The sequence below is a fragment of the Pedobacter alpinus genome (genome assembly GCF_042684645.1).
Classification (GTDB): domain Bacteria; phylum Bacteroidota; class Bacteroidia; order Sphingobacteriales; family Sphingobacteriaceae; genus Pseudopedobacter; species Pseudopedobacter alpinus.
Genome location: NZ_JBHULV010000016.1, coordinates 1 through 57,671 on the forward strand (window position 1 = coordinate 1; position 57,671 = coordinate 57,671).

Consider the following 57,671-nt stretch of genomic DNA (forward strand, 5'->3'; position numbering starts at 1 on the left):
TTTGATGCAGTTGTTTTCGTCTTTTACAGTGAAAGTGTAATTGCCTGCTGTTAGGTTTGCAAATGTGTTGTTCGCTTGATATGTTACTCCGTCTAAACTGAATTGTTTTATTCCTGTTCCGCCGGCGCTTGTCAATGTTACTATTGAAGTTTCACCGTTACATAATATTGGAGTATTGTTTACGCTAATGATTAATGAGTCAGGTTCGGATACGGTAAGTGCTGAAGATTTTAAACATCCGTTAGCATCTTTAACAATAAAATTATAATCACCAGCTATTAAGTTATCAAAACTGTTTGCAGCCTGAAAAGTAATACCATCCAAACTGTACTGGTAAGCACCTGTACCTCCACTTGCAGTTAAATTAACAGTTGTTGTTTCTCCAAAACATTGAATAGGGTCAGGTGTAGCGGCTAAGGTGATTAAAGTAGGTTGTGTAAAAGAAATTGCAAAATCATCCGTACAATTATTTGCATCTTTAACTAAAAAAGTATACGACCCAGCAATGAGGTTTGGAAAAGTATTTTGAGTTTGAAAAGTAGTGCCGTTATCAATGGAATACTGAAATGGAGCTGTACCTCCAGTAGTGTTTAACGTTACTGTTGATGTGCCCGAATCACATAATATCGCAGTATTTGTTCCTGCTAGTGTTAAAACATCTGGCTCATTAATGGTTATTTCTTTTGCAGGATCACCACAGCCATTTTGGTCTAAAATCTTTACTTTATATGTTCCAGCAGGTAAACCTGTAATGGTATAAAAACCACTAGTTTGTGGAATAATACCTGAATCAGTTGAGACAGAATAAGTCACACCGTTATCAGAAGAATAAGAAATAGCGTAAGGTGCCGCACCTCCTGATAATTCTACTACGCTAAAACTACCATCAGAAGCACCGAAACAACTTACATTGGTTTTCTGAATTTCAAAATCCAAAGGTGAAGTGATGATGATATCATCAACTAAAACAGCGCAAGAGTTATTTGGAGAATTATCATCAGAAATTTTGATGATAATGCTTGAAGTACCAACGACAGTAGTGAAATTTATATTAGCATTTATTGGTGAAGCATCTGCATTATCCAAGTTTTGATTAGCTAAAACCGTCAAATTATTGGCATCTAAAACCTCTACTTTAATTTTTGATGCGGAATTATTATTACCACAAATATTATTCTTTACATAGCTAAATCTTAACGAATAATTTGTTGCAGGTTTTATTGATAAGATAGTTTGTTGTAAAGAGAAACCGTCTTTAATAAATGCAACTTTATTGGCATTATCCGAAATACTAGGGACAATTTTAACTTTATCTCCTGCATTTGAAACTTTCCAGCTTCCTAAATAATTAGGAGCACCATACTCTCCATCAGCAGCTATGGCAAAATCTCCATTGATTACCGCATTACAATCTGATGCAATTGGAGGGGCATTAATGTAAACATCTTCTACAATTGCCGTGTTTAAATCACCATTATAATTAAAACCTGGTACATTGGTAATTCCACCTGTTTCATAAGTAGTATTTGTCCCGCTAAATGAATTGTCATTTGCTGTAATTTTCCTTAAAGGATCTATACTGGTTCTGGTTGGATCCAGATGTGTAGTTTGTGCACTTGCATGATAAATCCCACTTGGAATATCATTAACAATATTTACTGAAATTGTAAATTCTACATGATCTCCGGGTGATATATTATACGTATTAAAAGTAATTTTTCCCGAGGCTCCTACCGTAAATGTTGGCGAAGTAGGTCCGGCTGCATCACCAGATAAAACTACACTTACGGTGTTTAAGCTAAATCCGAATGGTAATTGAAAATCTATATGCACACCTCCTGCATTACCTCCGCCTAAGGCGTTCTCCACTTTCAATTTATAGGTAGCTGTAGTTCCCGGATTTCTAATTCCCGCAGCTCCTGCATTAATTTCTGTTAACGTTGTAGTTAAAATAGGATAACAAATGGAACCACCTCCTTGCAAATGGATTGGTAAGTTAGCTGTTGTAAACGCTACTACACTTCCATTAACACCATTAGTAGCACCATGATCTATTCCTGCGCCGTCATTGGTTTTACCCGCTAATCCTCTATTAACATTTGTATTAATGGTAGCACTTGGCAACTGTGTTAATATTAAGCCACCACCACCGCCACCACCTGGCCCATGCTCATCATTATTATCATTTTTAGTATTTCCCCCATTACCGCCAATAGCTTGTATGGTTAAATTTGCAGTTGGACTTGGTGATAAAGACCTTACAAAAACACTTCCTCCTGCTCCACCACCGCCAGCTCCGTCGGGTGCCGAACCAAATGCTCCTGGCTCACCAATCCCTCCATTAGATCTGATAACACCAGCTCCATCAATTTTTTCGACATTTATTAAGATAATCCCACCTCCCACCCCTCCTTTTACTCCTGAAGTGGCGTTGTTAGCATCACCACCACCTCCACCACCACCCATAATTAAGCGAGAATAATCTAAAGGAACTGAACTACCTGGTCTGCCTCCACCTGTTAAGGGATTTAAATTACCTCCTCCTCCTTGCCAGCCTCTTCCACCAACTCCGCCAAAACCTGCATTTCCACCACCCCCACCACCAGCATTATGATCATTTCCTGCACCTCCGGCGTTACCTGGCGCACCACGACCATAAGACCCATTAGGTAATCCCTCATCCACATTATCCACCTGATTAAATCCGTCCCACATATATCTGGGGGTTCCCACAATTCCCTCCCCTTTACCAACAGAGCGTGTTGAAGAAGAAAGCACTGCGTAATTTGCACTTGTATTTGCACCAGAACCAGCAACCGGCCCATACCCGCCTCTAAATCCTCTTTGGGATGCATCAACCACAAAACCATTAAATTGCATAGTCCCTGCAACATCAAAAGCGATAATTCCACCAACACTTCCGTTATATGGCGGGGTAACAATATTAGAATTTAATATCAAGTTTGAATATTGCGGCACCCTTACTACCTGAAACCGTCGTTGGCCTCTTGTTGCTGTAAAATTAGAATTAGTATAAGTATTTACAGCTCCACTTCCTGCACCAGCGCCTCTAAATTCAAGTAAACCACCTGTTAACGGAACATCAGTTGTTGCTACCACATATTCAAATTTTCCCGAATTTCCTAAACCTGTATATCCAGTACCGCCTAAACCATCGGGACCGTTAGTTACATTACCACTACCATATAAGTTACTATTTGTAAAATTAGCAGTAGCATCTTGCATCTGAATGATTAGGATTAAATCGCCAGATTTAATAGGTGTAATACCATAACTTAAATTATAATTTGGATCATTAGGCGGTACACCTAAAAGCGTAATACTTTTACTACCTGCTGGTAAAGATGCATTTGCTGCTAAAGGGAAATAAGTATTTACAGGAGGTACTGCATTTTGAGGCCCATCTAAACCAGATGTACCACAAACCTGTGCATTTACCATCTGATTAAATGATAAAACGCTAAATACAATCAAAAAAAGTGACTGCTTTAAATGTTTATTTAAAAAAAACAGCGCACATAAAATCAATTTAAAGAAAAAAGAGTTTCTTGTTGTTTGATTGTGCATTTAATAAAAATTATCCTGAGGTGTGTACTTGATCTTATACGCAAAAATTTAAATGTAGTTACACTAAATGTATCTCAAAATAAATTTTGTATTTATAGAAAAATCAAGCTTAAAATAAAAATCAAGTAACTGATATTTAATTATTTAAAAATAAAAAACTCAAGTTTGCAATATCTACGATACTCATATAAAAATAATTACTACGGTTAACTCCGTAAAAAAAACATAAAAATTGCCTCAACAGAAAAAAAAATAAAATTGTATGCAACCTTTTCTAAAAATACATCATCTTGCATATAGAACTTTATATGAATTTGGAACACAAATACACTTTAAATGATTTAGTAAAAGGATGCCAAGAAGGTAACAGGCATAGCCAAGAACTATTGTATAAAACAACATCGGGTAAAATGTTAGGTATTTGTATGAGGTATGCGAAAGACCACTTTGAAGCTGAAGATATGATGCAAACTGGTTTTGTAAAAGTTTTTAAAAAACTAGCTGATTACCGAGGAGAAGGCTCTTTTGAAGGATGGATGCGCCGTATAATGGTAAACACTTCTATTGAGTTTTATCGTAAAAATTTACGTAGTTTAAATGTTGTTGATATTGATGAAACACATGAACAACAAGCTAGCACTAGTTTTGATATGAGCAGTATTAACGTTAAAGATTTAATGCGATTGATACAAAATTTGAGTAACGGTTACCGTTTGGTATTTAACATGTATGCAATAGAAGGATATTCGCATAAAGAAATTGCAGAAGAATTAGGCATTACAGAAGGAGCTAGTAAATCGCAACTATCAAGAGCTAGAGCCATATTGAGAGAACAAGTTTTAAAATTGGAGGGATATAAAAATGAAGCCAATGTTGGATAAAGATTTTGACCAGATTTTCAAATCTTCTTTTGAAGATTTAGAAATAGCGCCAGCTGCTGATAGCTGGAGCAAAATAACCAAAGAGTTAGATAAAAAAGGAACAAAAAAGTTTCCGATTTTTTGGATGGCTGCTGCCAGTGTTATTGTTGTTTTAGGAATTGGTGTGGGTTTATACATAAAACCTACAGAACTAATAAAGCTAACAACAAACAAAAATAAAATGATGGCTGATTTAGCTAAAGAACAACCAACACCTACAACAGCAACTGAAGATTTAACAGTTACTGATGATGTTTTGGTTAATCCTGAAAAAGTTGCTACAAAACAAGTTGCTTCGGTTAACAACAATACTAGTAACCAAGAAATAACAGAAAACCAAGAAAATATTGCGGTTGATGCAACCATTGCACCAGAAAGCAACGTCTTAATAGCAGAAACAAATACAATAAAACCCTTAAGAGCTAAATCTGTTACAGAACAAATAATAGAGGATGAAAAAAATATAGAAACCATTAATCGTCCAATTTTAACTGCACAAAGTATTGCGTCTGTAAACAATATAGAAAATGCAACTAATACTAATAGAAAAATTAAAATACCAACCGTTGGCGATGTAGTAAATTTTGTAGTAGCAAAGGTTGATAAGCGAGATGAAAAAATTATAAGAGTAAGTAAAACTGAGGAAAGCGATAATGAAATTACCGGGATTAATTTAGGACTTTTTAGGTTTATAAAAGCAGAGTAAATACACATTAGTTAAAAAGAAAAAACATGAAAAAAATATATTTTATAGCATTAGCAGTTTTTGTAACTGGCTATACACAAGCACAAACAGAACAAGATAGTACGGTTACTATCAAAAAAAACTCTAAAACATCCATTAAAATTGGAGATGGAGAGGTGAAAATCACTGTAGGAAATGCAGACTCTACCACTAAAAAAATTGTAAAACCAGTAAAATATCCAAAATTGAGTTTTGGTTTAACATTTGAACATTTTGATATTGGTTTAAGTAAATACCATACTGGTTCAGATTTTAGCACACCAGCAGGTTATGATTATTTAGATACAAAACCATGGAAAACAATTAATGTAGGTTTTGATTTAGTGCAAATGGGAGTAAGATTTACCCCTAACGTTAAAGTTATGCTTGCTGCAGGCTTAGACTGGAACCACATGCGTTTGACACAAAATGTAACCATACAACCAGAAAATCTAGTTTTAGATATTGTAAACAAACCTGATGATGGTATTAATTACGACAAAAACAGATTCTCTAGCCGCTACATAAGAGTGCCATTATACTTTGAATACCGCACTCCAAAAAATGATAAAGGTAAAAGAGCTTCGATAGTATTTGGCCCTGAGGTTGGTTTTTTGTTGAACGGAAAGGTAAAACAAGTAAGCGATGAAAATGGCAAACAAAAATTTAGTGACGATGACTACAATTTTGAGCCTTTCCGATATGGAGCTAATGTTAGAATTGGTTATGGTGGTGCAGGTTTATTTTTCAAATATTATATGAATGATGTTTTTGCAAATAACCAAGGCCCTGCAGATTATAAAAACTTAAACTTTGGTTTAACCTTCGGTTTCTAAAAGATAATTACTTTTAGTTTAAGCCTTAAGCTGTATTAAGCTTGAGGCTTTTTTATGTAAAAAATCAAAAGAATAATTTAACCTTCCAATTCCTGTAAACCAAAACATTTCAAAATCATAAGTACATACATCCATTTTTTTTTATCTTTACTCCCCCACAAAAAAAACAATTAAAAATGTCGCTTATTCAGCTAAAAAATGTAAGTAAAAATTTTTTAGAAGGTATTCCTTCAGGCGTTTCTGACGTTAATTTGAATATCAAACAAGGTGAAATTATCACCATTTTAGGCGAAAGTGGCTGTGGCAAAACCACCCTCTTAAAATTAATTTATGGTTATTTAGTACCCCAACAGGGCGAAGTACTTTTTAACGGTGTTAAAATAAAGGGACCATCAGAAAAATTAATCCCCGGGCATGACGAAATGAAGATGGTAACCCAAGAAGTTACTTTAAATCTTTATGCCAAAGTTTTTGATAATATAGCTTCACAGCTTTCTAATTCAGATTTACAAGCTAAAAGTCAACTTACCTTACAAACTATGGAGTTTTTAAGAATTGACCATTTAGCAGAGAAAAAAATTATTGAATTAAGCGGTGGCGAACAACAAAGAGTTGCCATTGCCAGAGCCGTAATAACAGAACCTAAAGTGCTGCTGTTAGATGAACCTTTTAGCCAGATTGATAGTATTTTAAAACGCCAATTGAGAGATGATATTGAGAGACTTTCTAAGTTTTTAAAAATTACCATCATCATGGTTTCTCACGATCCTACTGATGGTTTAGCACTTTCGGACCAGTTGTTAATAGTAAAAGACGGCAAAATCATCCGCCAAGGGCACCCCAGAGAAATATATTTGAACCCGCAAAAAGCTTATGTTGCCAACCTAATTGGCAAAGCTAATTTGTTAAAAAACTTTAGCTTTTTACCCAAAACAGATACCGATTTTGCTGTTTACCCACATCAAATCAATTTATCTTATGAAAATGGGATGGCAAATGGTATCATTAAATCAACCCATTTTTGTGGTGCTTACCAAGAAGTGGAATTAATTGTTGAAAGTAAAATTTTGTTAGTTCACGATCCTCAATTTATCCCATTTACCAATGGCGAATTAGTATTTTTTGATATACTTTATTATCAAGAATTAGAACATTAAATATTCATTTTCTAACAACTTTATTTTTCTAAAAAATCATTGCAATTTTTCTGAAATAATTCTTAACGATTTGATTTTTACCTCAAAAATTTATTTTAAACACTATCAGTCATCGATTTTAGATAAAATAAAAAATAAAGTCTACTAAATCTATATATTTTATATATTTGCATCATAGTTAATAGTTTTAAACGAAAACTTATTTCAAAAGAATACTGTTTTAAACAGATGTGAGGTAGGGAGATTGGGAGGATATTAAATACTTTTTTTAGTGTGTTAATTAAGCCTCTTCTGTTATTCAGGAAGAGGTTTTTTTTAAAGAAAATTATGCAAAGTTTTAGAACGGAATTAGAAAATCCAATTGTAGAAAAAGATATTATAGATCTTGAAAAGAAAATCAAAGCTTTTCAGGAAGGTAAAATTCACGACGAGAAATTTAGAAGTTTACGTTTAGCCAGAGGAATTTACGGGCAGCGCCAACCCGGTGTACAAATGATTCGTATTAAATTGCCTTTTGGTAAAGTTACATTTAAGCAAATTTTAAAAATAGCCGATGTTTCTGATGAATACGCATCTTCCAATTTGCACCTAACTACTCGCCAAGATATTCAGATACACTATGTAAGTTTAGATCGTACTCCAGAATTATGGTCTAAATTAGAGCAAGATGATATTACATTACGCGAAGCTTGCGGAAATACAGTAAGAAACGTTACCGCATCACCAAGTGCTGGTATAGAAAAAGATGAACCTTTTGATGTTTCACCTTACGCTCATGCTTATTTTAAATATTTTTTGCGTAACCCTATTTGCCAAGAAATGGGTCGTAAAATAAAATTTGCATTTTCATCTAGCGAAGCAGACTCTGCTTTTTCTTTTATACACGATTTAGGTTTTATCCCAAAAGTAAAACAAGAAAACGGAGAAGAAATTAGAGGTTTTAAAGTAGTTTTAGGCGGTGGTTTAGGTGCACAACCATCTTTAGCACATGTGGTACATGAGTTTTTACACGAAGATTTAATTATCCCTTACGGGGAGGCAATGTTGCGTGTTTTTGACCGTCACGGTGAAAGAACTAACAGAAATAAAGCCCGTTTAAAATTTTTAGTAAACAAATTAGGCATTGATGAGCTTGTACGTTTAATAGAAGAAGAACAAATAGCAAACAAGGTTAAAACCTTTAAAATTGATAGAAATGCTATTGAGTTACCGCAATTACCAACCGCTAAAATCACTCCTGCTCAAATCCCTGCTGACAAACAATTAGGTTATCAATTATGGTTAAACACCAATACTTTTGAGCAAAAGCAAGAAGGTTATTATGGTGTTTATGTTAAAGTGAAAACTGGCGATATTCCAACAGACCAAGCTCGTAAATTTATTGCAGCCATAAAAGATTTAGTGGCCGATGAAATTAGAGTAACCATTAACCAAGGTTTGCTTTTAAAATTTGTTAAACCAGAAGCTTTAACAAATTTGTTTTTGGCTTTAGATGAATTAGATTTAGCAGCACCAGGTTTTGATAGCTTAGCAGATGTAACTACTTGCCCTGGTACAGATACTTGTAATTTAGGAATCTCAAACTCTATGGAATTATCTAGGGTTTTAGAGCAATTGGTTTACGACGAATATGCAGATTTTGTAGAAAATAAAGAAATTAAAATAAAAATAAGCGGCTGTATGAACAGTTGCGGCCAACATGGTTTGGCGCACATTGGTTTTCATGGTAGCTCTATGAAAGTTGCAGGTAAAGTAATGCCCGCAGTACAAGTTTTATTAGGTGGTGGTATTGTTGGCAACGGAGTTGGCAGAGCAGCAGATAAAGTAGTAAAAGTACCATCTAAAAGAGCAACTCATGTTTTAAGAGCAATTTTAGATGATTATAGAATTAAAGGTGCGGATTATCCAACTTTTCATGCTTATTACGACGATTTAGGGAAGGATTATTTTTATCAATTACTAAAACCAATTGCAGATCAATCAACCCTTGTTGATAGCGAATTTATAGATTGGGGACATGAAGAAACTTTCCAAACCGCTATTGGAGTTGGAGAATGTGCTGGTGTAGTAATAGATTTGGTAGCTACTTTGGTTTACGAAGCTGACGAGAAATTTAGTTGGGCTGCAGAAGCTTTTGAAAATAAAGCTTATGCAGATGCTATTTACCATGCATACAATACAATGGTAAGTGGTGCAAAAGCTTTATTGTTAGATAAAGGCATTAACCAAAGTACCCAAACTGGTGTTATTAATGCCTTTGATGAAAATTATGCTGCAGATTTTAATATCAATAGCTTTAACGAATTGGTGTTGCAAATTAATAAAAACGAACCTTCAGAGAAATTTGCTACCGCTTACTTAGCGCAAGCAAATGACTTCTTAAATAAAGTTAAAAATTATAGGGAAAACCCTGAATTGGTTAAATAATTTTTCATCATATTATTTAGCACCAAGCTTAAGAATGGACTTGTTTAAAGATAAAACAGATTTACTTAACAAAGAAGTTGATAATGGGAACGAATTGTTTCCCATTTTCTTAAAACTTCAAAACTTTCAAACCCTTCTGGTTGGAGGTGGCAACGTAGGTTTAGAAAAACTGAGTGCCATGTTAGTTAATAGTCCGCAAGCAAAAATAACCATCGTTGCCGATCGTTTTTTAGATGAAGTTAAAACCTTAGTTAATCAATATCCAGCAGTTAACATCATCGAACGTAGGTTTGAAGACAAAGATTTAGATGGAGCCGAATTGGTAATTTTAGCTACTGACAATAAAGAACTGCACCATTACATTAGAACATTAGCAAAAGCAAAAGGCATTTTAGTAAACGTTGCAGATACTCCAGATTTATGTGATTTCTATTTAGGTTCTATTGTAAAAAAAGGAAATCTAAAAATTGCTATTTCTACTAATGGAAAATCGCCAACGGTAGCAAAAAGAATTAAAGAAGTTTTAAACGAAGGTATCCCAGAAGAAATCAACGATACTTTAGATCAAATTAACAAACTTAGAGAAACCCTTACCGGCGATTTTGCTAACAAAATAAAAGTGCTCAATCAGGCTACAGCAAGTTTGGTAAACGAAAAACAAAAAGAACCTGCAATATCAGCAAAAGCTTTAAGTTGGCTTATTTGGAGTACTGTTTTAGTTTTTACTGCAGTAATTTTTTATGTTATTTGGCAGCAAGAACCAGCTTTTAGAGAATATGTAGAAACTATAAATCCAACGTTTTATTGGTTTTTAGCTGCCGGATTTATTTTTGCAATGATTGATGGTGCAATTGGAATGAGTTATGGCGTAACTTCTACTACTTTTTCTCTATCCATGGGCATACCGCCAGCATCCGCAAGTATGGCTGTTCATATTTCGGAAATTTTGAGTAATGGTATTGCCGGTTGGATGCACTTTAAAATGGGAAATGTAAATAAAAAGTTATTTAAACTTTTGGTAATTCCTGGTATTATTGGTGCAGTAACAGGTGCTTATATTCTTTCATCTTTAGAACACTACAGTCATTACACAAAACCGCTTATTTCTCTTTATACCTTAATATTAGGAATCGTTATTCTTAGAAAAGCAATCATTATAAATAAGAAAAAAGTAAAAGCAACTAAAAAAATAACCAACATAAAACCATTAGGTTTTTTTGGTGGCTTTATTGATGCTGTTGGTGGTGGTGGTTGGGGTTCAATCGTATTATCATCTTTAATTGCTGGCGGCAGAAATGCTCGTTATTCTTTAGGCACAGTAAAATTAAGCAGGTTTTTTATTGCCTTAATGAGTTCTTTAACTTTTGTAACCATGTTAAACGGATTACAATGGTACGCTGTTGCGGGCTTAGTAATAGGGAGCGCAATTGCATCTCCAATTGCAGCAAAAGTTTCTAATCGGATATCTGCAAAAACAATTATGGTATCTGTTGGAATTATTGTAATTGCTGTAAGTATAAGGTCTATTATTAAATTTTTGATGGCTTTCTAATAAAAATGAAAGTTTTAAATTAAATGAGTTTAAATTTTAAAATATATTTTCGTAAAGCGTATATTTACACTTTACAAATACAATGATTAAATCGTTTAAAAGTAAGTCGTTAAAATTACTTTGGGAAAAGAATAATCCAAGTAAATTGCCCGCACTTCAATTGAAGAAAATTAAAATCATTCTTCAAATTTTAGATGATTTGGAAGAAGTGCCAGAAGATCTTTTACACTTAGTTTCTTTTAGACCACATCCGCTAAAGGGAAATTTACAAGGATACTGGAGTTTAGATGTAACAGCAAATTATCGCATTATATTTAGATTTGAAAGTAAAAACGCTTACGATTTAGATTATTTAGATACTCATTAAAATTAAGAAAATGGATAGAATGATGGAACTGACTCATCCAGGTGAGATTTTGAAACTTGAAATTATTGATGGTAGAAGTTTAACAATTAGTAAAGCTTCAGAGCTACTTGCTGTAACCAGACCAACGCTATCAAATATATTAAATGGAAAGGCAGCCATAACTCCAAATATTGCTATCAGAATTGAAACAGTATTTGGTGGTTCTGCAAGGTTTTGGCTTAGATTACAATCAACTTTTGATTTGTTTATTGCAAAAAAAAGCTTTTTGAAAAATCCGCCAAAAATAAAATACTATGATTTAGCTTAAATAATGAATATAGAAGAAATTAAACAAGCCATTAAATCACTAAGTCCACAAGAGGTTTTAGCTTATTTGGCTCATAAATTTGAAGGAGAAATTATTTTTTCAACCAGTTTTGGTTGGGAAGATCAAGTAATCTCTGATATGATTTTTTCTCAAAACTTACCTATAAAAGTATTTACTTTAGAAACAGGTAGGTTATTTACAGAAACATATTATACTTGGAACCGCACTTTAGAAAAGTACGGAAAAGAGATTCATGCTTTTTATCCTGATAAAGAAAAATTAGAAGCTATGGTAACCAAAAAAGGTCCAAGTAGTTTCTATGAATCTGTTGAAAACAGAAAAGAATGTTGCGGAATACGTAAAGTTGAACCTTTAAACAGAGCTTTATTAGGCAATAAAATATGGATTACCGGCATAAGAGCAGATCAATCTGCAAACCGTGAAGATATGGATTGGGTTGAGTGGGATGAAGCGCACCAACTGGTAAAAGTGCATCCTATATTCAATTTTTCTTTAGATGATGTTAAAGCTTTTGTTAAAGAAAAAAATGTACCGTACAACCCATTACATGATAAAGGTTTCCCAAGTATTGGGTGCCAACCATGCACCAGAGCGGTACAAGCCGGCGAAGATTTTAGAGCCGGCCGTTGGTGGTGGGAAGAGGCCAGTAAAAAAGAATGTGGCTTACATGAAACCGGTAGCCATGAAGAGGTTTTCAAACCATAAAAAGTCAGAAGTTCTTAAGTCCGCAGACCGAAGTTTGGTTGGTAACTTAAAAATTAAATATTAAGGTATTGGTATATTGATTTGCAAAGTCTCATATCTCACATCTTAATACGCATATCTAAAATAATAAAATGAATAATTAAAAAAGTTTTGAGACGAGATTAGCGACAATAAAAAGTCTCATATCTCATATCTCAATACTCAATACTAAAAAAAGAATGGATTATTTAGATCAACTAGAGGCAGAAGCCATCGCAATTTTAAGAGAAGTTGCAGGGCAGTTTGAAAAACCTGCTTTATTATTTTCTGGAGGTAAAGATTCTATCACTTTGGTACGTTTAGCAGAAAAAGCTTTTCGTCCGGGTAAATTTCCTTTTCCTTTGGTACACGTAGATACTGGCCACAACTTTCCTGAAGTGATTGAATTTAGAGACCGTTTGGTAGAAAAGATTGGCGAAAAATTAATTGTTGGGCATGTACAAGATGCAATTGATAGCGGAAAAGTAATTGAACAAAAAGGTAAAGATGCTAGCAGAAATGCTTTGCAAACAGTTTCTCTTTTAGAAGTTATCGAAAAAAATAAATTTGATGCTTGTATTGGTGGTGCTAGAAGAGACGAGGAAAAAGCAAGAGCTAAAGAACGTATTTTTTCTGTGAGGGATGAGTTTGGACAATGGGATCCAAAACGCCAACGCCCCGAGTTATGGAATACTTTTAATGGTAAAATTAACAAAGGCGAAAATGTAAGGGTTTTCCCTATCAGTAACTGGACAGAGTTAGATGTTTGGAACTATATCAAAAGAGAAAACATTGAAATCCCTTCTATTTATTATTCTCACGATAGAGAAGTAATTGAGCGTAACGGAGTTTGGATGGCGGCTCATGAGTTTCTAAATATGGATGCTGACGATAAAGTTTATACTAAAAGCGTACGTTTTAGAACCGTTGGCGATATGACTTGTACCGCAGCTGTAGAATCAGTAAAAACAGAGATTGACGATATTATTTTAGAAATCAGTCAGTCAAAAATTAGTGAAAGAGGTGCCCGTATGGATGATAAAGTTTCTGAAGCAGCCATGGAAGACCGTAAAAAAGGAGGATATTTTTAATGGATATATTAAAATTTTTAACAGCAGGTAGTGTTGATGATGGAAAAAGCACTTTAATTGGACGTTTATTGTACGATACAGGTTCTGTATTGGCAGATCAGTTAGAGGCTATCCAAAAAAGTAACCGTAAAAACGACGACGGAACTGTTGATTTAGCCATTTTAACAGATGGTTTAAAAGCAGAACGTGAGCAAGGAATTACCATTGATGTAGCCTATAAATATTTTCAAACAGAAAAAAGAAAGTTCATCATAGCTGATACTCCAGGTCATATTCAGTACACACGTAACATGGTTACAGGTGCATCAAATGCAGATTTAGCCATTATTTTAATTGATGCCCGTAAAGGTGTTATTGAGCAAACCATTCGCCATTCTTACTTAGTATCACTTTTAGCTTTAGAGCATGTGGTAGTTTGTGTAAACAAAATGGACATGGTTGATTATAGCGAAGAAGTTTTTGATAAAATACATGCAGATTATCATAATTTAGCCGTAAAGCTAAATATGAAAGAAGTTACTTTTATTCCGGTAAGTGCATTACGTGGTGATAATATTGTAAATGGTTCTGAAGCAATGCATTGGTATAAAGGCAAAAACTTACTAGAACATTTAGAAACTGTACCAGTACGTGAAATGGACACTTTATTACCAGCCCGTATGGCAGTACAGTGGGTGGTTAGGCCTCAAACTGATGCATTACATGATTATAGAGGTTATGCAGGCAGAATTTTAAGCGGTGCTTTAAAAGTTGGCGAAACCATTAAAGTTTATCCTTCAGGTACAAAATCTACCATTTCTAAAATAGAAACTTATGAAGGCGACCATGCCATTGCCGAAGAAGGAAAATCTATCACTTTACATTTAGCTGATGAAATTGACATTAGCCGTGGCGATATGGTTGGCGAAATTGAACGCCCTCCAATTGTATCAAATGAAATTGAAGCGGATATTTGTTGGATGGATACTCGAGAGTTAGATACTTCCGCTACTTATTTTATACAACACCAAAGCAAAGTAACTCGTTGTAAAATAAAAGAAGTATTGTATAAAGTAAACATCAATACTTTAGAAAAAGTAAACGCAGATAGCTTTGGATTAAATGATATTGGCCGTGTAGAAATTAAAACTGCCGACGAACTAGCTTTTGACCCTTACGAAACCAACAAAAGAAACGGTGGTGCAATTATTATTGATAGCCGTACCAATGTTACTGTTGGTGCTTTAATGCTAAGAGCAGCTTTATAAGTATTTTAACATTTTAAGCAAAAGCCCATGATTAACATCATGGGCTTTTGTTGTTTTGATGAGTTTGTTTTTAGAATTAATAAAGCTAAACCAAAACCTTTTTTATAAATTTGCGATTCCATTCGCAAATTTAAGCTTAATTTTACGATTACATTCGCAAATTTCTTATATTTGAAAAATAAATCTTTCATACATGATTAATCGTATTATCAATTCTAAAATTATAAACAGATTATCTGATAGAAAAGCTATTATTCTTTTAGGTCCAAGACAAGTGGGAAAAAGCACTTTAATAGAACAGCTTGAAAGTTCATTTGCACAGCCTGTAATGGTGTGGAATGGGGATGAGTCTGATATTAGAGATCTGCTCAAAAATCCATCATCTACAAAATTAAAATCTTTAATTGGGAATGCTAAAACATTAATTATTGATGAAGCTCAAAGAATCGAAGATATTGGCTTAACCTTAAAATTAATTGTTGATCAAATTAAAGATGTAAAAGTAATTGCTACTGGTTCATCGGCTTTTGAGCTATCAAATAAAACTAACGAGCCTTTAACAGGTAGAAAATGGGAGTATAAATTGTATCCTATTTCTTTTGAGGAAATGGTTAATCACCACGGATTATTGAATGAAAAGCGATTACTACATCAAAGGATGGTTTTTGGTTATTACCCAGAAATTATAAACCACCCTGGAGAAGAAATTCCAAGATTAAAGCAATTGGTAGATAGTTACCTTTTTAAGGATATACTAATTTGGGAGCGCATACTTAAGCCAGAAAAGTTAGAAAAACTGTTGCAAGCATTAGCATTTCAAGTAGGTAGTGAGGTTTCTTATAACGAGTTGGGACAACTGGCCGGTTTAGATAACCAAACAGTCGAAAAATATATTCAATTATTAGAGAAAGCTTTTATTATTTTCAGGTTAAGTGCTTTAAGTAGGAATTTAAGAAACGAACTAAAGAAAAGCAGGAAGATTTATTTTTACGATAATGGATTACGCAATGCTATTATCAACAATTTTAATGCAGTTACTTTAAGAGATGATATTGGTGCGCTTTGGGAAAACTTTTTAATGAGCGAAAGACAAAAACTTTTAGCTTATAAAGAAATATACTGTCTTAAATATTTTTGGCGTACACATACACAACAAGAAATTGATTATTTGGAAGAAAGTAACGGAGAAATGAATGCTTACGAGTTTAAATGGAATGCAAAAGCCAAAGTAAAGTTTTCAAAATCATTTATAGAAAGTTATCATCCTAAAAATATGAGCGTAATAAATAGCGATAATTTTGAAGAATTTTTATTGAATGAATAAGATAAACACTAGGCCAATAATATTGCATGCAATCTCAATTTCTTCAGCCTAATTCCATAACCTAAATTTCTCAATTTATTTATATTTGCACCCATGCTTTTGCTTACTTTTTTTGTAGCCATTGTGGTTAATTTTGTTGGCTATATTCCTATCGGAAATATCAACTTAACAGCTATGCAAATTTCTATTAATAAAGGAATTAAGCAGGCAACCATTTTCGCAACTTCTTTTGCTTTGGTTGAAGGTTTGTTTACTTATATTTTAATGCGCTTTGCAGAGTGGTTTGTTAGCGAAAAAGACTTTTTAAGTTGGTTAGAGTGGATTATGGTTGGCATTTTTCTTTTAATGGGAACCATAGCCTACTTCCAATCAAAAAAAGAAGCGAAGCCTATGGAAGATGTAAAAAAGAAAGACAGCATTAGAACAGGAATTATTTTAGGTGTTTTTAACCCCATGATTATCCCTTTTTGGACCATTGGCGGTACTTACCTTATTGCTAATAATTGGATTACAACAGCAGGATTTGGATTGATAGTTTTTGCAATTGGTGCTTCTATTGGCTCTTTTGCTTGCCTTTACCTATTCGGGCGTTTTGCCATGTACATTCAAAATAAATTTTCTTTTAGCAATAAAGTAATTAATAGAAGTATTGCTATTATGTTCTTTTGTTTGGCAATTTTTCAAACGGTGAGGTTGATTTTGTTTAAGTAATTGTAAAAGGTGGAAGGTAACAAAGGAAATAATTTCTATGAAGAAAAACATTGTTTTACGAATACTATTTTTGCTTTTTACATTCTTGACTTCTTATGAAATAAAAGGTCAAGAAATTAGTAAAATATTAATAATCGATAAAAATTCAGGTGACCCAATTGACTTTGCTTCTTTAATTGTGAATGGAAATGTTTGTTGCTCTTCCAGTAAAACAGGAGAAATAACGTTAAATATACTTGAATTTCAAAAAGGAGATTCAATTGTAATTTCAAAACTTGGTTACACTTCAACTCTATTTATTTTTGATTTTAAAAAATCTTTCCCTCCTAGTTTCACACTACAGCCCAAACATATCGCATTAAATGAAGTCACATTTAAAGAAAAAAAAGTCAAGAGATTTAAATTAGGAAACCCTGTTACCTTTACTGTAAACAAATTTTTACCTCGAACTGAAGATGCTTTTGCAACATATATTCCTGGAGATAGAGAAGGATTTGTTAATGGAATAAACCTTAACCTAAGTGATGCATTAAATGGAATAACATCCCCTTTTAAACTAGAAATTTGTGAGATTACAAAAAATGGAATTCCTGGAAAAAGCTTAATAAATGAAAGCTTAATCTTGAATAATTCTAAAAAGAAATCTTGGTTTTATATTGATTTATCGTCCTATAATATTACAATACCTAAACAAGGTTTTTTTGTGATCGTAAGTATACTTAATGAAAATTATTACGAAAAGGGAAGAGTTTACTGGCATAGAATGAGTTTCAAACAATTACCCTGCTTTGCCTTAAGAGCATATAAAAAGAATGAAACCTCTTACACACTTATTAGATATAAATCAATAAATGGATTTGAATGGCATAAAATGAGACGTTCAATCATCAACTTAGAAATAACAGCAGAAGGATCAAATTAATTTTTGTCTTTAAAAAAAGCGATTGTACTCTCTTTATCCTTCCCCAACTGTTCAGTCAATTTCTCCAAACCTTCAAACTTAACATCATGACGAATAAATTTTAAGAAATTCATTTTTATATTTTGATGATAAATATCCTCTGCAAAATCAAAAATATTGATTTCTATATTCTGGCTCATTCCGTTAATGGTAGGCCTATGCCCAATGTAAGCCATGCCTTTGTAGATTTTAACATCAGCTTTTTTATTACTCCTAAAAGGCAAAAAAGGATTATGTAGTTCCTGATTTTTGTTTTTTGATTCTTGAATTTCTACCGTAACGGCATAAATCCCATCAGATGGAATCAATTTATAACTTTCTTCTATAAATAAGTTAGCTGTTGGGTAACCTAAAGTTCGGCCTATTTGGTCGCCTTTAATTACTTTGCCATACAAACCAAAAGGATTTCCTAATAATTCGTTAGCTGTACTTACATCGCCTTGTGCTAAAGCTTTTCTTATTCGGGTGGATGAAACAGCAAAATCTCGAACATCTTGTTCTGGTATTTCTTCAATTTGGTAATCGTAAACAGAACCGTATTGTTGCAATTCAGCTAAGCCTCCACTCCTATCCTTACCAAAACGATGATCGTAACCTATCACTATTTCTTTCATCCCAATCTGATTTATTAAAACATCTTTAATATATTGTTCGGGACTTTGGTTAGAAAAATCTCGAGTAAAAGGGGTAATAATTAAATGATCTATACCTAGTTCTTCTAAGAACTGAGCCTTTTCTGCCATGGTATTAATCATTTTCAGCTCTTGGTTTCCCGGATTTAAAATCATCCTTGGGTGAGGGAAAAAAGTAAGAATTACGCTTTCGCCATTACTTTTTTTGGCCTTTTCTACCAGTTTATTAATAATTTTTTGATGACCTAAATGCACACCGTCAAAAGTCCCAATGGTTACAACTGCATGGTTTAAACGTTCGAAATCTTTAATATGATGGTAGATTTTCATTAATATTATTTATTGAATTGCGAATTGAAGATTATTCATCTTTTACTCATAGATATAAACCCAAAACCGCACAGGCTTTCCTGCCCTCATGCCGGGCAATGGCATTTACTTTTTTTCCGCAAAAAAGTAACCAAAAAACTCTCGCCTGCGCCTGATGCTATTTATGGAAGTGCTTTGACTTCTTCATCTTTTCCGCACCAGACAAGGGCGAATTAAACGGTAATTACTGTTTCTACTTTAACTAATACGGCATAAATTAATCCTAATTTAAATCGAAAAATCTTAACTCATTATCTAAAATCTTCTTCAATCTTAATCTCTCTTACATGATTCACCAATTCCATAACTTCATAAGCATCTTCTACTCTAAAATTACCGCTTCTGGTTCTTCTTAGTTTTGATAAGTAAGCCCCGTTACCCAATTTTTCACCAAAATCTTTAGCTAAAGAACGGATGTATGTTCCCTTTGAGCAAACTACTCTAAAATCAACTTCGGGTAATTCAATTCTGGTTATTTCAAATTCTGTGATACTAACCCTTCTGGTTTTCAGTTCTACTTCTTCGCCTCTTCTCGCTTTTAAATACAATCTTTCTCCACCAACTTTAATTGCAGAGTGAGCAGGTGGATATTGATCTAAATCGCCAATAAAATGTTGGCAATTTGCTAAAATAGCCACTTCTGTAAGATTAGCGGTATCAAAGGTTTGATCAACTTCTGTTTCTAAATCATAAGATGGAGTAGTTGCACCTAAAGTAAAAGTACCAGTATATTCTTTTTCTTCTGCCTGGAAAGTGTCTATTTGTTTGGTAAGTTTGCCGGTGCAAAGAATTAATAAACCAGTTGCTAATGGGTCTAAAGTACCAGCATGACCAACTTTTAACTTTAACGGTTTAAACGAGTTCCTTAACTTACCTACAACGTCAAAAGATGTCCAGCTGTATGGTTTATTTATTAATAAAACTTCGCCATCTGTAAAATTAAATTTTGGAAATTGTTTTGCGCTATTTTCTTCGCTCATGCTTAAATAATTTGTAAGCTATGTCCGCTTAAAATCAAAACGATAATAATAGCACCTACAATAATTCTGTAAATTCCGAAAACTCTAAAACCGTTTTTACTTAAAAACCCGATGAAGCTTTTAATTGCAATTAATGCTACTACAAAGCCAATTACATTGCCTAATAACAACAAATTAATTTCATCAGAACTGATGGTGTGTCCATCTTTATAAAAATCGTAAAGTTTTTTTGCTGTTGCAGCAAACATGGTTGGTACAGCTAAAAAGAAAGAAAATTCTGCAGCTGCTTTACGGGTTAATTTTTGCGACATACCACCAACAATACTGGCACCAGAGCGAGACATCCCTGGAATCATAGCTAAACATTGGAAAATACCAATTTTTAATGCCGTGGGATAAGATATTTCATCTGCATCATCTATATCAGCATTTTTAAACCATTTATCTACAAACAGTAAAATAACACCTCCTACTAATAAAGTAACGCCAACTGTTAAAGGGCTCTCCATTAATTCGTCAATCATATCGCTAAAAAGCAATCCAAAAATAACGGCCGGAATAAAGGCAACAAAAAGCTTAAAGTAAAAATCGAAACTTCTAAAAAACCTTTTAAAGTACAAAACAACTACAGAAAGTATGGTACCCAATTGTATAGCTACAGTAAATAGTTTCACAAAGTTATCTGATTGTATGCCCATTAAAGACGAGGCAATAATCATGTGGCCAGTAGAGGAAACTGGTAAAAATTCTGTAAGACCCTCAATGATGGCCAGTACAATTACTTCAAAAACATTCATTTATTTTTTAGCTCTCTTTTTTAGAATAGCGTAAAAGCCAAGTGCAAAGCCGCCAAGTACTACAATTGGAGCTAATACAATTTTTGTAAAACTATAAATATCAGTATCGCCACTCATTAAAATAAAACCAATAATAACAATTACAATACTTGCAATCATCAATTGGTAATTCTGTTTTTCAAAAACAAAATGAACTGAAGTGTTATCTGATTTGATTGGGTTTTGAGCCATAATTTTATCTGTATAAATCGTAAACTTTAAGCTTTAAATATTTGGTAACGGCAAAATAAGTGCTCAAACTCGAGATTAAAATCCCAACTCCAATAACGCCTATAAACACTAAACCAAACTCGTAGTAGTTGGTTAAAATAACCAGCTCTGGTATTTGTTGTTGTGCAAAATAAAGGGTAAGTACCAATAAAATTACAGCTATTAAACCAGCAATAAAGCCATGTAAAATGCCATAATTAATAAATGGTTTACGTATAAAACCACGGGTTGCACCAACCAATTGCATACTTTTTATTAAAAAACGTTGCGAATAAATGGCTAAGCGTATGGTGTTGTTGATTAAGCCAACTGCAATAATTAACAGCACTAAACCAAAGCCTAAAATTACAATAGAAATGGTGCGTATGTTTTGATTAATCATATCTACCAGAGATTTTTGGTAGCGCACTTCATTAACCATTTCATTTTTCTGAAAAGCTTTACTTAACACCTCAATGCTTTCATTGTTAGCATAATCCGCCTTCATGTAAACATCTATCGAAGAAAGTAGCGGATTATAGCCTAAAAATTTGATAAAATCTTCACCCAAATCTTTTGTTAAATTGCGGGCAGCTATTTCTTTACTTATATATTGGGTAGATTTTACGTAGTTATTACCTTCAATTTGTTTTTGCAAAGCTAAAATATCAACTTCTTTTGTACCCTCGTTAATAATTACGTTAAGCACTATGTTTTCTTTAACGTAATTAGAAAGTTTACGCCCATGTACAATTATTAGCCCCAATAAACCTACCATTAGTAGTACTAAAGAAATACTAATTACTGTAGAAACATAAATTGTTTTTGTTTTCTTGGATGCTCTGCTGTCTTCAAATTCTTCCATAAATGAGATATTTATTTTGCGAAAATAACAAACCTTATTTTAATATAGGCATCAATGTGCTTAAACTGAAAAATTTTAACAAACTTTCACTTTCTAAATTTTACTTATCACAACAACTGCCTATTTTCTAACACACTTTTTCAATATCAAAAATTACCACCGGTTAAAAAAATGTTGGCATTAAACATTGTTACACAAATAACGGATAACAATTTTTCACTTAGCTTAAAAAGCTATTAATTAGGCCTCTATTTCACAATTGGCATTTTAGTTGTCTTTACTACAACAATTATTAACCATTTAAAATTTACATTATGACAACGCAAAAGAAAACATCAGGATTAACAGAAGAAATGAAAAACTCAGAATTTCACAAATTTTTTGTTGACGAAATTAAAGACATTTATTGGGCAGAGAAACATTTACACAAAGCTTTACCAAAAATGCAAAAAGCAGCTACAAGTAAAGAGTTAGCTAAAGCATTTGAAAAACATATTGAAGATACCGCTCAACATATTGAAACTTTAGAAAAAGTTTTTGAATTGTTAGAAGAGAAAGCAGTTGGTAAAAAATGTGATGCCATGGAAGGTTTGTTAGAAGAAGGCAAATCTATCATAGAAGATACTGATAAAGACACTATGATTAGAGATGCAGGCTTAATTTTGGCAGCACAAAAAGTAGAACATTACGAAATTGCAACTTACGGTACTTTACGTGTATTCGCAAAGAACATGGGACATACAGAAATTGAGAAATTACTTAGTCAAACATTAGATAACGAAAAAGAAACCGATGTTGCACTAACTAAAATTGCAGAATCTTTTGTAAATGAGGAAGCTGTAAACGAATAATTAGAATTACCTTTCTATGAAAAACAAATCGGGTTATAGAGTATAGCCCGATTTTTTACATTTAAAATTATTGAAAATGAAAAAGTTATACACGGCAGTTGTAACTGCTAAAGGAGGAAGAGATGGTCATATAAAATCATCTGACGGAGTTTTAGATTTAGATTTAAAAGCCCCAAAAGCTATGGGTGGCGAGGATGGATTTACCAACCCAGAAATACTATTTGCTGGCGCTTGGGGAATTTGCTATTTAGGCGCATTAGGTTCTATCGGAAAAAGAGATGGCGTTGATGTGAGTGAAGCAACAGCAGAAGTACATGTAAGTTTTAACCAAGAAAGTGAAACTTCATACCAACTTTCGGCAGAAATTCATGTTCACATTCCAGGTGTTGTAATTGAAAAAGCTCAAAAAATGGCAGATGCCGCCCATAAAGGTTGCCCATACTCTAAAGCAACAAGAGGAAATATTGATGTTTTGGTGAAAGCTGTTTAATTTCATCCTCTATAAAAGTTTGAACTTGAACCATTTTTAAGTTCAAACTTTTTACATCTTCGCTATCGTAAAAAATCTAAAATTATCTTTCTAATTTATTTTGTGTTATTTTCTTTAAACACATAAATAATTGTCACATTTTAATGTCTTTTAAAAATGTATCATTAGCTTTGGTTCACTAAATGCAATTGCTATTAGGTGGCAAAAAAATCAATGAGGCTATGTATTTTAGTTCTCAGAGGACAAAAGTTTGAAGTTTAAAAATCTAAATCAATCTAATAAATAATTAATAATGAAAGAAGTATCTGATATTGGCGTAATAGGCATAGCTGTAATGGGCGAAAACTTAATTCTTAATATGGAAAGCAAAGGTTTCCATGTAAGTGCTTTTAACCGTACAGTAGATAAAGTTGAAAACTTTGTGGCAGGAAGAGCCAAAGGCAAAAATATTTATGGCGCACTTACCATTGAAGATTTTGTGTCTTCTTTAAAAAGCCCTCGTAAAGTAATGTTAATGGTTAAAGCGGGTAAGCCAATTGATAGTTTTATAGATTTATTAATTCCACTTTTAGATAAAGGAGATATTATTATTGATGGTGGAAATTCGCATTTCCCCGATACAGAACGAAGAGTTAAATATGTTGAAAGTAAGGGTTTATTGTTTATAGGTACTGGAGTTTCTGGCGGCGAAGAAGGAGCTTTATTAGGTCCATCAATTATGCCTGGAGGTTCTAAAGATGCTTGGCCTGCCGTAAAACCAATTTTTCAAGGTATTGCTGCTAAAGTTGATGATGGTTCGCCTTGCTGTGATTGGGTTGGCGATGGCGGTGCAGGTCATTTTGTTAAAATGGTGCATAACGGTATCGAATACGGCGATATGCAATTGATAAACGAAGTTTATCAGATAATGAAAGACGTTTTAGGAATGAGTGCTGATGAAATGCATGAAGTTTTTAAAGAATGGAATACTGGCGAATTAGACAGTTATTTAGTGGAAATAACTACAGATATTTTAGCTTTTAAAGATACCGACGGACAACCTTTAGTTGATAAAATTTTAGATACTGCTATGCAAAAAGGTACTGGTAAATGGACTGGTACAGTGGCTTTAGAATTAGGTATTCCGTTAACGTTAATTACCGAATCTGTTTTTGCAAGATGTTTATCTGCATTAAAAGACGAAAGAGTTCTTGCTTCTAAAATTTTAACTGCCGGCCCTACCCCATCTTTTAATGGTGATAAAAAAGAGTTTATCAATCATTTAAGAGATGCTTTATATGCTGCAAAAGTTATTTCTTATGCGCAAGGTTACCAAATGATGAAGTCTGCTGCAGCAGAATATGGCTGGAAACTAAATTACGGCGGCATTGCTTTAATGTGGAGAGGTGGATGTATTATCCGTTCTAAATTTTTAGGTAATATTAAAGAAGCTTTTGATAAAGATGCCGATTTAACAAACTTATTACTAGATTCTTATTTTGCGGAAAAAATTCAGACTTGCCAAAATGGTTTGAGACAAGCAGTTGCAAACGCAGTAATAAACGGAATCCCGGTTCCTTGTTTAAGTGCTGGCTTAAATTATTATGATGGCTACAGAACAGAGCGTTTACCTGCAAATTTATTACAAGCACAACGTGATTATTTTGGAGCTCATACTTACGAAAGAATAGACAAACCAAGAGGAGAATTTTTCCATACCAATTGGACAGGTAGAGGTGGTGATACTTCTTCTACTACTTATTCGGTTTAATAATTTAAATCATAAACACAAAATCCCTTTAATTTTTCAATTAAAGGGATTTTGTGTTCAGTAAAAAAGAAGAAACCCCAATTTTTCAATCGAGGTCTCTTCAAATCATCAAAAAAAAATTATTAAACTTTATCTAAAGACTCATCATATTCCAATACGTCCACATGTTCATAAGGTTCTGCAATTAACTCATCAATTGTTCTGCCTTTTTTGTTCATACCCAATTTATCTAATATGATATCAAAAACTAAATAAACAACTGGTACAACAATTAACGTTAAAAACAACGAACTTGTTAAACCACCAACAATAACCCAAGCTAAACCGTTTTTCCACTCGGCACCCGCACCACTTGCTAATGCAATTGGTAGCATACCAAAAATCATGGCAATGGTAGTCATTAAAATTGGACGTAAACGAGCATGATTTGCTAAAATCAAAGCGTCTATTGTAGATTTTCCTTCAGCTCTCATCTGGTTTGTAAAATCGACCAAAATAATTGCATTTTTTGCAACCAAGCCCATCAACATAATGAAACCTAAAATTGTAAAAATTCCTATTGAATTGTTTGTTAATGCTAAAGCTAAAAATGCTCCAATTAATGCCAACGGTAAAGAGAACATCACCACAAATGGATAAACAAAACTATCGTAAAGGGTAACCATAATTAAGTAAACTAAAACTATTGAGGCTAGTAAAGCGACACCTAAAGTACCAAAACCTTCACTTTGGTTTTCCTGATCGCCACCCCAAGTATAGCTTACGCCAATTGGTGCTTTAAGTTTACCGTCTTTTTGCAGTTCTTCTAATTTTGCCTGAAACTCGGTAACAATTGTTCCGGTTGGCCTACCAATAGATTGCGCTTTAACAGATACTGAAGTAGATTTATTTAAACGTTCTAACTGGCTCGGACCAGAACCTTCTTGAATACTTGCAAACTGAGAAAGCTTTATTTGCTCGCCCATTGGGTTTACAAAAATCAAATTTCGTACATCATCAATGTCTTTTCTATTAAAATCTTGGTATTGGATATTGATATCGTATTCGTATTCTCCTTTTCTATATTTACCATCTGTATTACCGCTAAATGCAGTTTGCATGGTAATGCCAACGGTTTGTAAGTTTAAACCTAAAGCCGCCATTTTATCGCGATCTACCTGAACGTTTATTTCTGGCGTACCTTTTTCTACCGATAATTTAATTTCTGTGGCTCCAGGAACTGTTGCTAATACTTTTTGCGCACCTTCGGCATATTTTAAAGCACTATCCAAATCAGACCCCATAACAATTAACTGTATAGGTGCGTTTTCTGCTGTACCCAAAATACTTATTGGCACTGTTTTAACTTTTGCACCTACTAGTTGTTTAGATAATTCACGACTGATTTTTGTTGCATAAATATCTGATGTTATGCCATCACGTTCATCTGGACTAACTAATTTTACGTTAATTTCTGATTTATAAGCAGTTGCCTGTGTTCCTCCAAAGTCTCCACTGGCTTGGCCAACAGTAGTAATTAACTGTGTAATTTCTTTTTGACCACTTAAGAAAGCTTCTGCTCTTTGTGTGTATGAGTTTGTTTTTTCTAGCGAAGCATCTTTAGGTAACTCAATTTGAATTAAAAATTCTCCTTTATCAGATTTAGGAAAAAACTCTGACCCAATAAAACCAGCTGTTGCTAACCACATGGCGGCAACAAATAGTACTACAACAGCAAATATGGTACGTCTTTTATGTCCTAAACACCAAGTTAAAATTGCTGTAATCCATATCGTAAATTTCTTTAATTGCTTCTCAAACCATAATATAAATCGCCCAAAAGCATTTTTACCTTCAATATGCTCTAACTTACCATAACGTGAAAACAACAACGGCACAATAGTGAAAGAAGTTAACAATGATAGCAAAGTGGCAATAATTACAACCACACAAAACTGACGTAAAATATTAGATACCAAACCTGAACTTATGGCAATCGGGAAAAATACAACCACAATAACCAAAGTGATAGAAACAACCGTAAAACCAATTTCTCTTGTTGCATCAGAGGCTGCTCTTACTTTGTTTTTACCCATCTCCATGTGGCGTTGAATGTTCTCTAAAACCACAATGGCATCATCAACCAAAATACCTACAACAAGTGATAATCCTAATAAAGACATTAAGTTTAAAGTGTAACCTAATAAACTAATACCAATAAAAGTTGCAATTAATGATGCAGGTATAGATACCATTACAATTAACGCATTACGGAAACTGTGCAAGAAAAATAGCATTACAAACGCCACCAAAATAACTGCAAGAAATAAATCGTGTACAACCGCATCCGCAGACTCTAAGGTGAAAATAGAACTGTCGTTTACAATTTTAATATCTAATTTATCGTTTTTATATTCTTCTCTTAATTTTTCAATAGTTGCATGTACACCTTCACTCACTTCAACCGCATTGGCATCACTTTGCTTAATAATTTGGATTGCAATTGCTCCTTTTCTATCTATACGAGCTAATTTCTCTGTCTCTTTTTGCGAATCTTGCACATCCGCAACATCGCCTAAGCGAACTTGTGAACCCGATTTTGGATTAGTAAGCACCAAATTACGCAACTCATCTAAATTTTGGTATTTACCAGATAAACGAATTAATACATCAGAACTTTGGGTTTTAACACTTCCTGTAGGGAAATCTAAATTAGAACTCAAAATCATTTGCTGAACCTCCGGAACAGAAAGATTATAACCTTGTAATTTATCAGCGTTAAGCGCAACTTGTATCTCACGCTCAGAACCACCAATTAAATTTACTTGTGCAATACCTGCTACTTGAGAAATTACCGGAGCAATACGTTTATCTATTAAATCGTAAAAAGTAATATCGTCCATATTTGCAGATGCAGACATGGTAATTACCGGCAAATCATCTAAAGAAAATTTACTTAAAGATGGTTGTTTAACATCATCAGGTAAATCTGCAAGTATTGCGTTTACCTTACGTTGCGCATCATTTAAAGAAAAATCTATACTAGCCTTATCTGTTAAAGTAATGGTTACAACCGATAAACTTTCGTAAGATACGGCATTAACTTTTTTGATGTTTTCCATAGAGGATACCGCATCCTCAATTTTTTTAGTGACGGTGTTTTCTACCTCATTTGGAGATGCACCAGGGTAAATGGTAGAAATAGATACTACGTTGTTTGAGAACTTTGGCAGTAACTCGTAACCCAACGAAAAGTAACTTAATAGCCCCAATAAAGTAAGTGCGGTAAACACCACAATTACCAGCGAAGGCCTTTTTATTGATATATCTGTTATTAACATTTTCTTGTTTTTAAAACTAATACTTACTTAACAATACTAACTGGAGTACCTTCTGCAAGGTTAATTTGTCCGCTAATGATTACGCTTTCACCTTCCTTCAAACCATCTAAAATCTCTACAGTTTCTCCTAAAATACGTCCGCTAACTACATCACGTAGTTTAGATGTATTGTTTGCTTTATCTAAAACAAAAACCTGATTGCTACTTACGCTACCCACAAAAGAGGTACGAGGTATTAAAATACTTGGTGCTTGTTTTGGAAAATTAAAAATTGCAGTACCGTACATACCAGCTTTTAAACTGCTGTTTGCGTTATTTGCAACTTCAATTTCTACCGGAAAGCTTAAGCTTTCATCAGCTTTGGCTGCAATAAAAGTTACTGCTCCTTTAAAATTATCATTTGGGAAAACAGAAGATTTGATGTCTATTTTATCTCCAACTTTAAGATTTGCAACCTGCGATTCGTTTACACTAACCTTAAGTTTCAATTTTGAAACATCAACAATTTCAAATAATTGAGTGCCTTGTGCAGTTACAAAAGCACCAACCTCAATATATCTTTTATTTACAATACCATTTATTGGTGATTTGATATTTGCATCGCTCACTCTTCTTTCTGAAGCCTGTAAACGTAATTTAGCGTTTTGTGTTGCCAATTTAGCCTGATCTAATTGTTGTTGCGTTACACCTCCAGTTGTAAAAGAACTTTGATATCTTTCTTGATCTCTTAATGCATTTTGGTAAGTTGCTTGCGCTGTTTCTCTATCAGTATTAATAATTTCAGCATCAATGCGAGCCAAAACTTGTCCTTTACTAACACGAGAACCTTCATCTACATAAATAGCCTTTACACGACCAGCATTTTCTGATAAGAAATTAAGTTCTTTTTTAGGAATAAAAGTTCCATTTACGCTAAAATCTAGCTCAACTGTTTTTTTCTCAATGTTAGCAACACGCACCGCCACTGCACCACCACCTTCGGCAATAAAGGCTGTTTTTTCTTGGTTTTTCTTTTTGTTATTGGTGAGTATAAAGCCAATAACTGCAATTGCTGCAATTACAACAACTATTGGTATAATTATTTTTTTCATGATCTTAGTTTAATAATGATTTGATGTTTCCGTTTGATTTTATAAGTTGAATTTCTGCTAATTTGTAGTTTAATAAAGCTTGTGTGTAGCTATTTTGAGCTTCAGTAAGCGAGTTCTCAGAATCCAACAAATCAGTTAAACTGGCTAATCCGTTTCTATAATTATTTTCTGTACTCACGTAAATTTCTTGTGCTAAACGTTGGTTTTCTTTTTGCGAAGAGATGGTGTTTACACTATTTTTAATTTGAATTTTAGCATTGCTGTATGCTAAATTTAAAGACTGTTTTGCGTTTCTAATGTCTTCATTTATTTTTCTGATGGCTACATCGGCTTGGTTCACTCTTGATCTTCTGCCAAAACCATCAAAAATTGGAATGTTTAAGGTTAAACCGATGGATGAAGCATCAAACCACTGTGCAGTGCTGTTATTTTTATACAAATCAAATCTTTGGCTAATGCCCGTATAAGCGTAATTTGTATTGAAAGATAATTTCGGAAAATACTCTGCTTGGTTAGCTTTCTTTTGGAAAGTCAAAAGTTCTTTTTGTTTGTTAATCACCTTAAACTGTGTTAATAACTCTGTATTAAGGCTATCTTCAACAGCAATTGCATCATTGCTAATTTTGGTTAATTCTATTTTTGGGATGGTAATATCACTACTAATAGGCATACCCATGTAAAACTTCAAAATGTTTTCTTGTTGAGTTACTGCGTTCAAAAGTTCGACCCTTTTGGTTTTAGTATTAGTAAGACTAACCTTTACCCTATCTACATCAATTTTTTTAGCTAAACCGTTATCATATTGTGTACCTATAATGTTTTGTGTGGTTTGTAAAGATTTAAGGTTAGAGTCTATTACAGAAATTTGCTCTCTGGTTACCAAAACTTGGTAATAAGCAGTAGCAACTTGTTGCAAAACATCTTCTTCACTTAACTCTGCACTTAGTCTGTAAAAATCTTCTCCGCTTTTTGCAGCTTTTAAACCTGTAAAAATCGACTGATTAAAAATTGCCTGACTAGCTTGAACCTGAATTGCGGAATTCCATTTTTGACCGAAGGCTACTAAAATAGTTTCGCCTGGTCTGCCAATAATTTCGCCAGGTAACGGACTTTTTTGTATAATTAAGTTATCTGTTAAAGAACCAGTAGCGTTAATTTGCGGCAAAGCTTGGGCTCTAATTTCCTGGGTTTGGTACTTCCCGTCTTCCATGTTTAAACGAGCTTTGCGTACGGTTTCATTATTTTTCATCGCATAAGTTAAAGCATCTTTTAAAGTAATTACTTCTTGAGCTTTTGCGATTTCTGTTGCTGATATTCCTATCAGAAGAAACAGAATCATTTTTATTGATTTCATTGCTGTATTTATTATTTAATGTATGTTGGTATTAGTTGTTTGCCTTTATCATTGCAAATGGCATTTAGGTAAAATGAGGTAATCTTATCTAAAATATGCTGGAGGTTAAACTCTACAGATTCATAAGCTTTTTCGTCAAAAGCGGAAACCAGTTGGTTAAGCCTTACCTGTGCTGTAAATGGTACTTCTAAATCTTCACGGTAAAATCCTTCTGCTTTTCCTTTTTCTAAGTTTTGTTTAATTAAATCTAGCATACAATTACACCTATGCTCAGAAAACTGACCAGCTAAATCGGGGAAATGTTTTTCTATTTCAAAAAACACATTCGGCTTAATATCTTTAAAAACAGTAAAAAGTATTTTAGATTGCAAAACCACAGCCTCAACTGCATTTTTAGTATTTTCTTTTACTTTAAGCATTTCTTCAACATGTTCGGTTAACAAGCCTCCCATAATTAAGCGTACAATTTCACCTTTATCCTTATAATGAGTGTATAAGGTTTTCTTTGAAATACCAAGGTGTTTTGCAATATCATCCATGGTGATGCTTTTTATCCCGAAGAAAAAAAATAGCTCGCGGGCTTTTTCTAAAATCCTATCTTCCATTTCAATTTCTTTTAATTCCATCGCAAAAAATTGTGATTACACGTTCGCACTTCATTCTAATATCTTCAAATAATTCTTCGGAAGGGAACAAGCCCTTATGTTGGACGTGAATTCCACATATCCAAATTCCAATTAACATATCAATCAGAACTTTGGCAGTTTCTAATTTATCTACCTGTTTCAAAAAACCTTTAACCTGGAAGCGTTGAATATGGGCTGCAATAAAGTCAAGTTCTTTAGATCTTAAATCCTCTAACATCATTTTAAACTTTGGATCATTGGTATTAATATCACTTTGAACATCACCAATGTGCATCATAAAGTATTTTTGACCGAATGAAATCCTAATGGATAAAATATCTAAAATTCCTTCTTTAAAACTATCAGCCTTAGCTAAAGCTTCCATTTGAGCTTTCAAAAAATCTGTTAAAATAACTTCACCAACGGAAAGCACCAAAGCGGTTTTATCTGGAAAGTGGTAGTATAAAGATGCCTTAGATAGGGATAGATCTTCAGCAATTTCGTTCATAGTAGTTTTAGATATACCAAAATGAGTAAAGCGCTTTAAAGCTGCCTCTACAATCTGCTCTTGTTTCTGATCTAAATTAACTAAACTCATTATTTGAACAATAGACTTTCTGACTTTTTAAAATAATTAGTCAAATGTACAGCAATTGTTTTTTATACCAAACATTATTGTTCAGTAATTAGCTAAATGACAAAAGTTTGATAGTTTAACACTTTAGACCTTTAAAAAAGATATCCATTAATTCTTTTTGGCGGTTAGATACCTTGTTAAGGAACTGTTTATCAATATCAAATACAGCTTTTACGTTGTTAATGTATAACAGTCTAATACCTAACAAGGCATCAAAAAGAAGTTTTGCAGTTGCTTCTATATTTTTTACTTCATAAGCACCTGTTTTTACCCCAATTTCAAGAATGCTTTTTAGGTGTTCAATCTCAGAATCATTTGATTTATCTAAAATTTTTTTTAAATCTTGGTACTTATCGATATTTAAAAATTTATTAAAATCTAATAAAGGGAAATACTTTTCTAAAAATTCTTGTCTGGCTTCAATATAAATTTTCACGCCTATTTCAGGCGTTTTAGCTGTTTTTAAAGCCTCATTTATGCTTTCAGTAATTTCAGAAAAAACTTTTTCTAATACTGCGGCATACAAACTCAGCTTATCAGGAAAGTAATAGTACAACAAGGCTTTAGAGAAACTAAGATCACTAGCAATCTCATTCATCGTGGCTTTACTTAATCCAAAATGAGCAAATCTTTTTAGTGCTGCGTCAATAATTTGTTCTCTTTTATAATCTTGTTGATCCATTATTTATAGATTTAGTATAATTTAGCTAAATTAACGATACATCTTTAATTGCAACAAATTTTTAAAATATAATGGAGTGGCTTATCCCTGTTTCTATCATCATTTCAACCATAATTATTATGGAAGTTTTATCATGGGCAATGCATAAATATCTTTTTCATGGCCCTTTATGGTTTATTCACAAAACACATCACCAACAAAGACATGGTTTTTTTGAGTTAAACGATATTTTTAGCTTTGGTTTTGGAGCTTTGGCCTTATGGCTGCTCTATTCTGGTCATCAAAATTTGAATTATAAATTTTGGATAGGTGCAGGAATATCAATTTATGGCATCATATATTTTATTTTTCACGATTGGTTTATACACAACCGTTTAAAAGCTTTCAAATCTGAAAACAAATATTTAAAAGGAATTAGAAGAGCGCACAAAATTCACCATAAAACTACTGAAAAAGATGGATCTGAAGAGTTTGGATTATTGGTGGCAAGTAAAAAATATTTTAAGTAGTTAATTTTGAATAGAAAATAATTTTGAAGGAGTGAATGAATGAAGGAGTGAATAAATGATAAACTAAAAAAATCATCTTAATATTAAAAATTCAATCGTTCCCTAATCAATATGGGTATATTCGTTCCTTCAAAATTCATCATTCATTCATTATTAAATTTATTCAATCATTCAAAATTCAATCATTCTATAATTAATCTACCATGTTGCAAATTCACGAAAACGTTTCTTTAAAAAACTTTAACACATTTGGTATTAATGCTTATGCAAAATATTTTGTTGAAATAAATCATAAAGAAGAATTAACGGAGCTTTTTGCTGATGCTAAATGGCATAATATTGAGCGTTTAATTTTGGGTGGTGGCAGTAATATGCTTTTTACCCAAAACTATAATGGCTTAGTTATAAAAATTAACATTAGAGGAATTGAACACAGAATAAACCATAAAGAAGTTATTGTTGAAGCTGGTGCAGGCGAAATTTGGAACAGTTTTGTAAACTACTGCGTTAATTGGGGCTTTGCAGGTGTTGAAAATTTGAGCTTAATACCCGGTTCTGTGGGTGCATCGCCAATCCAAAATATAGGTGCTTATGGTGTAGAGCTTAAAGATGTTTTTGAAAGCTGCGAAGCTTTTGAAATTTCTACCGGAAATTTTGTTCAATTTAAAACAAGCGATTGTGAATTTGATTATCGCGAAAGCATATTTAAACAATCAAAAAAAGGACAATATATTGTTTGTAGCGTAAAATTTAAACTATCAACAGAAGAAAACATTAATATTAGCTATGGTGCCATCGCTGATGAACTCAAAAAGAAAGATATTTTAAACCCTACCATAAAAGATGTAAGTAAAGTAGTTTCAGAAATTAGAGTTTCTAAACTACCAGATCCATCTACTATTGGTAATGCTGGTTCTTTTTTCAAAAACCCTGTAATTAGTGAAGAAGTATTTAATAAGCTTTATGAGCAAAATCCTAATATGGCACATTATATTGTGAAAAATGGGGTAAAGCTTGCAGCAGGTTGGCTAATTGAACAATGTGATTGGAAAGGGCGAATTATTGGAAACACTGGCACTTGGAAAAATCAGGCTTTGGTACTAGTAAATCATGGTGATGCCACTGGAAATGAAATTTTTCAGCTATCTGCCGCTATTATTGATTCTGTTTATACCAAGTTTGGGATAATATTAGAAAGAGAAGTTAACATAATTTAAAGCCGTTTTAGCCATATTTAGCCACAGCAAGGTAATTGCTGTGGCTTTTTTATTTAGTAAATAATCTACAAATAACTATGGAAAATTTTTGTTTAACATTTTATTAAAAAAAGTTAAACAAAAATTTTGTTTTACAAACTTAATTGCTACTTTTGTTTAAGTTTTAACACTAAAAGATTAAACAAAATGACAAACATAGAATTTAATACCCTAGTTATGATGCAATCATCTTCATTAAAAAACTATGCATTACGTTTTACGCATGATAGTGAAGATGCAAATGATTTAGTGCAAGACACTATGCTAAAAGCGATAACCTATTATAATAATTTTAAAGAAGGAACTAATATAAAAGGATGGTTATACACGATCATGAAAAATACCTTCATTAATAATTATAGAAGGTTTATTAAAACAACATCATTTATTACCAAAACAGACGAAATTTCATCTAACCAGTTGGCTTTTAGTGCAACAAATAATAAAGGTGAAACTAAATTTGTAATGGATGACATAAAAGCTGCCTTAAAAAGCTTATCAGAAGACTATTATATTCCGTTTACGATGTACTTTGAAGGATTTAAGTACCATGAAATTGCAGATCATTTAGATATTCCAATCGGAACAGTAAAAACCAGAATACACGTTGCTAGAAAACTATTGAAGAAAAAATTAAGCGCATACGATTATACAACACCAGCATAATTACAAACGTCCTTTAATGATAAATGAAGGACGTTTGTAGTAAAAAAGCCTATGAGGCTAGCCTATTGGTTAGTTAAATTTTACAAAAATTAAAAAGCCCCCATTAAAGATTTATTATTCAATAAATCACAATAGAAATTTTCTTTCATAGCAGAAAATTTTCAGAAAAAACTACTTTTCAACAGTCATAATTACTACCCTTTTTTTGGTAAATTTGAATTTGTGCCGAATTTCTTTTCAGCCGATTTAATTTTCTAATAAACAGCAACATACCAAACTATGTATTTGATTTTTGATACTGAAACCACCGGATTACCAAAACGCTGGGATGCCCCAATTACCGATACCGATAATTGGCCGCGATGTATTCAAATTGCTTGGCAGTTACATGATAGCATGGGGAAGCTAATCAGTCATGAAGATTATTTAGTTACACCCGAAGGATTTAATATCCCCTACGATGCAGAAAAAATTCATGGTATTTCTACAGAATTAGCTACAAAAGAAGGAATTTCATTAGCCGAAGTATTAGAGAAATTTAATCAGGCCCTAAGCCAAACCAAATTTATTGTTGGGCAAAATTTAGGTTTTGATCGTAACATTATGGGTGCCGAATTTCACCGTTTAGGTGTTGCCACAAACATGTTAGATTTACCCGTTTTAGATACTTGTACAGAAGTTACTGCGAGTATTTTGCAACTACCCGGCGGCAGAGGTGGTAAATTTAAACTCCCAAATTTAACAGAGTTACACCAATATTTATTTAACAAACCTTTTGCAGAAGCGCACAACGCCACTGCCGATGTGGAAGCTACCGCTCGATGCTTTTTTGCACTGGTAAAAAAAGAGGTTTTTACTTTAAAAGAATTACAAGCAGAAGAAAGTTATTTTAACGATTTTAGAACTGCTAACCCAGATGAAATACAGTCGATAGGTTTAAAACATGTTAATTTAAAAGAGCAATCAAACCAATTAAAAACCGCAAGCGAAAATCAAAATGCTGTTTTAAACAAGCAAGATACAGCCGCTAACTTAGTCGATTTAGCAGCAGTTGATTTTGTGCATTTGCACAATCATACGCAATTTTCTATTCTGCAATCAACCATTTCTGTAGCTAGTTTGGTAAAAGCTGCTGCAAAATATAAAATGCCCGCGGTAGCCATTACAGACCATGCAAACATGATGGGTGCTTTCCATTTTGTGAGTGCGGTAATGAATCATAACAAAGCGGCAAAAGCAAAAAATGAAGCCTCGGCAGAAAAAGGAGAACCAGCTACCGAAACCATCATTAAACCCATTGTAGGTTGCGAGTTTTTTGTTTGTGATGACCATACTGACAAAAAAAGAAAAGATAACGGTTACCAAATTGTTTTGATAGCTAAAACTAAAAAAGGCTATCATAATTTAGCAAAAATGTCTTCTATTGCTTATACACAGGGTTTTTATTATGTCCCACGTATCGATAAAAACATCATTGAACAATATAAAGAAGACTTAATTGTTTTATCGGGCAATTTATATGGCGAGATCCCAAACAAGGTTTTAAACCTCGGTGAAAACCAAGCAGAAGAAGCTTTACTTTGGTGGAAAAGCACTTTTGGCGATGATTTATACCTAGAGTTAATGCGCCATGAGCAAGAAGATGAAAATAGAGTTAACCCAACTTTAATTGCTTTAGCAAAAAAACACGATGTTAAATTAATAGCCACTAACAATACTTATTACATAAACAAAGAAGATGCACACGCACATGATATTTTATTATGTGTTAAAGAAGGCGAAAAGTTAGCTACACCAAAAGGAAGAGGGCGTGGTTTTAGGTTTGGAATGCCTAATGATGAGTATTATTTCAAATCGGGTGAGGAGATGAAAAAGCTTTTTGTTGATTTGCCTGATGCGATCTCAAACATTCAAGAAGTTACGGATAAAATTGAAGCTTACTCTTTATACAGAGAGGTTCTACTTCCTAAATTTGATATTCCAGAAGAGTTTTTAGTTGCCGAAGATGAAGTAGATGGTGGAAAAAGAGGAGAAAATAAATTTTTAGCATACTTAACTTATGTTGGTGCAGAAAAACGTTACGGCCAGATTACCCCTGAAATTAAGGAGCGTTTAGATTTTGAGTTGAAAGTAATTGAAAATACCGGTTACCCTGGTTATTTTTTAATTGTACAAGATTTTATTGCCGAAGCTAGAAGATTAGATGTTTCTGTTGGACCTGGAAGGGGTTCTGCGGCGGGTTCTGTAGTAGCATATTGTTTAAAAATCACCAATATTGACCCCATAAAGTACGATTTACTTTTTGAGCGTTTCCTAAACCCAGATAGGGTTTCGATGCCCGATATTGATATTGATTTTGATGATGAAGGCCGTGGGCGAGTGATGGATTATGTAATTAATAAATATGGAGCCAGCCAAGTTGCCCAAATTATTACTTACGGCACCATGGCTGCAAAATCATCCATTCGAGATACCGCCCGTGTTTTAGATTTACCACTTTTTGAAGCTGATAAAATTGCCAAACTGATTCCCAATTTAAAGCTTGCTAAAATTTTTACGTTAGATGATGCTGCTCTTAAAAGTGCTTTACGATCAGAAGAATATGAAGCCGTAACTTTATTAAAAGGCATTGCAGACGGTAAGGATTTAAGTGCCGAAACATTGCGTCAGGCTCAGGTTTTAGAAGGTTCGGTACGAAATACTGGTATTCATGCTTGCGGGGTTATCATCACGCCAAGTGACATTACCAACTTTGTTCCGGTAGCAACCGCAAAGGATTCTGATTTATATGTTACCCAATTTGACAACTCGGTAGTTGAAAGTGCTGGTTTGTTAAAAATGGACTTTTTGGGTTTAAAAACGCTTACGTTGATAAAAGACACCGTTAAATTGGTGAAACTAAAAACAGGTATTCAGCTTGATCCAGACACTTTCCCTATTGATGATGAAATGACTTACGAGCTTTTCCAACGTGGAGAAACAGTAGGTATTTTTCAGTATGAGTCGCCCGGAATGCAAAAGTACATGAAGGAATTAAAGCCTACCGTTTTTGGAGATTTAATTGCCATGAATGCACTTTACCGCCCCGGTCCTATTGAGTATATTCCAAGTTTTATTCGCAGAAAAAACGGAGAAGAAGAGATTAAATATGACATTGCTGCCAGTGAAGAGTATTTAAAAGAAACTTACGGAATTACAGTTTACCAAGAGCAGGTGATGCTTTTATCGCAAAGTTTAGCGGGTTTCACCAAAGGTGAAGCCGACGTTTTACGTAAAGCGATGGGTAAAAAGCAGAAAGACGTTTTGGATAAAATGAAACCTAAATTTGTGGCGCAAGCGGCAGAAAAAGGTCACGACCCTAAAACACTGGAAAAAGTTTGGAAAGATTGGGAAGCTTTTGCGAGTTATGCTTTCAACAAATCGCACTCTACTTGTTACGCTTGGATTGCCTACCAAACCGCTTATTTAAAGGCGCACTATCCGGCAGAATATATGGCGGCTGTGCTTTCTAACAACATGAGCGATATTAAGCAGGTTACTTTTTTTATGGAAGAATGCCAGCGAATGGGCTTAGAAGTTTTAGGCCCGGATGTAAATGAGTCTTTCCACAAATTTACAGTTAACGATAAAAATGCCATCCGTTTTGGAATGGGTGCTGTAAAAGGTGTTGGTGCTGGTGCTGTGGAAACCATAGTTTTAAACAGACAAACCGAAAAGTATAAGTCAATTTTTGATTTTGCTAAAAAGGTAGATTTAAGAGCAGCTAATAAAAAAGCTTTAGAAAACTTGGTTTTAGCTGGTGGGTTTGATTGCTTTAACGCACACAGGGCACAATATTTTTATGCTGAAAATGGATCAACTGTTTTAGAACAAGCCGTAAAATATGGTGCAAAGCATAAAGAGAATGAAAATTCATCGCAAGCTAGTTTATTTGGTGGCGGCGCAAGTGTAGAAATGCCCGAACCTTCTTTAACAGAATGCGAAGAATGGGGTTTAATAGAGACGCTGGCTAAAGAAAAAGAGGTCGTTGGTATTTATATCTCCGGCCACCCGTTAGATGAATATAAACTGGTTTTAGATAAATACTGCTCTAAAGGCAATTTGACAATCTTTAATGAAATTGATAAAGGGATTGATTTTCAGTTTAAAGTGGGTGGAATTGTTACAGCAGTGAATCACAGAGTTTCTAAAGATGGACGTGGTTATTGCTATTTCAAGTTAGAAGGCTATGATGATGCTTTTGAGTTTTCCATTTTCCGAGACGATTACATGAAATTTAAACATCATTTAGAGCCTAACAACTACTTATATATCAAAGGAAACGTCGGTTATTTCTCTAACCCAGACGGCACAAAACGAAACCGTATAAGTTTTGGTGACTTTTCTGATTTACGAGATGTGCTAGAAAAACAATCGAACAAGATTGACATCCGCTTAGAATTAGAACACATCAATGCTGATTTAATTAGCGATTTAGACGAGATTTTCAATAATAATTTAGGAAAGAAAAAGCTCAATTTTGTAGTGATTGATAGGAAAGAGAAATTGATGATTGATTTACCAAGTAAAGGCAGGCAGATTAATATTTCTAAAGAGTTGTTGTGTAGTTTGGATGAAATGGAGTTGGAGTATGTTTTGAGTTAGATGAAAACATCAATTTTAATAGTTACAGTTATTTCTTTTTTGGGGTTAACAAATTACTGTTGCACAAATACAAATATCCCAAAAGATTTTGTTGAAAGTGCTCCATCACAACTAAAAAAAGAATCATATTCAAATAATAAATTTGGAGTTGAAATAAATAATGGAAAACTTAAAATTAAAAAAGTAAATGATACTAATGAATGTGGACTAATTATATCAAATGGTAAGCTTATAGGAATTGATAGAGGAGAATGGGGTGGAAAATTAAGTTTCACTCCTAACGATAAATCGAAAAAAAGTTTTCAAATTAAGGAAGGAAACATCAAATTTATTTTCAAGCTCTCTAATAACCTTTATTTTATTGAAGGACTAGCTCATGATAAAATCAATGAAGGTACTTTATACAAATTAGTTGCACACAAAAATAGCTTTTCTTATAAAAAAATATACTATTTTAACGAAGCACCAGAAGTTTTTAAAATATTTCAGAACAAACTAATAATTGCTACTAAGAAAAATTTATATTCATTTCATAATCTAAAAAAAGTACTTATTTAAAAAATATTTTTCCTGAGGGTTTCGATCCAAATTCAATAGCCGTAATAGATGATGAAAATATCTTCATCGGAATAAATGGTGGTATAGCAAAAATTGACTTATCTGTAATGAATTTTACATATTATAAACAAGACAATTAAATTCTATTATGCAGTCCAAGCAGAGTCTCCTTTTTCAGGGACTCTGCGCTATTTAACCCCTACATTTTAGATTTTTCTCCGTCAGCAGTTGATTAACCTGTCGAAGCCAATAAATTCAATAAGATTGAGGCAAACAAAATCTCTCCAAAATTCTCCTTATCTTGTATTATCATAACCCACACTCAAACAACAAATTATGAAATCAAAACTTACCCTTTTTCTATTTTCCTTTTTTGCCATCGCAACCTTTGCTCAAACATCCGCCTTAAAACAGAAAATATCCCAAAAAACAGATGTTATTGAACAAAAAGTTATTGATTGGAGAAGAGATTTTCATCAAAATCCAGAATTAGGCAACCACGAGTTTAGAACTGCTGAAATTATAGCCAAACATTTAAAATCTCTAGGAATTGAAGTTACCACCAGTGTTGCGAAAACTGGCGTAATTGGTATTTTAAAAGGCGGCAAACCTGGCCCTGCTGTAGCGATTAGGGCAGATATGGATGGTTTACCAGTAATTGAACGGACTCCTCTCCCATTTGCATCTAAAGTGAAAACTCAATTTAACGGACAAGAAGTTGGGACAATGCATGCTTGCGGACATGATTCGCACATGGCTATTTTAATGGGAGTTGCGGAAGTGCTTTCTTCAATGAAAAAAGACTTAAAAGGAACGGTTAAATTTATATTTCAACCTGCAGAAGAAGGTCCGCCGTTTGGTGAGGAAGGTGGAGCTGAATTAATGGTAAAAGAAGGTGTATTGGAAAACCCAAAAGTTAATGTTGTTTTTGGTTTACACATTAACTCGCAAACAGAAGTTGGAAAAATTACTTATCGCCCAGGAGGTACAATGGCCGCCGTAAACGATATGAAAATTACGGTTAAAGGCCTACAAGCTCATGGCGCTTACCCTTGGTCGTCAATTGACCCAATTGTAGTTTCTGCACAAATTATTAATGCGCTTCAAACTATTGTTAGTCGTAATTTAAATGTAACAGAAAATGCTGGTGTGGTTACTATTGGTTCTATTCATGGTGGTTTACGTTCTAATATTATCCCCGAAGAAGTAGTGATGATGGGTACTGTAAGAAATTTGAGCAAAGAAGATGAAGAGATGTTTATCAGCAGGATAAAAACCATTGTTACCAAAACTGCAGAAGCTGCTGGCGCAACTGCCGAAGTTAAAATTCCGTTTAGTGTGCGTTACCCTGTATCATATAACGACCCTTCGCTTACCGCTAAAATGCTTCCAACTTTGCAAGCTGTTGCTGGTAAAGAAAATGTTTTATTAAAAGCAGCTGTAACTGGTGCGGAAGATTTTTCTTTCTTTCAAGAAAAAGTACCCGGTTTATTTATCTTCTTAGGAGGAATGCCTAAAGGACAAGACCCATTAAAAGCTCCATCACACCATACTCCCGATTTTTTTATCGACGAAAGTGGGTTTACTTTAGGTGTTAAAGCCTTAGCTGGTTTGACTGTGGATTTTATGGAAGGAGTTAAATAGTTCTATCAAATAATTAAACCATCATGAATTATTAACAGCTTGTTTTTTAAAACAATAAAAGTTAATTTTGATTAAATAGAAATAATGACATCCCTTACCCTCTATACAAAATTAGAAACTTTGCCTCCTAATCTAAAAAAGGAAGCTAAGAATTTTATTGAATCATTAATAAAAAAGACAAATAAACAAAAAGAGCAACAAATCAATCAGCCGAAATTTGGTAGTTTGAAAGGAAAAATCACTTTATCTGAAGATTTTGATGATTCTCTGGATGTGTTTAATGATTACATGTGAAAAGCTTTTTATTAGATACTCATACTTTCCTATGGTTTTTAAATGGAGATTATCAATTATCTGATAAAGCCAAATCAAATATTGAAGCAGTAGAAAATCGCAAGTTTATAAGTATTGCTTCTATTTGGGAAATAGCTATAAAATTAAGTTTAGGAAAACTATATTAGCAGTTACTTTAGAGGAATTAAAAAATGAGATTTTTAACAATAACTTTGAAATTTTGCCTTTAGACTTTGAGCATTTCATTCAACTCTCTTCTTTAGAAAACGCCCACAAAGACCCTTTTGATAGGATTATAATTGCACAAGCTATTGTAGAAAATTTAGAAATCATCTCTAAAGACACAAATTTCAAACGCTACAAAAAGACCAAAGTTTCTTGGTAATTCCTGATTTTAAATCCCTCAATAACTCTCCTTAAACCTTGTAAAATAACTATCAACAAACTTTAGCAACACCGCTAAATCAAATATTAAAAATCCGTAAAACAGATATGGGTAATTTTTAATTATTGATGCCATAGATGTATTAAAAGATAGATTCTGTAAAAAGCTACTGTTTTGTTCCGAAGTTCCTAAATTCCAATTTGTATTTAGAATTGCAACAGTAAAGCAAGCAGCCATTGCTAAAAAAAACAAACCGCCAATAGCATAAATTATACGATGATCAACTCTTGCTTTTTCACTTAGTGGCGGATTTATTTCGCTCATTATGTTAGCCGAAAACGCCATTGATGGTCCATCCAATTTTAAATATTTAAAATCTAAATTAACCGCATTTAATTCATCAAATTTTTCTTGGGCTAAAGGATTTTCTTTCAAAAAAACTTCTAAATCTAAGCGTTCCTCAGCTGTAGCTAAGCCATCAATATAATCCCAAATTTTTTCTTCTAAATTTTTCATATCAAATCCTTTACTTCATCCTTTAAAAGCAAATCTAATTTTTGCTTTAACTTGTGTCTTGCCCTATGCAATTTAACTTTTACTGCGTTTGTTTCCATATTCATAACCTGGGCAATTTCTTCTAAAGATTGTTCGCCTTGGTAAAACAAGGTAATTACACTTGCATCATCTGGCAACAGCATTTTAATAGCTTGGTTTACATAAAAGCTTCTAGATTTTAATTCAACCGAATTTTGATTATCAAAATCAACTCTATCTTCTATCTGAATATTACTATTTTCATCATCAATTGAACTGGTATTTATCCGTATTTTACGCAGATGAGTCATTGCCGTATGGTAAACAATGGTGTATAACCAAGTGGTAAATTTACCTTCCTTTTTATAAGCACTTAATGATTTATATGCTTTTATAAAAGCATCTTGAGCAACTTCTTCCGCGGTTTCTCTTTGTTTTGTAAAACGCAAAGCCAAAGTAAAAGCATACGATTGATGCCGCTTTACTAAATGTGCAAACTGGTTTGTTTGTCCATTTAAAATAGCATCAATTAATTCGTTGTCTGTACTTATATTTCGCATTTCTTACAATTAAGACAACATAGTTATATGATAGGTTACATGTAAAATAATTTTATAAATGCTAAAAATAAGAATGCTGAGATAATAGAAAAATTTAGTAATTCACTGAATCCTTTTATATCGGTTTTAAAAATGGTTCGAAAATTATTTTTTATTGTTGCTGTAACCTGATTAAAAAGTTGGTGGTCTTAGTTTAGAAATCATAACAATTATTAATATAATTTAAAAATAAATACGATGAGTTACCAAACAGAAATTTTGATTCCAATTACATTCTTTATCACGACTTTTGCAGCAATTTTTGGCTTGCGTTATATGGTTAATAAAGAGCGCATGGCAATGATTGAAAAAGGTATAGATATCAGCTTTTCAAAATCGCAACCGCAACCTTACAAAAACCTAAAATGGGGTTTGTTATTAATAGGCTTAGGTTTGGGTTTATTTATTGCCTACTTACTAGATTTTACGGTATTTAATAGCAGCAATGAGGATATGAATAAAAAAGTGGTGTTTATCTACTTCTCATTAATGGCTATTTTTGGTGGCTTGGGCTTGTTTATTTCTTATTTGATAGAGAAAAAGGAAACGCTAAAATAAAAACAAAATAAAACAAAAAAGGCTTGGTTTGCAAAACAACCAAGCCTTTTTTGTTTAAAATGGATATCCAATTGCTAAATTGAATACTAAGTTTTCTCTTCGCCAATCCCTGTCTCCAAATTTAATGGCATCAAAAACCCATCTATCGCCTTTAGGCAAATATGGCTGTCTAATTGGGAAAGCTAAATCCAAACGTAATATTAAAAAGGTTAAATCTAACCTTACACCTGCCCCGGCATCTGCGGCCAATTCACTTATAAATTCTTTACTAAAAGCAGCACCTTGTTTATTAACATCTTCATTTAATAACCATATATTTCCAGCATCTACAAATAATGCCCCTTTAAAAATAGAGGTGAAATCATAACGATATTCTGTATTAAACTCCAATTTGATATCTCCAGATTGATCTGGTAAAAAAGAATTTTCGTCAACTACCAACCTAGAAGTACCTGGTCCAATAGATCTTGCTCTAAAACCTCTTAAACTGTTTGTACCACCAATAAAAAACTGTTTAATAAATGGCATTTGCGATGAGTTGCCATATGGTAGCCCAAAGCCAGCAATAACCCTGCTGGCAACTGTAGATTTTGATCCAAATTTTATATAATGCCTAAAATCGTTTTCAATTTTAAAGTACTGGCTAAATGGCACACTAAAAATTCTGGCTGTATCGCCATTCAAAACGTCTCCTTTTTTAAATAAACCTGTAACTGTACCAGCTAAATCGGCCTGACCTTTATAATAAAATGTATTCTTTTTTTGTGTTTCGGCAGTGGTTGTATAAGTATAACTGTAAGACGGACCGAAAATTAATTGCTTATCAATTACCCTTTGTAAACTTGGGATGCTATCGGCCTGTCTTTGATAAAGATCTGATATGTTAGAGGAATTGGTATAAGTAATTTCGGATAATTTTAAAGAGTGTTCTTTTCGTACATTTTCTTTCCATAAATAACCAAAAGAACCGCGGAAAGTATTTAGAGAATACAATTGTGATCTGTTTTGATACTCGAAACCTATTGTTGCAACTGTTTTTGGCGTAAATGCAGAAACAGATTTGAATTTAACAAATGGTGTTACAAATTTAGGCCAAATTAAGCTAGCATCACCACCAAAACGCAAAACATTAAAGCCACCATTTTGTCCAGAAACTTGGGTTTCTAAACCAGCAAAGGCTGTAAGAGTTAGTTGTTCGGCACCTCTAAAAGCATTTCTATTTGTCCAATTAATGTTTACTTCTGAACCTGTATAATTTGCAGAATTTGTTTTTCCTAATAATTCGACTCTTATAGATTTTTTAGGTAACGGGGTTAAATAATAATAAGCATCTAAAGCACTATTTAACGAATCTGAGGGTAAAAACTCATTTTTTACAAACTTAAAAGTACCCACATTAACCAATCTGTTTAAAGATAAATTGTGGTCTGTTCTATTATAAATATCTCCTTTATTAAATTGCAAGGCCCTGTCAAAAACATCGGGCTTGAATCTTTTATTAGGGTCAACAATAATTAAATCTTTGTAAGTCTCTAAAGAATCAGTACTTTTTTGAAGGCTATCATTACCTAAACTGTAATCAGGGTAAACATAAATATCACCAATACTATATACGTTTTTTGCTTTTGTAGGAGTTTCGTTCTTAATTTTTAGAATCATATCCACTTGGTGATTACCAACTGTACTATCAACTTGCGCTAATAAATAATCAGACCCAAAATAAAAGAAACCTTTCTCTTTTAATTTAGCATCTATCCTATCTCTTTCTGCTTTAATTTTATCCAAATCATAAGGTTCTCCGGCTTTAAAATAGGTGGTTTCCTTTTCTTCATTAACAGCTAAACCTAATTTGCTAGAATCATTTGGGAAAATAACTTCTCTTATTTTGTATTGAAAATTTGGCCTAACCGTGTAAATTGCAGTTGCTCTTTTATTTTTCGAGGTAGAATCTGCATAAGCTCTACCTTTAAAGTAACCTCTATTATCTAACCTGTTTTCAATCAGTTTTACGTTATAATCTAAATCAACTTTAGAAAAATAAACAGGCGCTTGGCCAAATTTGGTGTTTAAAAAATGTTTTAATCCTTTTTGTTTATCTGTTTTGGTGATATTATAAATCCATAATTTGGGTCTTAAACCTAAAATACTTGAATTAGGACGGGGTCTTAAAATACTTGTTAATTCTGTTTCCAAAATAGATTTCTCTTTTTTTGTTACGCTATCGCCTTCAATATTTAGCTTAGCACCCATGTAAAGCAGTTCTCCTTTAGGTAAATATTTGGTATTACTACAAGATGTTGCAAACAAAGCAATTAATAATAAATATATGGTTGATTTGAATTTCATGTTATTTGCTCTCTGTATTTTGTTCTTGTTTATCTGTTTTTTTCTCTCTCGATCTTTCAAACAGCTCTCTAAATCTATTGTAATCCATAGTTATTACAAAACCTAAACCTGTTTCAATTACTTGGCCTTGTAATGCAACTTGATATTGATTTTTTCGATATGCTCTGAGTAAATATCTACCGTCTTTAGATAAAGAATAATCTACTGCTACATCACCCGCAATATTATTAGCTTGTTGATTACTTTGTTGCGGACCTTCTAAACCAAAACTACTTCCAATAGTAACTTTTAACCTATCGTTTAACAACCTTTTTGATAAACCAACATTCAAATCTGTTCTGTTTTCACGATTTCCAGTCGTATAATCATCAGAAGACTCCAAATCGAAATTAAGCTCAACTCCTTCAATTAAATCACCTGCAAAATCATTCAATTGTTGTGATATTATTTTACTTACACTTTGTCTCACTAAAGATTCTGCCCCACCAGAACCAGCCTCGCTTGCAAACGGATTTTCTCCAATAAACCTATTCAACAATAGCAACGCAAATACTTGCTTGTTAAGCTCTGATGGTTGTTGCCTTAATTGTTGCAATTTAATTTTAGTGTTATCAATAACTTCTGATGAAACATTGTAGTTACCGTCTGGCAATATGATATCAAAAGTTATTTCTGGTTTCAACAACTCGCCGTTCATTTTTAATAAAACATTAAATGGCAACTCTTGCTTGTATGTATTTCTTTGCGCTTGTGATGCAGAGCCTAATTGGTCTCCTACCAAATCTATAGGTGCAGTTTCTGCAACGTAAATTGCAGTAACATTCAAACTTGCCGACATTGGCTCACCCGTCCATAAAACGGTACTTCCTTTGTCTATCTTAAACTGGCGTTTTATAAAATTGAAAGACATTTCATAAAAACCTTCTTGCAATTCATACTTTCCGGTTAAAGAAACTTTACCAGATGGGTCAATACCTGCACTTAATTCTGCTTCCCCTTTTATTTTAACAAAATCACCGTTCCCTTTATCAATCACCATTGTTAAAGCAGCTTCGGGGTCAACTTCAATATTTACATTTAAAGTCATCCCTGTTATTTCGGTTTTATTTAAAGAATCCGGTAAAACAAAAGCTTTATTAAATTCGGGGTCATCCTGGTCTACAAATTCAACAATACCCTCTCTTTCTGCAATTCCAGGGTCAGTTTGCGGTAAAACCAAAGTTAATTCAGTTTCCTTATTAATTTTTAAACTACCATCAACAATTGGGTTGTCTAAATCTCCTTTTATACGTAAGCGAGTGTCAAAAAACAGCTTTCCATAAAACAGGTCGTTATCTTTTTCGGTAGAGTTTACCGCCATAAAATTATCAGCATCTACCTCTAAATTAAACCTGAAATCTGTAAATGTTTGGGTATAAATTGCGCCGTTAACAGTCAAATTATTATTTGCAGAATCTTTTAATGCAAACTCATTAAATAAAATCCCATCGCCATTAAACTCAATTTTATCAGAACCAACCTTGTAGTACGTATTTAACATTGTAATTCTAAAAGCGGCATCGTTAAAAGCTACATCTCCTATCACTTTTGGTGCATCAACACTACCGGTAATTTTAAATGCTCCATTTAAATAACCTATGGCATCCGTCATGTTTCCTAGAGTAAAACCTTGTATGCTTTTTAAATTTAAACGCTGCATATCCAAATCCATATCAAAACCGCTGTTGCTGATATTGTAAGAACCTAACAAATTTACTTGGTTACCATTGCCTGTAATAGCTACATCTGCATTAAAAATATCAGGCGTATTATTATTTACTTTTACAGCAACATTTCCTACGGTATCTGTCATAAAGTTAAAGTCCTTTATGTTCATATCTGCATTAAAAGTTGGCGTTGTTGTTAGATTTTTAGCCAGCACTTTTCCGTTAATTATACCACCAGCCAATAAAGAGTCTTTAGAAATAATATTTGTAATTGTTTCTATTCTAAAATTGGTAAAATCAATATCTAGAGGTGCATTAGGTGCAGTATTTTGCGACTGAATTTTAATTGATTGACCGGTGTTACTTAACACAAAATTATTGGCATAAACCCCGTTTCCGCCAAACCGTATAATGTTATCATTACTAACTTTCCAATTATCATAGTTAAGTTTAAGGCCATCCAAATTTAACCTAAACTCACTGTCTTTATTTTCTAATGCTTTTAAATCACCAGCAATTAAATAGCGTTCTTTATCTTCTTTATCTAAAATAGACAACCTATAATCCAATAAATTGTCTTTTAATTGCCCAGTTAAACTTGTATGTGGCAACAATAGCGAAGCGCTTTTTATTTCATCTATTATCAAGCTGTAATTTAATGCAGCACTATCTGTATTTAATTTTAAACTACCGTTAGATATGGTATATCCCGCATAAATCACTTTCGGAATTGTTCCGTTTACAATTAATGTATCACCCTTGCTATTGTATCTTCCATCAATTACAATCGGCTCTATTCTGGTTAATGTTGGTACCAAAGCATATAAAATTGGATCGTCAGAAACATTCATTTTAAAAGCAAACTGTTGCGATTTTAAAGTATCAGGTCTTGTTGTTGCTAAACCAGTATCGTAATATTTTGCAATGGTATTATTTAAAGCGGCAGCAACTTCCGTTAATTGGTATTTACCATCAATACTGGCAGATAATATTTGAGAAGTTAATTTTAAACTATTTTTATTGGCTGTTGCCGATGATATTACTTTTACAGAATCTAATTGATAACGCTCTTTAGCATCGGCAATTAACAGTTTGGTTAAATAAATACTTCCGTTTAAATAATTTGGATCTAAAGTTTCAATATCAGCATCTAAAATACCTCTTAATTTTAATGGAGTGGTGTATAAATTTAATGCTTTTAAATCTACACTATCCAAATTCAATTTCATTTTAACCGATGGGTATTTACCTTTAAAACTACCATTAGCTACTAAATCAAAGTATGCATTCGGGTCCTTCATATCTGCAACAGCTTTAAATAAACCGTTGGCGATACTACCTTTTAAGTTTAAATTTTTATAAGTGTATTTATTATAAACCGCTTTAAATAAAGTACCGTCTAAACTTGCATTGGCTGTTTTTGGGTCAAGCCCGATGCCTTTAACGTTCGCTCTTAAAGTTATTTTCCCAACCGAATCATTCTTTATCAGTTTACCAACATCAAAATTATTGATATCTAAAAGGGCATTATATTTCTCTCTGTTTTTAATACGTTGGTCAAAACTGGCTCTAATTTTCGCAGCGCCAAAGCTACTTGCCAATGCCAAATTGGTATTAAAATTATTAACGCCTCCTTTAAAAAATCCTTTTGCGGCAAAACTTGATGGTAATTGAATGTTTGATGGAATTGTGCCTTTTGGAATAAATGCATTAATGTCTTTAGCTGTAGATTTAAATTCTCTGATATTTAAATCAAAATAAGCTTTCTCAACGTTAGGCATTCCTTTTATAGACCCACTAGCAGCAATGCGGGTATTTCCAATACCAGAAATTTCTAAATTTGGGATTCGTAAATTGTCAACTTTCCCTATCACTTTACTATTTATATTCATTACCGCATTGGGCATGGTATTAAATGGCGCCGTTGTAGAAAGCGTTGGCACCAATAACAAAATATCTTTAAAGCCTAATTTGCTTCCGCTGATGTTTGCATCAATATATAACTCTCCAGGTGTTTCAGTTAAAGCTGCATTTGAAGGATATTTAGCAATCACTTCATCTTTTAATAAAGTTTGTGGAGTTTTTAGATATAAATTTTTTAAGAAAGCATTTTTTGGCCCGTAATAAAAACTTGTTCTTAATTCTTGAACATTAAAACCACTTTTATCTTTTAAGGTAAAAGAGTTGATATCACCAGAAATGGTATCTAAACTATAATAGAAATTATCAGTATTTAAGCTGATGTTTTTCATGTCTAAGTGCATAAAATCCATTCCTTTTTTAAGGCGAGGAGCATTCATATCATCAAAAGCAAATGCAATATTATTAATAGCTGCTTTGCGTAAATTTACTTTCCAATTGGCATTTTCTGCCGCTGAAGAAGTATCAGTTTGGGTGGCGTTTTTAACTGCTATTTTTTCTGCTTTGCCTAAAACTAAATTCCCTTTAGAATCTGTAAATTCTAAAGACTTAATATCAACCAATTGTTTCTTTAAATCAATCTCATTAAAATCAACAATTAATTTACCCAAATTTAAATTCGTATTTAGCTTGCTCCCTGCGTTATCATAAGCCAAAACAATTTTTTGTAAATCAACTTTACCTATATCCAACTTTAAATCTGGTAATGCAGAAGCAGAATCGGCAACAGCGACAGCACTTTTTGCAATTTCTTCTAACGCACCTTGTTTTAATTTAACATTTAACCCGTTTAAAGTAATCTCAGGGATTTTGAAATCCATATTATCCAAGTCAAACTTTTTAATATTGGTGTCAAAATGATTTAAGTAAACCTCTATGTTGTTTTTAGTGACGGCATCATTAAATCTTAATCTAATTTTATCTAAATTAATTTTATTGATAGAAAACTTCATGGCAGCAGAAGTATCTGTTGGGGTTTCTGGCTTTGCTTGGTCGCTCATAAAAGCGTTAAGCATATAATCGAAATTAAAAACTGAATCTTGGTTTCTGCTAATATTTGCAATAACTCCGTCAATATCTATAGAGTTTAGCTCAATTTGATTGTCCAGTATTTTGAACAGCGAAATATCAACTGCCAGTTTATCACCAGCTAACAGCGTATCTTTTGATTGGCTTTCAAAGTAGAATCCTCGTAAAACCAGTTTCTTGGGCAAACCAATTTCTATTTTATCAATTTTAACAGGCGTTTTAAATTTGCCTTCTAAAAAGCTCACAACCTTATTTTTTACAATATTTTGGACTGCCGGAACTTGAATAAGAACAACAATTAATAAAAAAAGACCAATAATGCTTCCAACTATCCAAGCTAATATTTTGAGGCTAAGTTTTAGATATTTATTCAATGATATACGTTTTAGTAAATTGTTATTCAAAGGTTAAGCCAAATAATTGTACTAATTCCTAAACCTTAACAATTACTTAATATCACTAATGTATGTTTTGTTCCGTAAAACAAGTACATATAAATTTACCGCGACAAAAAAAATTATGAAAAAAACAATTATCACACTTAGTATAGTATGCTTTGCTATAGGTTATTCTTTCGGACAATTAAAAGGAGACAATTTTATTGGGCTAAATTTTGGAACTCAAAAAATTAATTTAGAGAGCAATCAACAAACCAATGAAATTGGCTATAATTATTTTGGGATAAATTATAGTCATTTTGTAAATGACAACAGAAGGTTAAACTTTGGTGTCGCTTATAATCAAAATAAAAGTTCATATAACTCAAATAATACTGACATCAAAGATGATATAAAGGGTTATAGTTTTAGTGTTGGATATGGAATGTTGTTTCCATTACTAAAAAACTTCTATGCAGAGTTAACTCCCAATTTATATTATTCTTTCCAAGAAAGTGGACTACAAAGCAGTTCTGATACAAAAATTAATGTATATGCTGCTAACATCAACGGAGGAATTTTGTGGGTACCCTTTAAACATTTTGGCATTAGCGCAAATTTAGCTTCATTGAGTTTAAGTTATAATAAAAATAAAACTATTGAAAATTTTAATAATCAAGAAAATATTAGCGAATCCAGTACATTCTCATTTAATAATCAAGGGAGTTTACAAAATCAAAGCTTCAGTATTTTCTACAAATTTTAATATTATAACGTAATGCTATTGCAAGATTGTAATTATCTATTTGTGATAGTTAAGCATTGGTCTTATATTTGATTCACTCAATATAAAAATTATATATCATGGCATTAGAAATAACAGATGCTAACTTTGAAGAGTTAGTTTTAAAATCAGATAAACCAGTATTGGTAGATTTTTGGGCAGAATGGTGTGGACCATGTCGTATGGTTGGCCCAGTGGTAGAAGAATTAGCTAAAGAATATGATGGCAAAGCTGTTATAGGGAAAGTTAATGTTGACCATAACCCAGAAATTTCTGTGAAATTTGGAATAAGAAATATTCCTGCTTTATTATTTTTTAAAGGTGGCGAAATTGTTGACAAACAAATTGGTGCTGTGCCAAAATCAGTTTTAGCTGGTAAATTGGATGCTCAAATAGCATAACAATCATATTTCTTTATTTAAAAAGGTCTTTTTGTACAAAAAGACCTTTTCTTTTTTAAAAATTTAACACCTTTTAACGTTTAAAAAAGCTAAAGCATTAGGATACTTTTGATGAATCCCTATATTTGCGTAAATCATAAAAATAAAAATGAATAAGTTAAGCTCTAAAATTGTAAAAGCAACAGCCGGAATGGCGTTTATGGTAGCAGTGGTTGCTTGTAATAAGCCAGAAACAAAATCAACAGAAACCAAAGAAGGTGCAAAAGTAGAAGTAGCTAATGATGCTACAATTGTGTATGTAAATTCTGATTCTCTTTTAAATAATTACGAATATTTTAAAGAAATTAAAGGAAAGTTTGAAGGAAAGTCTAAAAAAGCAGAAGCTGATTTAAAAGATAAAGGTGCTGCTTTTCAGCGTGAAGTTGCTGCATACCAACAAGGTGCAAACACCATGAGTGCCGATCAAAGACAACAAACAGAACAACGTTTAGCTCGTAAACAACAAGAATTACAAACTTATCAGCAAAATGCAGGTGCATCTTTACAAAACGAAGAAGCAACAGAAAATGAAAAACTGTATGATAAAGTTGCTGAGTACTTGAAAAAACACGCAAAAGACAAAGGTTATAAAATGGTTTTAACTTACTCTAAAGGTAATAGTGCTATTTTATTTGCTGATGAAAGTTTAGATGTTACTAAAGACGTTATCAAAGGCTTAAATGAAGCTTACAAAAGCGACAAAAAATAATTTTTAAAATAAATAATTTTGATAAGGCTCGGCATTTGTTGAGCCTTTTTTATGATAAAATAAATGGAAAATCACGAAGAATTTATGAGAGAAGCCATTGCGCTCTCTAAACAAAATGTAGAAAAAGGTTTAGGTGGCCCATTTGGTGCTGTAATAGTAAAAGACGGAAAGATTGTTGCTAAAAGCGCAAATACGGTTACTACAACTAACGACCCTACTGCACATGCAGAAGTTGCAACCATACGTTTAGCTTGTAAAGAATTAAATACTTTTACTTTAGAAGGTTGTGTAATTTACACCAGTTGCGAGCCTTGCCCAATGTGTTTAGGTGCAATTTACTGGGCCAGATTAGATAAAATGTACTATGGGAACACTAAAACAGATGCCGCAGTAATTGGTTTTGATGATGCCTTTATTTATGAAGAATTAGATTTAAAACCCGAAGACCGCAAATTAAAAGCAGAACAGTTGTTAAATAACGAAGCCCTAGAAGCTTTTAAAATGTGGGATATTGCCGAAGGGAGAGTAGATTATTAGAAACGCAGAAAGCTTAAAGTTTAAAGCTAAAGGCATTTGTGGATAGGATCTTGATACTTACTAAAAATCAATACTATATATAGGTTCTTAATACTAAATACCTATCAATCATTAAAAGCAATCCGATAAGTTCTTGATACTTGATACTAAATACTCTCAAAGTAAACTAATAGGTTCTTGATACTTGATACTAAATACTCGATACTTACAAAACATGGAAAAAATAACTTGGGGAATATTAGGCTGTGGCGATGTTACTGAGGTAAAAAGTGGCCCCGCTTTTAACAAAGTACGAAATTCTAAAATTGAAGCAGTAATGCGTAGAGATGCGGATAAAGCCAAAGATTATGCAAACAGACATCATATTGATAAATGGCATAATAACGCTGATGAATTAATTAACGATGAAAATATCAACGCTATTTATATAGCAACACCTCCTGCACCACATAAAGATTATGCAATACAAGCACTTAAAGCCGGCAAACATGTTTACATAGAAAAACCAGTTACCTTAACCAGTGCCGAATGCGAAACAATTATTGAAGTAGAGAAAGCCTCAAAAAATAAAGTTACCGTAGCGCATTACCGCCGGGCACAACCTCTATTTATTAAGCTTAAAGAATTAATTGACGATAAAGTTATTGGAGATATTAGAATCATCGACCTTAAATTATTTCAAAAACCAGATTCTGAAGCGATTGCAAAAACTGATGAAAATTGGAGAATAAACCCTGAAATTTCTGGTGGAGGCTTGTTTTTTGATTTAGCACCTCATCAATTGGATATTTTGGTTCATATTTTTGGAGAACCTTTGCAGTACCACGGTTTTTCTAAAAACCAAAGCAAGCAAAACAATGTAGCTGATATTACTGTTGGGCAAATTGCTTTTAAAGATGACGTAATTTTTAATGGAGTTTGGTGTTTCAACAGTCAACCAGATAATGAAGTAGAGCAATGCGAATTTATTGGCAGCAAAGGAAAAATCACACTTTCCTTTTTTAATGGTTTGTTAAGCTTAACTAAAAATGGTAAAACTGTGAATTTCAACTACCCTCCTATGCAGCATGTACAACAGCATTTGATTGAAAAAACGGTAAATTACTTTTTAGGAGAAGAGGAAAATCCTTGTTCTTTACAAGATGCTTTAATAAGTTTGAAAGTGATGGAGGTTTTTGGGGAGATTAGGTAATTAGTTCATTTAGTCATTGGTTCATTAGGCTTGTCTTGGTGGATTATATTTGTTCATTGATCTTATCTCTGCTTTAAGTGTCAGAAAGAATCACTTAAACTTAATAAGCTTTCTAGAAAATGGAATTAAATCACACTTAAATCTCTTTAAAAATTTTAAGACAAAAAAAGATTTAAATGAATTGGATATATTTTTTTGTAGGTATCGGATTTCTTACTGCAGGATATTTAATTTATCAAGGAATAAAAAATGGATTTGCATCTAAAAAGACTAATTGGAGCGGACCAATATTACCATTATATGTACAAGTTTGGGGCGCATTTACTTTATAATTAGTGGAATTGTATTCTTATTCAAATTTTTTTCTCAATAAATTTAGTTAGAAAATCACCTTTCTATATGCTTAAGGGATAGCAGCGAAATTCCTTTATTAGCTTTTGGCTAATAAAGATTGTAGCGAATAGCCCGACCCGCTTTTTTGCGGGTTACACCCAAAACAAACCACGACTTAAAACTTACAACCTATAACTTAAAACCCAAAAAACCTACTCCTCTTCCTCCACGTCAAAAAAACTATCGCTTAAATCGTCAATATCTCTTCTGTCTTTTTTTGTAGGTCTTCCAGTACCAGCATCTCTTTGTAAATGCGGAGATTGAAACATGGATTTATATTTGGCAGTTTCTTCCGGTGGTGTTAAATCGGCGTAAGCTAAAACAGCTTTTTTTGCATCAACACGAGTGTAAAGCAAGTCTAAAACTTTAATTGTTTTTTTCTCTACAGCTTTTGAAACTTGAAAAACCTCGCCAATTTTAACTTCGTAACTGGCTTTTATGTTAGTTCCTTCTTTTTTTACACGCCCAGCCCGACAAGCATCTGTTGCTAAAGACCTAGTTTTAAATAGTCTGATAGACCATAAATATTTATCAATTCTTAATTTCTCTGCCATTTTAGTCAAAAATAAAGCAATTACTGAGTAATCGTAAAAAAAACCCTTATTTTCGCTTTTCAAAATAAAATTACAATGATAGCCGAATTAAAAAAAGCCGTAGAAGAAGCATGGGATGATAGAAACCTGCTAAATTTTAAAGAATATAGAGATGCCATAGAACGTGTTATTTACCGATTAGATATTGGCGAATTTAGAGTTGCAGAGCCAATTGGTAGCACTTGGCATGTAAACGAATGGATTAAAAAAGCAGTAGTTCTGTATTTTCCTATTCGCGAGATGGAAGAAATTAAAGTTGGACCTTTTGTGTTTCATGATAAAATGAAACTAAAAACCGACTATAAAGAAAAAGGCGTACGTGTAGTACCTCATGCTATTGCAAGATACGGTGCTCACCTTGCAAAGGGTGTAATTATGATGCCTTCTTATGTAAACATTGGTGCTTTTGTTGATGAAGGTACAATGGTGGATACTTGGGCAACTGTTGGTTCTTGTGCGCAAATTGGTAAAAATGTGCATTTGAGTGGTGGTGTTGGCATTGGTGGTGTTTTAGAGCCCCTACAAGCTGCTCCGGTTATTATAGAAGATGGTTGCTTTATAGGGTCAAGAGCGATTGTTGTTGAAGGTGTAAGGTTAGAAAAAGAGGTTGTTTTAGGTGCAAATGTGGTTTTAACAGCCTCAACTAAAATTATTGATGTAACAGGACCAGAACCAGTAGAATATAAAATGGTTGTTCCAGAACGTTCTGTAGTAATCCCTGGTTCTTATACTAAAAAATTCCCAGCAGGCGAATTTCAAGTTCCTTGCGCTTTAATTATTGGTAAAAGAAAAGAATCAACCGATAAAAAGACTTCGCTAAACGAAGCTTTAAGAGAGCATAATGTAGCTGTTTAATTAGGTTGTAAATGATAAGTTAAAGGTTGTTAGTAAATACTTACAACCTTTAACTTAAAACCAAAAACTTACAGCTTAAAAAACATAAAAATAGTGTTCAACACTAAATCATAGATATTAAATCCACATGTTAAAAGAAGAAATAAATAAAGCTTTTGAAGTTTTAAAACAAGGTGGTTTAATTTTATATCCTACAGATACAGTTTGGGGTATTGGTTGCGATGCTACAAATGCAGAAGCGGTTGCCAAAGTTTATGCTCTAAAAAACCGTGAAGACAGCAAAAGCTTAATTATTTTGTTAGATACCGATAATAAATTACAAAGCTATGTTTCCGAAATTCCTGATGTGGCTTATGATTTAATTGAATATAGTGAAAAACCTTTGACTATCATTTATTCGGGAGCAAAAAACTTAGCCAGCAACTTAATAAATGCAGACGGAAGTATTGGAATACGTATTGTAAAACATAATTTTTGTGAGCAATTAATTCAGC

Annotated in this window: 51 protein-coding genes and 1 pseudogene (1 of these 52 running past the window's edge); 35 read left to right on the forward strand and 17 right to left on the reverse strand. The window is 33.0% G+C overall.

From position 1 onward, the window contains the following. A pseudogene (locus ACFSSE_RS05475) lies at nucleotides 1–3,462 on the reverse strand (hypothetical protein); the annotation flags it as partial. A 434-nt stretch (nucleotides 3,463–3,896) separates the two neighbouring features. Here ACFSSE_RS05475 and ACFSSE_RS05480 point away from each other — a divergent pair. From ACFSSE_RS05480 to ACFSSE_RS05545, 14 genes are all read left to right on the forward strand, one after another. Next, nucleotides 3,897–4,469 carry an RNA polymerase sigma factor gene (locus ACFSSE_RS05480; RefSeq protein WP_379046795.1) on the forward strand — a complete coding sequence of 191 codons (573 nt, stop codon included), beginning with the start codon at nucleotides 3,897–3,899 and terminating at the stop codon, nucleotides 4,467–4,469. Continuing rightward, on the forward strand, nucleotides 4,459–5,214 hold the full coding sequence (locus ACFSSE_RS05485) for a hypothetical protein (protein WP_379100782.1): 756 nt from the start codon (nucleotides 4,459–4,461) through the stop codon (nucleotides 5,212–5,214). Before ACFSSE_RS05480 ends, ACFSSE_RS05485 begins: the two co-directional genes overlap by 11 nt. 26 nt (nucleotides 5,215–5,240) lie before the next feature. Next, complete coding sequence (locus ACFSSE_RS05490; RefSeq protein ID WP_379046790.1) at nucleotides 5,241–6,068, forward strand: outer membrane beta-barrel protein; 828 nt, start codon at nucleotides 5,241–5,243, stop codon at nucleotides 6,066–6,068. A gap of 176 nt (nucleotides 6,069–6,244) precedes the next feature. Beyond that, a complete protein-coding gene (locus tag ACFSSE_RS05495; RefSeq protein WP_379046787.1) occupies nucleotides 6,245–7,225 on the forward strand; it encodes an ABC transporter ATP-binding protein in 981 nt (326 codons plus the stop codon). Between the two features lie 327 nt (nucleotides 7,226–7,552). Then, nucleotides 7,553–9,652 carry a HEPN domain-containing protein gene (locus ACFSSE_RS05500; RefSeq protein ID WP_379046784.1) on the forward strand — a complete coding sequence of 700 codons (2,100 nt, stop codon included), beginning with the start codon at nucleotides 7,553–7,555 and terminating at the stop codon, nucleotides 9,650–9,652. 34 nt (nucleotides 9,653–9,686) lie between these two features. Continuing rightward, nucleotides 9,687–11,204, forward strand: a complete 1,518-nt coding sequence (locus tag ACFSSE_RS05505) for a TSUP family transporter (protein WP_379046781.1) — start codon at nucleotides 9,687–9,689, stop codon at nucleotides 11,202–11,204. An 82-nt stretch (nucleotides 11,205–11,286) separates the two neighbouring features. Continuing rightward, complete coding sequence (locus ACFSSE_RS05510) at nucleotides 11,287–11,571, forward strand: type II toxin-antitoxin system RelE/ParE family toxin (RefSeq protein WP_379046778.1); 285 nt, start codon at nucleotides 11,287–11,289, stop codon at nucleotides 11,569–11,571. Nucleotides 11,572–11,581: 10 nt separating this feature from the next. After that, nucleotides 11,582–11,878 (forward strand): HigA family addiction module antitoxin, encoded by a 297-nt coding sequence (locus tag ACFSSE_RS05515; RefSeq protein ID WP_379046775.1) that lies wholly within the window; start codon nucleotides 11,582–11,584, stop codon nucleotides 11,876–11,878. Nucleotides 11,879–11,881: 3 nt separating this feature from the next. Next, complete coding sequence (locus tag ACFSSE_RS05520) at nucleotides 11,882–12,604, forward strand: phosphoadenylyl-sulfate reductase (RefSeq protein ID WP_379046772.1); 723 nt, start codon at nucleotides 11,882–11,884, stop codon at nucleotides 12,602–12,604. 218 nt (nucleotides 12,605–12,822) lie between these two features. Continuing rightward, complete coding sequence (gene cysD / locus ACFSSE_RS05525) at nucleotides 12,823–13,713, forward strand: sulfate adenylyltransferase subunit CysD (protein WP_379046769.1); 891 nt, start codon at nucleotides 12,823–12,825, stop codon at nucleotides 13,711–13,713. Then, entirely contained in the window at nucleotides 13,713–14,960 is a 1,248-nt protein-coding gene (locus tag ACFSSE_RS05530; protein ID WP_379046766.1) for a sulfate adenylyltransferase subunit 1, read from the forward strand. Before cysD ends, ACFSSE_RS05530 begins: the two co-directional genes overlap by 1 nt. A gap of 193 nt (nucleotides 14,961–15,153) precedes the next feature. Then, nucleotides 15,154–16,284: an ATP-binding protein gene (locus ACFSSE_RS05535; RefSeq protein ID WP_379046763.1), complete on the forward strand. Its 1,131-nt coding sequence runs from the start codon at nucleotides 15,154–15,156 to the stop codon at nucleotides 16,282–16,284. Between the two features lie 93 nt (nucleotides 16,285–16,377). After that, entirely contained in the window at nucleotides 16,378–16,995 is a 618-nt protein-coding gene (locus ACFSSE_RS05540) for a LysE family transporter (protein ID WP_379046760.1), read from the forward strand. 37 nt (nucleotides 16,996–17,032) lie between these two features. After that, a complete protein-coding gene (locus ACFSSE_RS05545) occupies nucleotides 17,033–17,917 on the forward strand; it encodes a hypothetical protein (RefSeq protein ID WP_379046757.1) in 885 nt (294 codons plus the stop codon). On the opposite strand, the gene ACFSSE_RS05550 is transcribed toward ACFSSE_RS05545, so the two are convergent. From ACFSSE_RS05550 to ACFSSE_RS05570, 5 genes are all read right to left on the reverse strand, one after another. After that, entirely contained in the window at nucleotides 17,914–18,918 is a 1,005-nt protein-coding gene (locus ACFSSE_RS05550) for a bifunctional riboflavin kinase/FAD synthetase (protein ID WP_379046754.1), read from the reverse strand. The two genes, ACFSSE_RS05545 and ACFSSE_RS05550, sit on opposite strands and share 4 nt — an antisense overlap. A gap of 290 nt (nucleotides 18,919–19,208) precedes the next feature. Next, nucleotides 19,209–19,937, reverse strand: a complete 729-nt coding sequence (truB, locus tag ACFSSE_RS05555) for a tRNA pseudouridine(55) synthase TruB (protein ID WP_379046751.1) — start codon at nucleotides 19,935–19,937, stop codon at nucleotides 19,209–19,211. A 2-nt stretch (nucleotides 19,938–19,939) separates the two neighbouring features. Beyond that, nucleotides 19,940–20,734: an undecaprenyl-diphosphate phosphatase gene (locus tag ACFSSE_RS05560; protein ID WP_379046748.1), complete on the reverse strand. Its 795-nt coding sequence runs from the start codon at nucleotides 20,732–20,734 to the stop codon at nucleotides 19,940–19,942. Further along, nucleotides 20,735–20,965, reverse strand: coding sequence for a DUF3098 domain-containing protein (locus ACFSSE_RS05565; RefSeq protein WP_379046746.1), 231 nt, complete (start codon nucleotides 20,963–20,965; stop codon nucleotides 20,735–20,737). A 4-nt stretch (nucleotides 20,966–20,969) separates the two neighbouring features. After that, the gene (locus ACFSSE_RS05570) at nucleotides 20,970–21,848 is read right to left on the reverse strand and encodes a cell division protein FtsX (protein ID WP_379046743.1); all 879 of its coding nucleotides are present in this window, start codon (nucleotides 21,846–21,848) and stop codon (nucleotides 20,970–20,972) included. Between the two features lie 314 nt (nucleotides 21,849–22,162). Here ACFSSE_RS05570 and ACFSSE_RS05575 point away from each other — a divergent pair, with 314 nt between their 5' ends. The 3 genes from ACFSSE_RS05575 to gnd all read left to right on the forward strand — a co-directional run bounded on the left by ACFSSE_RS05575 (nucleotide 22,163) and on the right by gnd (nucleotide 24,939). Continuing rightward, entirely contained in the window at nucleotides 22,163–22,699 is a 537-nt protein-coding gene (locus ACFSSE_RS05575) for a YciE/YciF ferroxidase family protein (protein ID WP_379046740.1), read from the forward strand. 76 nt (nucleotides 22,700–22,775) lie between these two features. After that, the gene (locus tag ACFSSE_RS05580; RefSeq protein ID WP_379046737.1) at nucleotides 22,776–23,189 is read left to right on the forward strand and encodes an organic hydroperoxide resistance protein; all 414 of its coding nucleotides are present in this window, start codon (nucleotides 22,776–22,778) and stop codon (nucleotides 23,187–23,189) included. A 292-nt stretch (nucleotides 23,190–23,481) separates the two neighbouring features. Then, the gene (gene gnd, locus ACFSSE_RS05585) at nucleotides 23,482–24,939 is read left to right on the forward strand and encodes a decarboxylating NADP(+)-dependent phosphogluconate dehydrogenase (RefSeq protein WP_379046734.1); all 1,458 of its coding nucleotides are present in this window, start codon (nucleotides 23,482–23,484) and stop codon (nucleotides 24,937–24,939) included. Nucleotides 24,940–25,061: 122 nt separating this feature from the next. Here gnd and ACFSSE_RS05590 read toward each other — a convergent pair whose 3' ends face one another. The 6 genes from ACFSSE_RS05590 to ACFSSE_RS05615 all read right to left on the reverse strand — a co-directional run bounded on the left by ACFSSE_RS05590 (nucleotide 25,062) and on the right by ACFSSE_RS05615 (nucleotide 32,649). Beyond that, nucleotides 25,062–28,259 carry an efflux RND transporter permease subunit gene (locus ACFSSE_RS05590; protein WP_379046731.1) on the reverse strand — a complete coding sequence of 1,066 codons (3,198 nt, stop codon included), beginning with the start codon at nucleotides 28,257–28,259 and terminating at the stop codon, nucleotides 25,062–25,064. 23 nt (nucleotides 28,260–28,282) lie between these two features. After that, nucleotides 28,283–29,350, reverse strand: a complete 1,068-nt coding sequence (locus tag ACFSSE_RS05595; RefSeq protein WP_379046728.1) for an efflux RND transporter periplasmic adaptor subunit — start codon at nucleotides 29,348–29,350, stop codon at nucleotides 28,283–28,285. A 4-nt stretch (nucleotides 29,351–29,354) separates the two neighbouring features. Next, nucleotides 29,355–30,704, reverse strand: a complete 1,350-nt coding sequence (locus ACFSSE_RS05600) for a TolC family protein (protein WP_379046725.1) — start codon at nucleotides 30,702–30,704, stop codon at nucleotides 29,355–29,357. 11 nt (nucleotides 30,705–30,715) lie between these two features. Further along, complete coding sequence (locus ACFSSE_RS05605) at nucleotides 30,716–31,330, reverse strand: TetR/AcrR family transcriptional regulator (RefSeq protein WP_379046721.1); 615 nt, start codon at nucleotides 31,328–31,330, stop codon at nucleotides 30,716–30,718. Then, nucleotides 31,311–31,928, reverse strand: a complete 618-nt coding sequence (locus ACFSSE_RS05610; RefSeq protein ID WP_379046718.1) for a TetR/AcrR family transcriptional regulator — start codon at nucleotides 31,926–31,928, stop codon at nucleotides 31,311–31,313. The genes ACFSSE_RS05605 and ACFSSE_RS05610 overlap by 20 nt, the downstream gene beginning before the upstream one ends. 115 nt (nucleotides 31,929–32,043) lie before the next feature. After that, nucleotides 32,044–32,649: a TetR/AcrR family transcriptional regulator gene (locus ACFSSE_RS05615; protein WP_379046715.1), complete on the reverse strand. Its 606-nt coding sequence runs from the start codon at nucleotides 32,647–32,649 to the stop codon at nucleotides 32,044–32,046. A gap of 71 nt (nucleotides 32,650–32,720) precedes the next feature. Between ACFSSE_RS05615 and ACFSSE_RS05620 the strand changes: the two genes are divergently transcribed. The 9 genes from ACFSSE_RS05620 to ACFSSE_RS05660 all read left to right on the forward strand — a co-directional run bounded on the left by ACFSSE_RS05620 (nucleotide 32,721) and on the right by ACFSSE_RS05660 (nucleotide 42,605). Then, nucleotides 32,721–33,158, forward strand: a complete 438-nt coding sequence (locus ACFSSE_RS05620) for a sterol desaturase family protein (RefSeq protein WP_379046712.1) — start codon at nucleotides 32,721–32,723, stop codon at nucleotides 33,156–33,158. A gap of 203 nt (nucleotides 33,159–33,361) precedes the next feature. Next, a complete protein-coding gene (gene murB / locus ACFSSE_RS05625; protein ID WP_379046709.1) occupies nucleotides 33,362–34,375 on the forward strand; it encodes a UDP-N-acetylmuramate dehydrogenase in 1,014 nt (337 codons plus the stop codon). A 186-nt stretch (nucleotides 34,376–34,561) separates the two neighbouring features. After that, entirely contained in the window at nucleotides 34,562–35,080 is a 519-nt protein-coding gene (locus ACFSSE_RS05630; protein WP_379046706.1) for a sigma-70 family RNA polymerase sigma factor, read from the forward strand. 279 nt (nucleotides 35,081–35,359) lie between these two features. Then, nucleotides 35,360–39,724 carry a DNA polymerase III subunit alpha gene (gene dnaE / locus ACFSSE_RS05635; protein ID WP_379046703.1) on the forward strand — a complete coding sequence of 1,455 codons (4,365 nt, stop codon included), beginning with the start codon at nucleotides 35,360–35,362 and terminating at the stop codon, nucleotides 39,722–39,724. Beyond that, entirely contained in the window at nucleotides 39,725–40,282 is a 558-nt protein-coding gene (locus ACFSSE_RS05640; protein WP_379046700.1) for a hypothetical protein, read from the forward strand. A 336-nt stretch (nucleotides 40,283–40,618) separates the two neighbouring features. Then, a complete protein-coding gene (locus ACFSSE_RS05645; protein ID WP_379046697.1) occupies nucleotides 40,619–41,926 on the forward strand; it encodes an amidohydrolase in 1,308 nt (435 codons plus the stop codon). A gap of 84 nt (nucleotides 41,927–42,010) precedes the next feature. Beyond that, a complete protein-coding gene (gene vapB / locus ACFSSE_RS05650) occupies nucleotides 42,011–42,220 on the forward strand; it encodes a type II toxin-antitoxin system VapB family antitoxin (RefSeq protein ID WP_379046694.1) in 210 nt (69 codons plus the stop codon). Continuing rightward, nucleotides 42,217–42,387, forward strand: a complete 171-nt coding sequence (locus ACFSSE_RS05655; RefSeq protein WP_379046691.1) for a type II toxin-antitoxin system VapC family toxin — start codon at nucleotides 42,217–42,219, stop codon at nucleotides 42,385–42,387. Before vapB ends, ACFSSE_RS05655 begins: the two co-directional genes overlap by 4 nt. After that, nucleotides 42,345–42,605: a type II toxin-antitoxin system VapC family toxin gene (locus tag ACFSSE_RS05660; protein ID WP_379046688.1), complete on the forward strand. Its 261-nt coding sequence runs from the start codon at nucleotides 42,345–42,347 to the stop codon at nucleotides 42,603–42,605. Before ACFSSE_RS05655 ends, ACFSSE_RS05660 begins: the two co-directional genes overlap by 43 nt. 18 nt (nucleotides 42,606–42,623) lie before the next feature. Here the strand turns inward: ACFSSE_RS05660 and ACFSSE_RS05665 are convergent, their stop codons facing one another. Together ACFSSE_RS05665 and ACFSSE_RS05670 are read right to left on the reverse strand one after the other, a co-directional pair. Beyond that, nucleotides 42,624–43,121, reverse strand: coding sequence for a hypothetical protein (locus tag ACFSSE_RS05665; RefSeq protein WP_379046685.1), 498 nt, complete (start codon nucleotides 43,119–43,121; stop codon nucleotides 42,624–42,626). Next, a complete protein-coding gene (locus tag ACFSSE_RS05670) occupies nucleotides 43,118–43,699 on the reverse strand; it encodes an RNA polymerase sigma factor (RefSeq protein WP_379046682.1) in 582 nt (193 codons plus the stop codon). Before ACFSSE_RS05670 ends, ACFSSE_RS05665 begins: the two co-directional genes overlap by 4 nt. 237 nt (nucleotides 43,700–43,936) lie before the next feature. Between ACFSSE_RS05670 and ACFSSE_RS05675 the strand changes: the two genes are divergently transcribed. Next, on the forward strand, nucleotides 43,937–44,296 hold the full coding sequence (locus ACFSSE_RS05675; RefSeq protein ID WP_379046679.1) for a DUF6249 domain-containing protein: 360 nt from the start codon (nucleotides 43,937–43,939) through the stop codon (nucleotides 44,294–44,296). 54 nt (nucleotides 44,297–44,350) lie between these two features. On the opposite strand, the gene tamL is transcribed toward ACFSSE_RS05675, so the two are convergent. Continuing rightward, the gene (tamL, locus tag ACFSSE_RS05680; protein ID WP_379046676.1) at nucleotides 44,351–46,642 is read right to left on the reverse strand and encodes a translocation and assembly module lipoprotein TamL; all 2,292 of its coding nucleotides are present in this window, start codon (nucleotides 46,640–46,642) and stop codon (nucleotides 44,351–44,353) included. A 1-nt stretch (nucleotide 46,643) separates the two neighbouring features. Then, nucleotides 46,644–51,671 (reverse strand): translocation/assembly module TamB domain-containing protein, encoded by a 5,028-nt coding sequence (locus ACFSSE_RS05685; protein WP_379046673.1) that lies wholly within the window; start codon nucleotides 51,669–51,671, stop codon nucleotides 46,644–46,646. 145 nt (nucleotides 51,672–51,816) lie between these two features. On the opposite strand from ACFSSE_RS05685, the gene ACFSSE_RS05690 reads away from it, so the two are divergent. The 6 genes from ACFSSE_RS05690 to ACFSSE_RS05715 all read left to right on the forward strand — a co-directional run bounded on the left by ACFSSE_RS05690 (nucleotide 51,817) and on the right by ACFSSE_RS05715 (nucleotide 55,668). Further along, nucleotides 51,817–52,440 (forward strand): hypothetical protein, encoded by a 624-nt coding sequence (locus ACFSSE_RS05690; protein WP_379046670.1) that lies wholly within the window; start codon nucleotides 51,817–51,819, stop codon nucleotides 52,438–52,440. Nucleotides 52,441–52,538: 98 nt separating this feature from the next. Then, the gene (gene trxA / locus ACFSSE_RS05695; RefSeq protein ID WP_379046667.1) at nucleotides 52,539–52,859 is read left to right on the forward strand and encodes a thioredoxin; all 321 of its coding nucleotides are present in this window, start codon (nucleotides 52,539–52,541) and stop codon (nucleotides 52,857–52,859) included. A gap of 148 nt (nucleotides 52,860–53,007) precedes the next feature. Further along, the gene (locus ACFSSE_RS05700; RefSeq protein WP_379046664.1) at nucleotides 53,008–53,607 is read left to right on the forward strand and encodes an OmpH family outer membrane protein; all 600 of its coding nucleotides are present in this window, start codon (nucleotides 53,008–53,010) and stop codon (nucleotides 53,605–53,607) included. Nucleotides 53,608–53,670: 63 nt separating this feature from the next. After that, the gene (locus tag ACFSSE_RS05705) at nucleotides 53,671–54,144 is read left to right on the forward strand and encodes a nucleoside deaminase (protein ID WP_379046661.1); all 474 of its coding nucleotides are present in this window, start codon (nucleotides 53,671–53,673) and stop codon (nucleotides 54,142–54,144) included. A 214-nt stretch (nucleotides 54,145–54,358) separates the two neighbouring features. Continuing rightward, nucleotides 54,359–55,336, forward strand: coding sequence for a Gfo/Idh/MocA family protein (locus ACFSSE_RS05710; protein ID WP_379046658.1), 978 nt, complete (start codon nucleotides 54,359–54,361; stop codon nucleotides 55,334–55,336). A gap of 176 nt (nucleotides 55,337–55,512) precedes the next feature. Then, nucleotides 55,513–55,668: a hypothetical protein gene (locus tag ACFSSE_RS05715; protein ID WP_379046655.1), complete on the forward strand. Its 156-nt coding sequence runs from the start codon at nucleotides 55,513–55,515 to the stop codon at nucleotides 55,666–55,668. 213 nt (nucleotides 55,669–55,881) lie between these two features. On the opposite strand, the gene ACFSSE_RS05720 is transcribed toward ACFSSE_RS05715, so the two are convergent. Then, nucleotides 55,882–56,283, reverse strand: coding sequence for an RNA-binding S4 domain-containing protein (locus ACFSSE_RS05720; protein WP_379046652.1), 402 nt, complete (start codon nucleotides 56,281–56,283; stop codon nucleotides 55,882–55,884). A gap of 75 nt (nucleotides 56,284–56,358) precedes the next feature. Between ACFSSE_RS05720 and ACFSSE_RS05725 the strand changes: the two genes are divergently transcribed. Beyond that, nucleotides 56,359–57,177 carry a 2,3,4,5-tetrahydropyridine-2,6-dicarboxylate N-succinyltransferase gene (locus tag ACFSSE_RS05725; RefSeq protein WP_379046649.1) on the forward strand — a complete coding sequence of 273 codons (819 nt, stop codon included), beginning with the start codon at nucleotides 56,359–56,361 and terminating at the stop codon, nucleotides 57,175–57,177. Between the two features lie 127 nt (nucleotides 57,178–57,304). Continuing rightward, a protein-coding gene (locus ACFSSE_RS05730; protein ID WP_379046646.1) for an L-threonylcarbamoyladenylate synthase crosses the window boundary here: on the forward strand, nucleotides 57,305–57,671 show its 5' portion. 200 nt of this gene lie beyond the right edge of the window; 367 of the gene's 567 nt are visible here — the first part of the coding sequence; its start codon is at nucleotides 57,305–57,307; its stop codon lies beyond the right edge, outside the window.

Bases quoted from the DNA above. Each gene is read 5' to 3' on its own strand.
- ACFSSE_RS05480 (WP_379046795.1), top strand. From the start codon at position 3,897: ATGAATTTGGAACACAAATACACTTTAAATGATTTAGTAAAAGGATGC.
- ACFSSE_RS05485 (WP_379100782.1), top strand. From the start codon at position 4,459: ATGTTGGATAAAGATTTTGACCAGATTTTCAAATCTTCTTTTGAAGAT.
- ACFSSE_RS05490 (WP_379046790.1), top strand. From the start codon at position 5,241: ATGAAAAAAATATATTTTATAGCATTAGCAGTTTTTGTAACTGGCTAT.
- ACFSSE_RS05495 (WP_379046787.1), top strand. From the start codon at position 6,245: ATGTCGCTTATTCAGCTAAAAAATGTAAGTAAAAATTTTTTAGAAGGT.
- ACFSSE_RS05500 (WP_379046784.1), top strand. From the start codon at position 7,553: ATGCAAAGTTTTAGAACGGAATTAGAAAATCCAATTGTAGAAAAAGAT.
- ACFSSE_RS05505 (WP_379046781.1), top strand. From the start codon at position 9,687: ATGGACTTGTTTAAAGATAAAACAGATTTACTTAACAAAGAAGTTGAT.
- ACFSSE_RS05510 (WP_379046778.1), top strand. From the start codon at position 11,287: ATGATTAAATCGTTTAAAAGTAAGTCGTTAAAATTACTTTGGGAAAAG.
- ACFSSE_RS05515 (WP_379046775.1), top strand. From the start codon at position 11,582: ATGGATAGAATGATGGAACTGACTCATCCAGGTGAGATTTTGAAACTT.
- ACFSSE_RS05520 (WP_379046772.1), top strand. From the start codon at position 11,882: ATGAATATAGAAGAAATTAAACAAGCCATTAAATCACTAAGTCCACAA.
- cysD (WP_379046769.1), top strand. From the start codon at position 12,823: ATGGATTATTTAGATCAACTAGAGGCAGAAGCCATCGCAATTTTAAGA.
- ACFSSE_RS05530 (WP_379046766.1), top strand. From the start codon at position 13,713: ATGGATATATTAAAATTTTTAACAGCAGGTAGTGTTGATGATGGAAAA.
- ACFSSE_RS05535 (WP_379046763.1), top strand. From the start codon at position 15,154: ATGATTAATCGTATTATCAATTCTAAAATTATAAACAGATTATCTGAT.
- ACFSSE_RS05540 (WP_379046760.1), top strand. From the start codon at position 16,378: ATGCTTTTGCTTACTTTTTTTGTAGCCATTGTGGTTAATTTTGTTGGC.
- ACFSSE_RS05545 (WP_379046757.1), top strand. From the start codon at position 17,033: ATGAAGAAAAACATTGTTTTACGAATACTATTTTTGCTTTTTACATTC.
- ACFSSE_RS05550 (WP_379046754.1), bottom strand. From the start codon at position 18,918: ATGAAAATCTACCATCATATTAAAGATTTCGAACGTTTAAACCATGCA.
- truB (WP_379046751.1), bottom strand. From the start codon at position 19,937: ATGAGCGAAGAAAATAGCGCAAAACAATTTCCAAAATTTAATTTTACA.
- ACFSSE_RS05560 (WP_379046748.1), bottom strand. From the start codon at position 20,734: ATGAATGTTTTTGAAGTAATTGTACTGGCCATCATTGAGGGTCTTACA.
- ACFSSE_RS05565 (WP_379046746.1), bottom strand. From the start codon at position 20,965: ATGGCTCAAAACCCAATCAAATCAGATAACACTTCAGTTCATTTTGTT.
- ACFSSE_RS05570 (WP_379046743.1), bottom strand. From the start codon at position 21,848: ATGGAAGAATTTGAAGACAGCAGAGCATCCAAGAAAACAAAAACAATT.
- ACFSSE_RS05575 (WP_379046740.1), top strand. From the start codon at position 22,163: ATGACAACGCAAAAGAAAACATCAGGATTAACAGAAGAAATGAAAAAC.
- ACFSSE_RS05580 (WP_379046737.1), top strand. From the start codon at position 22,776: ATGAAAAAGTTATACACGGCAGTTGTAACTGCTAAAGGAGGAAGAGAT.
- gnd (WP_379046734.1), top strand. From the start codon at position 23,482: ATGAAAGAAGTATCTGATATTGGCGTAATAGGCATAGCTGTAATGGGC.
- ACFSSE_RS05590 (WP_379046731.1), bottom strand. From the start codon at position 28,259: ATGTTAATAACAGATATATCAATAAAAAGGCCTTCGCTGGTAATTGTG.
- ACFSSE_RS05595 (WP_379046728.1), bottom strand. From the start codon at position 29,350: ATGAAAAAAATAATTATACCAATAGTTGTTGTAATTGCAGCAATTGCA.
- ACFSSE_RS05600 (WP_379046725.1), bottom strand. From the start codon at position 30,704: ATGAAATCAATAAAAATGATTCTGTTTCTTCTGATAGGAATATCAGCA.
- ACFSSE_RS05605 (WP_379046721.1), bottom strand. From the start codon at position 31,330: ATGGAATTAAAAGAAATTGAAATGGAAGATAGGATTTTAGAAAAAGCC.
- ACFSSE_RS05610 (WP_379046718.1), bottom strand. From the start codon at position 31,928: ATGAGTTTAGTTAATTTAGATCAGAAACAAGAGCAGATTGTAGAGGCA.
- ACFSSE_RS05615 (WP_379046715.1), bottom strand. From the start codon at position 32,649: ATGGATCAACAAGATTATAAAAGAGAACAAATTATTGACGCAGCACTA.
- ACFSSE_RS05620 (WP_379046712.1), top strand. From the start codon at position 32,721: ATGGAGTGGCTTATCCCTGTTTCTATCATCATTTCAACCATAATTATT.
- murB (WP_379046709.1), top strand. From the start codon at position 33,362: ATGTTGCAAATTCACGAAAACGTTTCTTTAAAAAACTTTAACACATTT.
- ACFSSE_RS05630 (WP_379046706.1), top strand. From the start codon at position 34,562: ATGACAAACATAGAATTTAATACCCTAGTTATGATGCAATCATCTTCA.
- dnaE (WP_379046703.1), top strand. From the start codon at position 35,360: ATGTATTTGATTTTTGATACTGAAACCACCGGATTACCAAAACGCTGG.
- ACFSSE_RS05640 (WP_379046700.1), top strand. From the start codon at position 39,725: ATGAAAACATCAATTTTAATAGTTACAGTTATTTCTTTTTTGGGGTTA.
- ACFSSE_RS05645 (WP_379046697.1), top strand. From the start codon at position 40,619: ATGAAATCAAAACTTACCCTTTTTCTATTTTCCTTTTTTGCCATCGCA.
- vapB (WP_379046694.1), top strand. From the start codon at position 42,011: ATGACATCCCTTACCCTCTATACAAAATTAGAAACTTTGCCTCCTAAT.
- ACFSSE_RS05665 (WP_379046685.1), bottom strand. From the start codon at position 43,121: ATGAAAAATTTAGAAGAAAAAATTTGGGATTATATTGATGGCTTAGCT.
- ACFSSE_RS05670 (WP_379046682.1), bottom strand. From the start codon at position 43,699: ATGCGAAATATAAGTACAGACAACGAATTAATTGATGCTATTTTAAAT.
- ACFSSE_RS05675 (WP_379046679.1), top strand. From the start codon at position 43,937: ATGAGTTACCAAACAGAAATTTTGATTCCAATTACATTCTTTATCACG.
- tamL (WP_379046676.1), bottom strand. From the start codon at position 46,642: ATGAAATTCAAATCAACCATATATTTATTATTAATTGCTTTGTTTGCA.
- ACFSSE_RS05690 (WP_379046670.1), top strand. From the start codon at position 51,817: ATGAAAAAAACAATTATCACACTTAGTATAGTATGCTTTGCTATAGGT.
- trxA (WP_379046667.1), top strand. From the start codon at position 52,539: ATGGCATTAGAAATAACAGATGCTAACTTTGAAGAGTTAGTTTTAAAA.
- ACFSSE_RS05700 (WP_379046664.1), top strand. From the start codon at position 53,008: ATGAATAAGTTAAGCTCTAAAATTGTAAAAGCAACAGCCGGAATGGCG.
- ACFSSE_RS05705 (WP_379046661.1), top strand. From the start codon at position 53,671: ATGGAAAATCACGAAGAATTTATGAGAGAAGCCATTGCGCTCTCTAAA.
- ACFSSE_RS05710 (WP_379046658.1), top strand. From the start codon at position 54,359: ATGGAAAAAATAACTTGGGGAATATTAGGCTGTGGCGATGTTACTGAG.
- ACFSSE_RS05715 (WP_379046655.1), top strand. From the start codon at position 55,513: ATGAATTGGATATATTTTTTTGTAGGTATCGGATTTCTTACTGCAGGA.
- ACFSSE_RS05720 (WP_379046652.1), bottom strand. From the start codon at position 56,283: ATGGCAGAGAAATTAAGAATTGATAAATATTTATGGTCTATCAGACTA.
- ACFSSE_RS05725 (WP_379046649.1), top strand. From the start codon at position 56,359: ATGATAGCCGAATTAAAAAAAGCCGTAGAAGAAGCATGGGATGATAGA.